Below are 57,671 nucleotides of genomic sequence, written 5' to 3'. Positions count from 1 at the left end.
CGCGCCTTTTTCCGCGGCGTTAATCACGTCGTCCGCGGCAATCGCGTCAACGCTGATGGCCACCGCCGCCAGATCGACCTTCACGTCATGGCTGATGGAGACCGGGTTACCCGCCGTGCTCTGGCCTGTGACGGTCACGGTGACCGTGCCCGCGCCAAGCGCGCTCACGTCCGAGGCCGGAATGGCCGCTGTCCAGGTGCCGTCGGCCAGCACCGTCGCCGCATAGTTTTTACCGTTTACGTTCACCGACAGCGCGGTGCCGCTTGCCAGCCCCTCGCTGGAGCCGGTGATAATCAGGTTTTGCGCATGTTCAATGCTGTTGATAACGTCGTCACCCGCTACGGTGTTTACGCGCAGGCCCGGCAGGCTGGCGTCGATGGTGATGTCGCGCGCGCCGGAGCCGGTGTTGCCCACGCCGTTGGTAACGCTGGCGGACACGGTCAAATCGCCGTTACCGAGCGCGGTAAGCACGTCGGACGGCACGTTGACCGACCAGCTTAAGTCGTCCTGAACCGTGGCGGTAAAGCGGTTGCCGCCCACAACAATCGTGACAGTGTCACCGCTCGCCGCCCCGCTGACCTTTCCGCTCAGGGTCTGCCCGGAGGCGACCTCCGCCGCGTTGATCGTATCGTCAATCGCCACCGCGTTGATGGTCACCGTCGGCAGCGCGCCGTCAACCCGCACGCTGTGGTCGGCGCTCGCGCTGTTGCCTGCGGCATCGGTCACGCTCGCCGAGACGGTATAGCCCGCTTCGCCCAGCGCCGAGACGTTGGCCGCCGGAACGGTAACGCTCCAGCTGCCGCTGGCGTCGGTAGTTGCGGCGTAGCTTATGCCGTTCAGGGTTACCGTAACGGCGGTATTGGCCGGCTGGTTGCTGGTGCCGGTGAGGAGCAGATCCTGGCCTTTCTCCGTCGCGTTAATCACGTCGTCGTTCGCGACGGTATCGATGGCGATAGTCGGCGCGGTCAGGGAGACGTCAACATTGTGCGCTGCGGTGGAGCTATTGCCCGCTTTATCCGTAATCGTGGCGGTAATGGTCTGGCCGCCGTCCGCCAGCGCGCCCACGTCCGCCGCCGGCACGCCCACGCTCCAGCTGCCGGACGCGTCCAGCATCGCGGTGTAGTCTTTGCCGTTCAGGGTAACGGTGATGACGTCGCCCGCCTGCGCGCCCGTTACCTTACCGGAAACGATCAGCGCCTGGCCGTGCTCGGCAATATTAACGATGTCGTCGCCCGCCACGATGTTGAACGTAATCTGCGGAACGGTGGTGTCGACCAGCACCGAGGAGCCCGCGCTAGCCGGGTTGCCCGCCTTATCGGCAACGGTGGCCGTAACCGCGGCGTTACCGTCGGCGATACCCGTCAGATCGGCCGCCGGAACGTCGAGCGTCCAGCGCCCGTCCGCCTGTACCTGCGCGGTGTACTGATTACCGTTGAAGGATACCGTTACCGTCTGGCCCGCTTCGGCGCTGCTGGTGCCGCTCAGGGTCAGATCCTGCGCCGCTTCCGCCGCGTTCAGTATGTTGTCGCCGCTGATGGGATCGACTGCGATCGCCGGCGCGGTGGTATCCACGCTGAATTGCCGTGCGGAAGACGCCGCGTTGCCGTTTACGTTGGTCACGCTCGCCTGCACGCTGGCGTCGCCGTCCTTCAGGCCGCTCAGATCCGCCGCCGGAACGGTGGTGGTCCAGCTGCCGTTCGCCTCAACGGTGGCGGTATAGGTTTTACCCGCAACGGTGATGGTCACGGTCTGGCCCGCCTCGACGCCGGCGGTGGTGCCGGAAAGCACGAGGTCGGCTCCCTTTTCCGCCGCGTTCAGCACGTTGTCAGCGGTGACGCTGTTGATGCTGATGGCGACGGGCGACAGATCGACGTCAACAAGCGCGCCGATGGTCACCGGGTTGCCGGAAGCGTCCTTCGCGCTGGCGCTGATGGCGAGCGAACCGTCCGCCCACCCGGAAACGTCCGCCGCCGGCACCGCGGCCTGCCAGGTGCCGTCCGCCAGCACCGTCGCAGAATAGTCCTTGCCGTTAATCGTGACGGTCACCGCGCTGCCCGCCGCCAGGTCGGTGCTGGTACCGGAGACGATCAGGTTCTGGCCGTGTTCGATGACGTTGATGACGTCATCGCCCGCCACGGTATCGATCCGCAGCCCCGGCAGCTGGGCGTCAATCGTAAACGCCAGCGACGACGTTCCGGTATTGCCGTGCCCGTTCGTGACGCTGGCAGATACGGTCAGATCGCCGTTGCCGAGCGCGTTCAGCTGGGCTGCGCTTAACGGCAGGCTCCAGCTCAGATCGTCCTGTACGGTAGCGGTATAGGCCTGTCCGCCCAGCACAATAGTGACAGTGTCACCTGACGCGGCGTTGGTAACATGGCCGGTCAGGGTTTGCCCCGCCGCCAGCTCCGCCGCGTTCACCACGTTATCGCCCGCCAGGACGTTAATGGTGACTCCCGGCAGCGAGCTGTCCACCTGCACGTCGTGAGCGGCAGACGCGCTGTTGCCCACGCCGTCGGTGATGCTGGCGGTCACGGTGTACTGCGCTTCGCCCAGCGCGCTGACGGCGGACGCGGGAACGGTGACGCTCCAGCTGCCGCTGGCGTCGGTGGTGGCCGCGTAGTGAATGCCGTTCAGGGTCACGGTGACGGTGGTCCCGGCTGGCTGGTTGCTGGTCCCGGTAATCTGCAACGCTTCGCCTTTTTCAGCGGCGTTGATCACGTCGTCTACGGCCAGCGTGTTGATGGCGACGTCAGGAATGCCGGTATTTACCACCACGTCCACCGCGCTGCTGCCCGTATTGCCGGACTGGTCAGTTACGGAGACGCTGATGGTCCAGGTGCCGTCGGCCAGCCCCTGCACCACGGATGCAGGCAGGCCGAGGCTCCAGCTGCCCGCGGCGTCAACCACGGTGGTGTATTCCACGCCGTTGAGGGTAATGGTCACCAGGTCGCCCGCCGCCGCGCCGGTCACGGAGCCGCTCAGGATCTGCGCCTGCGAATGCGCGTCGTGGTTGACGGTGTTGGTGGGGGTGACAAAGTCGTTAATCGTCACCTGCGGCACGGTGGCATCCACCAGGCCGACGCGGTCCGCGCTGCTGGTGTTGCCCGCCACGTCGCTCACGGTGGCCGTCACGGTGAGGTTACCGTCGTTCAGCGCGCCAGCGTCGGCGGTCGGAACGCTCAGCTGCCAGCTGCCGTCCGCCTGCACGGTGGTCTGGTACGATTTGCCGTTCAGCGTCACGGTGACCGTCTGGCCCGCCTGCGCGCTGCTGGTGCCGCTGACGATCAGGTCCTGCTGTGCTTCTGCCGCATTGATGATGTTATCGTCGGTCAGGTTGTTAATGGTTATGGTCGGCGGCTGCGTATCCACCGTCACCACGCGGGCCGCATCGGCGCTGTTGCCGCTGGCGTTCGTCACGCTGGCGCTAATCTGCGCGCGGCCGTCGATCAGGGTTTCCATGGCGCTGGCGGGCACGGTCAGGCTCCAGGTGCCGTCCTGCTGTACCTGCGCGGTAAAGGTCTGGTCAGCAAATTTGACCACCACGGTCTGGCCTGCTTCCACGCCCTGCGTCTGGCCGGACAGGGTCAGATCGCTGCCTTTTTCCGCCGCGTTGAGCAGGTCATCGCCTGAGACAACGTCAATAGTGACCGCCACGGCGTTCAGGTCCAGCTCGACGGGATGCTCGGCAGAGACGGTGTTGCCCCAGGCATCCTGCGCGCTGGCGTGTACGACGACGTTGCCCGCCGTCCAGGCCTGGAGATCGGCCGCCGGCACGCCGATCTGCCAGCCGCCGCTGGCGTTAACCACGGCAGGATAGTCGACGTTATTAATGGTGACGGTAATCTGCGCGCCGGCGGGCAGATGGGTGCTGGAGCCGGATACGGTCAGATCCTGCTGCTGCTCAATAGCGTTAATGACGTCATCACCGGAGATGGTGTTGACGCGCAGGCCCGGCAGTTCGGCGTTGATGCTGATATCGCGCTCGCCGGTGCCGGTGTTGCCGTGGGCGTTGGTGACGGAGGCGGTGAAGGTCAGTTCGCCATCGCCAAACGCCTTAAGATCCGCTGAAGGGATCGTCACGCTCCAGGTCAAATCGCTGCCGACCTCGGCGGTATAGCTCTTGCCGCCCACGGTAATGGAGACCGTATCGCCCGCCGCCGCGCCGGTTACGCGCCCGCTGAGGGTCTGATCGACAGCCGTTTCGGGATTGTTAACCAGGTTATTGCCCGCAAAGGTATTGACGATCACCTGCGGCAGCGCGGTGTCAACCAGCAGGTTCGCCTCGGCGGAGCCGCTGTTGCCCACGCTGTCGGTGCCGCTCACGCTGACGGTGTAAAGGGTGTTCGCCAGGTTCAGCACGTCGGAGACCGGCACCTGCACGGACCAGACGCCGCCCGCCACCGTGGCCGCATAGCTAACGCCGTTGAGGGTCACGGTGATGGCGCTGCCGTCCGGCAGGTTGCTGGTGCCGGTCAGGCTCAGCGGCTGCATGGCCTCCTGCGCATTCAGGACGTTATCCTGGCTGATGGCGTCGATCGTGAATTCCGGCGGGTTGCCGCTCAGGGTAATATCGCGCGTGGCGCTGCCGGTATTGCCCGCCGCGTCGGTCACGGAAACGGAAATGCCGTGCTTGCCTTCCCCCAGCGCGCCGACGGCGGAGGCAGGAATGCCGACGCTCCAGCTGCCGTCCGCCTGCACCGCACCGGTGAAGGTCTGTCCGCCAACGGTGACGGTCACGATATCGCCAGCGGCCGCACCGTTTGCCTTACCGGAGATAATCTGCGCCTGGCCCTGCTCGCTGGTGTTCAGAATATCGTCGCCCGCGACGGTGTTGATGGTCACTACCGGAGCCGTCGTATCAACGGTAACGTCCGCGGTGGTGGATGCGCCGTTCCCCGCCTTGTCGCTGACGTTAACCGTCAGGGTGTGCTGACCGTTCGCCAGCGACTGCACCTCGCTGGCGGGCAGCGTGACGGACCAGCCGCCATCGCTGCCCACGGTCGCGGTATGGTTTTTACCGTTCAGCGTCACCGTCACGATTTGTCCGGCTTCGGCGCTGGTTTTACCGGTCAGCGTCAGCGGCTGATTATGCTCCGCCGCGTTGATGACGTTGTCCTGCGCGAGAGTATCGACGGAAAGCGTCGGCGCAGCGGTATCCACGCCAATCGTCTGGCTGCCGGTCACGGTGTTGCCCGCCGCGTCTTTGCCGCTGACGTTCACCGTCCAGGTGCCGTCCCCCAGCGCCTGCGCGTCCGCGGCCGGCACGTTCACGCGCCAGCCGCCGTCGGCGCCCACTTCAGCGGTATAGGTTTTGCCGTTCAGCGTAACGGTCAGCGCCGTGCCCTGCGCCAGGTTTTTAGCGCTGCCGGAGAGCGTAAAGCCGGCGGCTTGTTCGCTGGCGTTAATCACGTTATCCCCTGCCGTCGTCGCCAGCGTCACGCTCGCGTCGGCAGTGGTGACGGTGACGGTAATGCTGCCGGCCGCCGTGGTTTTGCTGCCGTCGATCTGCACGACCGACCAGGTATGCTCCCCGTCCTTCTGGGCGGGTAAGGTTACCGACCAGGTGCCGTCTTTGGCGACCATGGCGCTGGCGATGGTGCTTCCGCTGCTGTCTTTGACCTGTATCGTCGCGCCCGGCTGGCCGGTGCCGCTAAAGGTTGGGGTGTTGTCATCCGTGATGGCGTTTGCGCTCAGCACGCCCTGCCTGTCACCCGCGTTGTCCGTAAGCAAGAACGTCGGCGTGGCGCTCTCAACCTCTTTCGTATTATCAATAACCTTAGTTTTGGTTTCACCGTCGCCCCCGCTGGCCAGCAGCGCGCCGATGGCCCCGCCGCCGAGCGCCGCGCCCGCAATCCATCCCCACGGCGCATCGCTCAGCGCGCTTCCCTGCTCCAGGAAAGGTTCAATGCTGCTAATCGGCGCGGCCTGGGCGGTTAATTCGGTCGCGACAGCGCCTGATGCTTCCCCGGCATCGGCAAATGAAATATGCGTCAGCTCCTGGCTATCGTTAAATACCAGTTCGGACTGATTATGGGTTTCCGGATCGTCGACAAAATAGTTATTGCAGCGAATGACGCTGCCGTCTTTCATATAAATAAGGAGGTCTTTTCCCTGGCGGACATAACGCACCACGTCCTGCGCAGAACCCTGAATTTCAATTACGCTCGGCGATGAAATGGAGACCGACAGATTTCCTTCGCCGGTTAATCTCGTTTTTTCTGCCGTCTTGCGAACGATGACATCAACAACTTTTGCGTTACTCATATTCTTCTCCTTGCAGGTGTGCGGATTCCTGTGGATATGTCCACCAGATGGATGTAGCTATCCCTGGGAAAAAACACCCATTTTTTATCAGACCTAATTTGCGCAGGAAGGCGCGTTTTTTATTAACTCAAATCGGGTAATTTTGCGGCTGCGTTCTTCTCTATTCCAATAAGCGGCATCAGGTTATCAACGGCTGCGGCGTAATTAATTGCCGCGCTCCAGCCGTCATATTCAGCAATTATTTTGGCGGAGGTGGCCTGCCACACGTCCTGCTCCACGCTGAGCAAATCGTTAATGCTGCGCTTGCTCAGGGTATATTCGTTTTTATAGACATCCCGGGCGCGCAGCGCATTTTCCAGCTGCCGTTTTCCGGCCTCCATTCGCCCCCGGGCGCCGGTCCAGTCGGCCTGCGCAACGGAGGCTTTTTGCAGCACATCGAAACGGGCCTGATCGACCTGCGACGATGCCATCGCCCGTGCCCCTTCAGCCTGGCGCACGCGTGCCGAGACCGCGCCGCCCTGATAAAGCGGTGCGTCAATGTTGAGCTGGATCTGGTCGTCCCAGTAGGCGCGATTATCGGACTCATACCGGGTTCGGCCCCCCTTCAGGCTCAGGGTTGGCCAGTGCTGCGACTTCGCGGTTTCAACGCCGTACTGGGCTGAACGCTCCATGTTCTGCGCGGCCATCACCGCCGGAATCAGTGAATAATCAATGCGATTGAGCGCGCCGGGCTCCACCGCCAGGCTTCCCGGCACCGGAGAATAGCGTTCAGCCTCAATGCCGGTTAACACCGCCAGCCTCGCGCGGGCGCTGTTCAGTGACGCGTTGTACTGCTCTACCGTCGCCTGCATCCCGGCAATGCGCGTGCGGGTCTGAAGCTCGTCAGAGGTGGAGCTTACGCCTGCGTCGGCGCGCAGCTTCGCCAGCTGTTCCACGTTTTTGAGCGCCTGCACGTTCTCTTTTGCCGCCTGCAGCAGATCGCTGTAGCGTTTGACCTCCACATAGCTGAGGGCCGTTTTTTCCGCCACCTCAGAGAGCGTGCCCATCAGCTGGTAGCGATAGCCGTCACGCTGCGCTGAAGACCGGCTGATGCTGTTGTTGGTCTTGCCAAAATCGTACACCAGCTGCGTCAGGCTCAGCCCCCAGGCGGCGGAGTTGCGCAGCGAGCCGCTTGAATCCGTAGTCTGGCTATGGCCCGTGCTTCCGTTAAGGGATATTTGTGGCATCCAGCCGCTGCGCGCTTCGTCTATTTGTGCCTGACCAATTCCCAGCTGCGCTGCCTGCTGGCTAACCGACGGATCGCGATCGAGCGCGAAAAGAATACTTTCCTTCAGCGTGGTTGCCGCAACGGGAGCAATACCTCCCTGCGCGCTATTTGCATTTGCCGCCGTCGCGGTCAGCGATATTACGACCAGGGAGAGGGATAATCTGAGTAACCTGTTATTGCGCATCATCGTCATAATATCTCCCCCGAATCCAGGTGGTGGCTAAATAATTACCCAAGAAGAGGTACAGATAATTCGACAAATATCTTCTCGCTCCTTCTCGAAAATTTTTAGGTAATAGAGGCCCGCACCCATTTCAAATTGAGATGAGAGCCGTTCTGCGTCTTATTACAATTAAGAATTTACTTAATTATTTATTGATTCGCAGCATAACAAAATGTGATATGAGCAACCACACCCGCAATGTTAACGCGGTGTTACAAGTAAGAAAAAAGATGGGGTTTCTGGACAAATGGCTATAAGACGCCTTTCAGACGAAACATATAAACATGCTGTAATTTAAGGAAAATTCCTAAAGTGTCGCCTGTACATTTTTGGGTTAATTTCATATCGGTTCAGACACAAAGATTTTCAAAGAAGTGTCAGTTTGGGTAATGGAGAGGATATATTTAGATTATTTAACCACAAAAATATAATTATATAGATAATAAACCTGCAAATGCTTTTACAATCAAATCAATACTCCATATTTACCGCCTACCCTGGTTACTTAAACCGAATTTTCAGATAAAACATGTCGATAACAACAAGCGTAAGGGTTAAAAACATGTTTTTTAAGGCTTATTAATGCATTATCAATAATAACGCCATTGAACGGCTTTGCTTAACATCTGTCTCTTACCCATTCCTTTTCCGCCGCGATGCTGTATTATGCGATTTATTGCGACATTTTGCAGGATTCACCGCGCTATGCATAAAACCGCCCGTCAAAAATACGTGCTTGATCTCCTTAGTGAACGAGGCCAGGCCAGCATTACCGAGCTTGCCGAAAAGTTGCAGGTTTCTGCTGATACCATCCGCCGCGACCTGACTGACCTGGAAAACCAGGGGCTGGCGCAGAAAAACCACGGCGGCGCCATCGCGCTGAATCTTTCAACGATGACCCGCCAGAGCAGAAATACCCTGCTGCCTGAAACCAAGCAGCGGCTCGGTAAACGCGTCGCGGAAAGCGTACCGGCGGGTTCAACGCTTTTTCTGGATGCGGGAAGCACGGTGCTGGCCGTTGCTTCTTTTCTTAAGGGACCGTTGACCGTCATTACTACCTCGCTGGATATCGCCCATCACGTCAGCGACCGGGAGGATATCGAACTGATCCTCCTCGGCGGCAGGTGGGACAGGAAGCAGCGCCTGTTCGCCGGTAGCGCCACACTCTCCCTGCTCTCGCGCTATCGGGCAGATATTGCCATTCTTGGCGCATGCGCCATTGATGCGGAGCTGGGCCTGAGCGCCAGCCAGGAAGCGGATGCGGAGGTGAAGCGCGCCATGCTGGCCGCAAGCCAGAGGCACTGGATCGTCGCGGACCATCTGAAGCTCAACCAGTGCGAACCGTATCTGGTGTCGGGGTTATCCAACATACATCAGCTGTTTTTAGATCGTCCCTGGGCCGAGCTTGGGGACCATAGCGCAGTGCAGGTCACCGTTTGCGCGCATTAACGTGGAGAAGGTCATGAGTAAAGTGAAGACAGTAAATATTGCGCTGATCGGCTATGGGTTTGTCGGTAAAACCTTTCACGCCCCGCTGATCCAGTCCGTCGACGGGCTTAAGCTGGCGGTGGTTTCTTCCCGCGATGAGGAGAAGGTAAAACGCGATCTTCCGGACGTGCAGGTGGTGGCTACGCCAGAAGAGGCGATTCAGCATCCTGATGTCGATCTGGTGGTGATTGCCTCCCCTAACGCCACCCACGCCCCGCTGGCGACGCTTGCCCTGAATGCCGGTAAACACGTGGTCGTGGATAAGCCTTTCACCCTCGACATGCAGGAAGCGCGGGACCTGATCGCGCTTGCGGACGAAAAAAGGCTGCTGCTCTCCGTTTTCCATAACCGCCGCTGGGACACCGACTTTCTCGGCATTAAGCAGGTTATTGAGCAAGGCAGCATCGGCAGGGTTAAACACTTTGAATCACACATTGACCGCTTCCGCCCGGAGGTTCGCGTCCGCTGGAGAGAGCAAAACGTTCCCGGCAGCGGCCTGTGGTTCGATTTAGGCCCGCACATGATTGACCAGGCGCTGCAGCTGTTTGGTCTGCCGCAGTCCGTACAGGGCAATATCGCCACTCTGCGCGACGGCGCGGAAATTAACGACTGGGCGCACGTGGTGCTCAATTATCCGGAACACAGGGTGGTGCTTCATTGCAGCATGCTGGTGGCCGGCGGCGTTTCGCGCTTTACCGTACACGGGGACAAAGCCAGCGTGGTGAAGGCGCGTATCGATCGGCAGGAAGCGCAGCTGCTGGCGGGCGTTATCCCGGGAAGCGAAAGCTGGGGCAAGGACAGCGACGATATGGTGCTGTTTAACGCTCAGGGTGAAGCCATTACCCTGCGCACGCCCGACGGCGATCAGCGTCAGTACTACATTAACGTGCGCGATGCGCTGAGCGGTGAAATCGAAAATCCGGTGCGCCCGGTAGAGGCGCTGGCGGTGATGGCGGTGCTGGAAGCGGCGGTTAAATCTTCTGAAACCGGCTCAACGCAGGCGCTGGAATTAACCGCGCAGGAGATTGCGCAGCTTCAGTAACTAGCAAAAAAATGCCCTGCGGTTGCAGGGCATTTCATTCACTGGCGCTTTTTCGGCATCATGCGCAGAAGCGTATTATCCTTCCAGAAATAGTGATGCAGCAGCGCGGCAAACGCGTGCAGGCCAATCACGAAATAGCCCAGATTCGCCAGCGTGACGTGCCACGTCTTGAGCGTATCTACCAGGTCAAAATTTGACTCCGCCGCATGCGGCATCACCATGCCGAAGGCAAACCAGTCATTCCCTCGGCTGTACATCATCACAAGGCCAATCAACGGCAGCGCAATAAACAGCAGATAAATCACCAGATGCCCCAGGTGAGACAGTCCCGTGACCATTGCTTTTGGCTTCGGTTGAATCGGTGGCGCGGGGAACCTGAGGCGAACCAGCAGACGCGCCACCATCAGCACCAGGATACTGATGCCGCAGGAGACATGGATCATATTGATCGTCGGACGCGCGGTGCGCGGGAAGAACCCCCTGAACTCCATGGCGCAGTAGGCGACGATGACCAGCAGAAACACCAGCCAGTGAATGCCGATTTGCAGGCTTGTATATTTTGTGCGCATGTACTTTCCCGATTAAACACAGTTACCGCGCCAACATAATCTCCTTTCCTTAAAAATTCATTAACTTTTCTGTATGTTTACCCGGCCGCTCCCCTCGCATGGCGCCTCTTCGGCTGCCAGTTACATATGCATAGAAGGGTCATTGCCGTAACTAAGTGCGATCCTGTCCGTCCAACGCGACACGCAGAAATGGCTTTTACGTTGTCATTAATTTTCTCGGGTAATATTATTCACTTAAATTTTGTATTCACCGTTAATTATCATTAGAACTTCTAAAATCAACTTTTAAATATAGTTGCTTTGATTTTATAAGCCACCCCAATAATATAATTGCAAGACATGCAATTACGCCTGTCACGTTAAACGCCCATCTTTATATTGTTAAGGAACAACAATGAAAAAAGTCATTTTAGCTTCATTAATCGCGCTGGCTAGCGCCTCAGCTTTCGCAGAACCAACCGCGGTATTAAAAGTACAGGGCACCCTGACGAATGCTGCCTGCTCGCCTTCCATTGGCAATGGGGGTGTTATCGATTACGGTTACATTCGTCTCGGCGAATTATCCGCAACGGAAAATAACAAAATTGGCATGAAGCAGGTTCCGGTAACCATTACCTGTACGGCGCCAACCAAAGTTGGCTTTACCATTCTTGATAACCGCGGCGACAGCAATGCGCAGCTTCCGCTGGATATTGGTGGTAACCTGAACCAGTCTACCAAGTACTATACCTACGGCGTGGGCACCACGACCGAAGGCGTTAAAATCGGTAACTACGGCATGTGGATGACGGATGTTACGGCGGATGGCAACACGGTAGATCCGGTGGCCAATAACCACGACTGGGAAGCGTCTAAGTGGCGTAAAACCGGGATCCCGCGCAGCGACGCGTTTAATACTATCTCCTTTGCGGCAACCGGAACCGAGGCGCCGATTGCTATTACCACGGCTAACTTTAACTTTGTTACTAACCTGACTATCCGCGATACCGCAGCGCTGGCCATTACCGACGACACCCCTCTCGACGGCCAGGCGACGATGACGCTGGTGTACCTTTAATTACACATTGAACTATACCGGTTCAGCGCGTGCCTGAACCGGTACTTTCAACGAAATTATATTCATACCACCAATTAAAAACATTTCATTCATTTTCAACGCATTCGCATTTTATTTTTGCTACAAAATGCATTCAGTTTTAATAAATATACCCAAAACCGAATAATAAATATTATTTCCGCCAGAATGGTAAGGACGCCATCGCTGCGTTCTCTTATCTGCCCCGCAAATATTACAATCACGCAAAGGAAATCAAGGATGAAAAAAGTCATTCTGGCTACAACCATCGCCCTTATTACTTCTTCAGCTTTCGCAGCAAACACTGCCGTTATTAAAGTTGCAGGCACTTTAACCAACGCGGCCTGCACGGCGGAACTCGGTAACGGCGGCGTTATTGATTACGGTTATATTCGCATGGGTGAGTTATCTGAAAGTGCGAATAACAAAATCGGTCAAAAACAGATCCCGGTGACCATTAGCTGCACCGCGCCGACTAAACTGGGCTTCACTATCACCGACAACCGCGGCGACAGCAATGCTCAGCTGCCGGTTGATATCGCCGGTAATTTGAACCAGACGACCAAATATTATACCTATGGCGTAGGCAAAACGGCTCAGGGCGTGAAAATCGGTAACTACGGTATGTGGATGACGGGCATAAGCGTAGACGGCAAGGCTGCAGACAGTATCGGGAATAACCACGACTGGGCTTCAACCAAATGGAAAAAAACGGGCATCCCTCGCAGCGATGCGTTCCAGACTATCGCGTTTGCCGAAACGGGCTCGACTACCCCAATGGCGATTACGAATGTGAACTTTAACTTCGTCACCAATCTGGTGATTTGGGATACCTCAACGCTGGCCATCACCGACGATACCGCGCTGGACGGTCAGAACACCATGACCCTGGTTTATCTGTAAACAAATACGCGTTATTCATGCCGGGTCAGCGGGTTGCGCTGGCCCGGCTTTTTTTACGCCTGCAGGTAGACGACCTGTGTTTGCAGGTATTCATTCAGACCGTGCTTGCCGTCCGCCCCACCGATGCCGGACTTGCGCCAGCCCGCGTGGAAGCCCTGCATCGCTTCAAAGTTCTCGCGGTTGATGTAGGTCTCGCCAAACTTCAGCCCCCTGATGGCCTTCATCGCCACGTTCAGATCCCGGGTATATATGGAAGACGTTAACCCGTAGTCGCTGTCATTAGCCATGTTCAGCGCCTCCTCCAGCGTTTCAAATACCGCCACGGGCAGCACCGGACCGAAGGTTTCCTCGTGCATAATTGTCATCTCCTGGCGCACGTCGAGCAACAGGGTTGGAGGATAAAAATATCCTTTTCCCTGCACAGCCTCACCGCCGAGAACGACTCTTGCCCCCTCCTGCACCGCGCGCGCCACCTTCTGCTCGACCCGCTCCAGCGCGGCGGCGTTAATCAGCGGCCCCATCGCAATATCGGCACGTTCAGCCGGATCGCCAAACTGCACGGCCTTCATCGCCTCCCCCAGGCGGTTGACAAAGCGGTCGTAAATTCCCTTCTGCACGTAAACGCGCTCTGCACAGTTACACACCTGCCCGGAGTTTATGACGCGCGAGTCTACGATGGCCTTAACGGCCAGCTCCAGGTCTGCATCATCCATCACGATGGCCGGCGCTTTACCGCCGAGCTCAAGCCCCACTTTGGTGATGTTTTTCGCAGCCGCCGCCATGATTTTCTCACCCGCACCGACGCTTCCGGTCATGCTGACCAACGCCACTTTAGGATTGCCCGCCAGCTCCTGGCCGACGGTTTCGCCGCGGCCCAGCACAAGGTTGAACACGCCTTTCGGCAGGCCGATCTCGTCGACGATTTTGGCGAACGCAATGGCGTTATTCGGGGTAAATTCGCTCGGCTTAATCACGATGGTGTTGCCGGTCAGCAGCGCGGGCGCAAGCTTGCGGGCAATCAGGAAGAACGGGAAGTTCCACGGCAGGATACCGGTGGTGACGCCCAGCGCGCGTTTAAAGACCAGAATGTTCTCGCCCGGGCGGTCGCTCTGGATGATTTCGCCTTCATAGCGACGCGCCCACTCGGCCATATAATCGATATAGTCAGCGGTAAAGTTAACTTCCACCGCCGCCAGCTGCTGGATTTTCCCGCCTTCTGCCACAATCAGCGCCGCGATTTCATCCGCCCGTTCGCGGATCCCGGCGGAGATTTTACGCAGCCAGCCTGCCCGCTCAATGGCCGGCAGCGCCTCCCAGCCGGCCTGTGCGCGCTCAGCCGCGTCAATCGCTTTACGGGCATCTTCCGCGCCGCCGTCGGGAATGCGGGATATGACCTCCTCGGTGGCGGGATTGATCACGTCAATCCAGGCGTCACCCTGCCAGGCAACAAACTGTCCATCGATATACATAGGATGTTGTACGGGTACTGTCATGACCTGCTCCTGTAATTACGCTGTTTTTAACAAGTAAATGCATTGTTAAAAACTATAATTACCGGCGCAGTTGCCTACCCTGGCTGGCTGTTTTTGTGAGATATCTCATAAAAGAATCGGGTCAGCCGGTTATTAAAAGTCACAAACCAGCAACATAAGATGCCCGTTTGCGTAAAAGATGGCGCAAACGGGCAGAACATTACAGCAGCGAGCGGCTGACCAGCGCGTCGGTGAGGATCGCGTCATTGCGCAAAATTTCCCACGCGTCCTCCACCTCTGCCGGGATGTCGACATGGTTGATAAAGTCGCGCCCCGCCGGGCCGTAGCCGTTAACGTCGTCCCGCAGGCGCGGAAGCTCTCCCAGCACCAGCGACAGATAGCGCTCGACCGGCCACAGCCCTTCGCCCGAGCCAACAAACGCCAGACCGTCGTCGCTGTTTTGCAGGACGGGCGTGAGGCCAGGGTGGCTTAACCACGCGGGCGAAACCGGTTCATCACGGAAAACGCGGGCAAAGGTGGCCATCGTGCGCCGCTGCATGGTCGGGTCCTGTACCACCAGTATCCGCGCGTCGTTAAGGCCTCGATGCCTGATAAGCTCCCGGCTAAAGCGGGCATTCTCGCCGCAGTTGGTAGACTGATCTTCAATAACAATGTTTTCAGCCGGAATGTTCCAGAACTCACGCGCGATATCGGCCAGGATGGCTGCTTCCGGGCGGCCGGTGGTGGGCAGCCGGTTATAGCGAGGATGTTTCGCAATCGCGGCGTACAGGAAAGTGGTTGAGTGCCCGATGCCGCCGCTGACGATCAGGGGAGCACGCTGTTCAGCCGCGATTTTACAGGCAGCATCAATCGCGGGTATCACCGCGTTACCCGCCAGAATCACCAGATCAGCGGGCTGGCTGGCCTGATAGTCATCCTGCGCCAGCCACTTCCCGACGGTATTGACGGCGTTGAGCGTCGAGCCGGGCAGACAGGGAAAAAGTGCCAGTGTCATCGTTACCTCCTTACAGCATGAATAACCAGAGTATCTTATGCATCCTGGCTGAAAAGGAGATCACTCTGAAAGCCGAAACGCCCTACAGCCTGCATTTTTGTCATTATTTTGAAATAACCAGAAACATCCAAAAACATTCAGGTTGCACCTATACTTTATGCTTTTAATTATCGACCACACCAACGATCGTGCCACGTTATTGCACTGCAGAAGCACCCACCGCTGCTTATTTCACCGTGATCTGACCAGTATCAACCCGCGCCCGCTTGCCAAAAGTAACATCCAACCCTAAGTTGCTTAACAATTTGACAACCTTTTACCCTTACAGGTTGCACCTGAAGCGCGCCGGGTGACACCTCCCTTATCATCTATGTGGCGGAGCGTTGAATGATGACACACCATGAGAGTACAGCTGCGGTTTTACGTAAAAATAAAAAGGTTTTAATCGCCAGTCTTACGGGAAGTTCTATTGAATGGTTTGACTATTTCCTCTACGGCACGGCTGCTGCGCTGGTATTTAACAAGATTTTCTTTCCGATGGTCGACCCGGTTATAGGACTGATCCTGTCGTATCTCTCATTCTCGTTGACCTTCTTTATCCGCCCTGTCGGGGGTGTCCTTTTCGCCCACATCGGGGATCGTATCGGGCGTAAAAAAACGCTGGTGCTCACCCTTTCACTGATGGGAGGTGCAACCGTTACGATCGGTCTGCTGCCTACCTACGACACGATCGGCATGTGGGCGCCCGCCCTGCTCATCCTGATGCGCATTATCCAGGGAATGGGTATTGGTGGTGAATGGGGCGGCGCGCTGCTGCTGGCGTACGAATATGCGCCGGAGAAACGCAAAGGCTTCTTCGGCAGTATTCCACAGGCGGGCGTAACCATTGGTATGCTGATGGCGACCTTTATCGTCTCGCTGATGACGCTGTTCAGCGAAGAAGATTTCCTCTCCTGGGGCTGGCGCATTCCCTTCCTGCTCAGCTCCGTGCTGGTATTGTTAGGGCTGTGGATCCGCAAAGATATCGACGAAACGCCAGATTTTCAGAAGGTGAAAAAATCCGGTCAGGTGGCAAAAACACCGCTGCGCGACACGGTAAAACACCACTGGCGGGAAGTGCTGATTGCCGCCGGTTTGAAGGTGGTGGAAACTGCCCCGTTTTATATTTTCTCCACCTTCGTCGTGAGCTATGCCACCACCACGCTCGCCTATCAGAAGTCGCAGGCACTGGAAGCCGTGACGCTCGGCGCGCTGGTAGCGACCATCATGATCCCCCTGATGGGCCTGCTCTCCGATAAAATCGGTCGCCAGCGCATGTACGCGGTCAGCGTTTTTGTGCTCGGCCTGTTTATCGTTCCATGGTTTATGCTGCTGAATACCGGCACCACCTGGGGCATCGTGCTCGCCACCGTTATCGCCTTCGGCGTGCTGTGGGCGCCGGTAACGGCAGTTCTCGGCACGCTCTGTTCGGAGATTTTCAGCGCTAACGTCCGCTACACCGGCATCACGCTGGGCTATCAGCTAGGTGCAGCCCTCGCGGGGGGAACCGCACCGCTGATTGCCACCGGCCTGCTTGCGAAATATGACGGCGACTGGGTGCCGGTGGCCTGGTATCTGGGCGTGACGGTCGCGATTTCGCTGATCGCCATTTTCTTTGCCAGCCGCCTGAAGAGCACCCCTTCCATTCAGGCGCAGCCTGAAAAGCAATAAAACGTTCGGCGGCTCCGTCTGCGGGCCGCTTTTTATTATCCCCGCCCGCAGAATTTGATAAATTCATCATAATCATATTCACTTGAATTATTATTTGCGTCAGCTTTAGAATCATTAGCCCGCTCACCATTCATTTTTTCAAAGGTAAACCCCGCTATGCGCCTGCCCGAACGCGACCCTTATGCTCCTCGCGAGTGGCAGCCACATGAGAAACCCGCCCTGCTGGGTTCGCCTTCCACGCCGGAACACAGCACGCCCAAACGGATTGCCTATGGCGTCGTAGGCCTGCTGGTATGCCTGACGGGAGCCCTGGGCAATGCGCTGGTCACCGCCAACCTGCAAAATTTGCAGGGTACGTTTGGCGCCTGGTCTACGGAGATAGCCTGGCTGCCGGCAGTCTACGTGATGACCAACATCTCTATTAACCTGCTGCTGGTGAAGTTCCGCCAGCAGTACGGTCTGCGCGCCTTTACGGAAGGTTTTCTGGTGCTGTACGTGCTGGTGACGTTCTTCCACCTGTTCGTGAACGACCTAAGCTCCGCGCTTATGGTCCGCGCCGCGCACGGGATGGTGGCCGCCGCGCTGAGCTCGCTCGGCATTTATTACCAAATCCAGGCCTGGCCCGCGAAGCACCGGCTCAAGGCGCTGACCATCGGCATCACCGGTTCTTCTCTCGCCATACCTCTGGCGCGCCTTTTTTCGACCGAGCTACTACAGCTCGACGAGTGGCGCGGGCTCTATTTCTTTGAACTGGGTCTGGCGCTGATCTCCCTGGCCTGCGTGATAGCCCTGAAGCTGCCTCCCGGCGACCGCCGTAAGGTATTTGAGAAAAAAGATTTTATTACCTTCTTCTTAATGGCCCCCGGAATGGCCCTGCTCTGCGCGGTGCTCTCTTTGGGACGTCTCGACTGGTGGTTTGAAGCGCCGTGGATCGGCTGGGCGCTGGCGCTCTCGCTGGTGCTGATCGTCTCCGCCATCACGTTTGAGCATAACCGCAGTAACCCGCTGCTGAACACCCGCTGGCTGTCCAGCGGCAGCATCGTGCGCCTGGGGCTGATTATGCTGCTGATCCGCATCGTGCTGGCGGAACAGAACACCGGCGTCATCGGCTGGCTGCAGTACGTGGGCCTGCAGAACGAGCAGATGACGCATCTGGCGTGGGCTATCTTCGCCGGGATCGTCTGCGGTATCGTCACCAGTTGCCTGACGATTAAGCCCACCAGGCTGGCCTGGCCGATTATAACGTCCCTGGCGCTGATGATTGTCGCCTCGCTGCTGGACAGCCAGTCCAACAACCTGACCCGCCCGGACCAGCTGATCCTCAGCCAGTTCCTGCTGGGCTTCGGCAGCGCCTTCTTCCTCGCCCCGGCCATGCTGGCCGCCATCGGCGGCGTGATTGCCGATCCGCGTAACCTGGTCAGCTTCTCGGTAATGTTCGGCATGAGCCAGAACCTCGGGGGCCTGTTGGGTTCCGCTATTCTCGGCACCTTCCAGACCTGGCGCGAAAAGTACCATTCCAGCCTGTTGGCCGACCAGCTCACCACCCTCAACCCGCTGGTGAACGAACGTATTCAGCTTTACACCCAGATGTACAAAAGCCTGATTGGTGACAGCGCTCTGCTGGGCACCCAGGCCATTACCCAGCTTCAGACGGTGACCGCCCTTGAGGCAAATATTCTGGCTTACAACGATACTTATCTACTGACGGCGAGCATTGCTACTGCCACGCTGGTCTGGATTTTATGGCGCTTGCTGCGCCTGCGCATCACCGCCCGTATGGCCCTTAAGCACGCCACTGGCAATAAGCAATGATTATTTTTCAGGAGAAGTTATGAGTCAGCAGGACGCCGCCAAAGAGCAGGCCAACACCCGCAAAAACGTGCGCGTGGTTTCCGTTTTCACCGCCGCCGCCATCGGTATAGTCGGGGTGCTGGCGATCCTGTACGCGTGGCAACTGCCGCCGTTCACCCGCCACGTGCAGTTTACCGATAACGCCTACGTGCGCGGCCAGACGACGTTTATCAGCCCGCAGGTGAATGGCTATATCACCGAGGTACGCGTGCAGGATTTCGCGCAGGTTAAAAAAGGCGAGCTGCTGCTGCAAATTGATGACCGCATCTATCGCCAGCGCGTGCATCAGGCCGAAGCGCAGCTGGCAATGAAGGTTGCGGCGCTGAATAATAACCTGCAACAGCGAAAAAGCGCGGAAGCAGCGATCGTCAGTAACGAGGCGGCGCTGAAAAACGCCCGCGCGCAGAGCCTGAAAAACCAGGCGGATTTAAAACGCGTTAAGGAACTGACCGCGGACGGCTCCCTCTCCATTCGCGAGCGCGATGCGGCACTGGCGAGTGCCGCGCAGGGCAGCGCCAACATCGACCAGGCGAAAGCAACGCTTGAGATGTCGCGTCAGGATTTGCAGACGGTAATCGTGAACCGCGCTGCGCTGGAAGCGGATGTTGAAAACGCCAAAGCCGCGCTGGAGCTGGCGCAGATTGACCTGCAAAATACCCGCATCGTCGCGCCGCGGGACGGCCAGCTTGGGCAGATTGCGGTGCGTCTGGGGGCGTACGTGACCGCCGGAACCCATCTCACCACCCTGGTTCCCCCGCAGCACTGGGTTATTGCCAATATTAAGGAGACGCAGCTTGCGGAGCTGCGCGTCGGACAGCCGGTTAAATTCACCGTCGATGCGTTAAACAACAGGGCGTATCAGGGCCGCGTGGAGAGCATTTCCCCGGCGACGGGCGTCGAGTTTAGCGCCATCACCCCGGATAACGCTACCGGGAATTTCGTCAAAATCGCCCAGCGTATTCCGGTGCGCATTGAGGTGCTCGGCGAACCGGAGGATTACCGGCTGCTGCGTCCGGGCATGTCGGTGCAGGTGACCATTGACACGCGGGAGGCGAAACCATGACGCTTCGCCCGATAGCTGGCCTGCTGATGATGGTGATGCTGGCGGGTTGCCAGTCGGTAGACGTTGAGCCAGCCACATCGTCACTGCACATTCCTGAGCAGTGGCGCGCCGCGTCGGGGCCGAGCAGCCCGGCGGAGCAGCTCTGGTGGCGGAATTTCCACGACAACAATCTGAACCGCTACGTGGAGCGGGCGCTCAGGAACAACAGCGACGTGCTCATTGCCCGCGAGCGGATTAACGAATACCAGGCGCGGGTGTACGCCGCCGACGGCAGCCTGTTTCCCTCCCTGGATGCGGGCCTCTCGGGCACGCGCGCCCGGTCGCAGTCCGCCGCGACGGGGCTTCCGGTATACGGCGCGTTGTACAAAGGCAGCCTGACCGCCAGCTACGACGTTGATATCTGGGGCGTAAACCGCAGCACCGCCAGCGCCGCCGAAGCGTCGCTGGAGGCGCAAAAGGCGGCCGCCGCGGCTGCGGATCTAACCGTTGCGTCATCGGTGGCCTCCGGGTATGTCACCCTGCTGTCGCTGGATGAACAGCTGCGCGTTACCCGCTCCACCCTGAAGTCCCGGGAGGAAGCCTTTAACCTTGCCAGGCGGCAGTTCGAAACGGGCTACAGCTCGCGCCTGGAGCTGATGCAGTCCGACTCCGAGCTGCGCGCCACCCGGGCGCAGGTTCCGCTTCTCCAGCACCAGATTGCGCAGCAGGAAAACGCGCTTAGCCTGCTGCTGGGCAGCAACCCGGGCGAGGTGGCGCGTAGCGAGAGCTTCAGTACGCTCACCCCGCTCAGGCTGCCTTCACAGCTGCCGTCGTCGCTGCTTAACCGACGTCCTGACATCGTTCAGGCCGAGCGCCAGCTGGTTGCGGCCGATGCGACGCTTGCCGCGTCACGCGCCAGCCTGCTGCCGTCGATCAACCTGACGGCAACCGGATCGGTTCAGGATCGCACCCTCTCAGGGCTGCTGGACAATCCGCTCCAGCTCTGGAGCGTGGGCGGCAGCGTTCTCGCCCCGCTGCTGAACCGCCAGGCGCTGAACGCGCAGGTGGATATTTCCCAGTCGCAGCGTAACCAGGCGCTGTACGGCTACGAGAAAATCGTTCGCAACGCCTTCGCGGAGGTGAACAACAGCCTTGACGCTATTACGCGCTATCAGGAACAGCTGGCCGAACTGCTGGCCCAGCAGGAGGTGGCGCAGGAGACGCTGCGGATTGCGCAAAACCGCTATCGCAACGGGTACTCGTCCTATCTGGACGTGCTGGACGCGCAGCGCACGCTGTTCTCGGTGCAAACAAACGTGGTGCAGGTGAAAAATAACCTGCTGCTGGCGCAGATTGATTTGTATAAAGCGCTGGGCGGCGGGTGGAAGAATGCATGAATGGGGTTTGCGCAACGCCGATCCCCTCACCCTAACCCTCTCCCCGGAGGGGCGAGGGGATTGTTCAGTGCTCGCATTAATTTGTGGTGCTCCCTCTCCCCTTAGGGGAGAGGGCTGGGGTGAGGGGGAACATATAGCTCCGGTGGTCATTCCGTTCACTTTATGTTCCTTGCTACTCTGTAACGACTCCACCGGTGAACGTGCCAGGGCGGCTTAGTCGCCACCGCCCTGGCCTGCATGAAACGCCTCAGCGATTTACAGCCGGACCAGGTCATCGCTGTAAGTCATTAATTACCCTGAAACAAAATTCATCGCTTAGGGTGAAAAAATGACCGGGGATTCCTCAACCCACAGGGAGAAGGTGAAACTCGGTTTTAAGCGGTGATCTGCTCCATTGCCTGCAAAATACGCTTATCCGAAATCGGATACGGCGTACCGAGCTGTTGAGCAAAGAAGCTCACGCGCAGCTCCTCGATCATCCAGCGGATCTCCTGCACGTCTTCGTCATCGCGGCGCGCCGGAGGCAGTTTGTTGAGCCACTGCTGCCACGCCTGCTGCACGCTTTCCACCTTCAGCATCTGCGCGCGGTCGCGGTGCGGATCCACCGCCATTTTCTCCAGACGTTTTTCAATCGCCTGTAAATAACGCAGCGTATCGCCCAGACGCTTAAAGCCGTTGCCGGTGACAAAGCCGCGATAGACCAGCCCCGCCATCTGCGCCTTCACGTCCGACAGCCCCAGCGCCATGGTCATATCCACGCGCCCCTTAAGGCGCTTGTTGATATTGAACACGGCGGTGAGGATCTGCTCAACCTGTTTGGCTATCTCCACCACGGTATCGTTCAGCTCCGCGCGCACCTTGTCATGCAGCCGAGCAAAACCCTCCTCCGTCCAGACCGGGCCGCCCGCCTCGTGGATAAGCTTATCCACGCCGCAGGAAATACAGTCGTCGATCAGATCCAGCACCTTGCCGTACGGGTTAAAGTACAGCCCCAGCTTGGCTTTGTTCGGCAGCTTCTCGTGCAGATACTTAATCGGTGACGGGATGTTGAGCAGCAGCAGGCGACGCAGTCCGCGCCACATCATCTGCTGCTGTTCCTGCGGATTGTCAAAAAGCTTAATCGCCACGCTGTCGCGCTCGTCCACCAGCGCAGGCCAGGCCTTCACCCTGTAGTTGCCGCGCTTCTGCTCATAGCTTTCCGGCAATTGGCCGAAGCTCCAGATATGCAGCCCGCTCTGCTCGATGCCGTCGTCCGCCACGGCGGATAGCGTTTCCTGAACCTTGCCTTTTAACGCCTCCTTCAGCTCCGTCAGAGAACGGCCTTCCAGCAGCTTTTTGTTTTTATCGTCCACCACGCGGAAACTGATTTTCAGGTGATCGGGCACCTGATCCCAGTTCCAGTCGTCGCGGTCAATGGTGGTGCCGGTCATGCGTCGAAACTCGCGCTCGAGCGCGTCCAGCAGCGGCAGCTCCAGCGGCGTGACGCGGCCTAAAAACGCTTCAGCGTAGTTCGGCGCGGGCACAAAGTTGCGCCGCACCGGCTTGGGCAGGGATTTAATCAGGGCAATCACCAGCTCGCGGCGCAGGCCGGGGATCTGCCACTCAAACCCGCTCTCTTCCACCTGGTTCAGCAGCGGCAGCGGAATATGCACCGTGACGCCGTCCGCGTCCGCGCCCGGCTCAAACTGATAGGTCAGGCGCAGCTTGAGGTTGCCCTGATGCCAGAAGTTCGGGTAGTCGAGCTTGCTGACCGACTCCGCGCCCTCTTTGATCAGCATGCTCTTTTCAAAGTTGAGCAGGTCCGGCGTCTCTTTGCTGGCCTTTTTCCACCAGCTGTCGAAATGGCGCGCGGAAACCACGTCGTGGCTGATGCGCTGGTCGTAAAACTCAAACAGCGTTTCGTCGTCCACCAGAATGTCGCGGCGGCGGGACTTGTGCTCCAGCTCTTCCACCTCGGCGCGCAGCTTCAGGTTTTCACGGAAGAACGCGTGACGCGTCTGCCAGTCCCCCTCCACCAGCGCGTGGCGGATAAACAGCTCGCGGCTCAGCGCCGGGTCAATCTGGCTGTAGTTCACCTTACGCGCGGCGACGACAGGCAGACCATAGACGGTCACTTTTTCCGTCGCCATGACCGCGCCCTGCCCGCGCTCCCAGTGCGGTTCACTGTACGAACGCTTCAGCAGGTGCTGCGCCACCGGCTCAACCCACTCCGGATCGATACGCGCGGCAATGCGTCCCCACAGGCGGCTGGTTTCCACCAGCTCCGCGACCATGGTCCATTTCGGCGGCTTCTTGAACAGGCCGGAACCGGGGAAGATGGAGAAGCGCGCGTTGCGTGCGCCGGTATATTCCTGCTTATCCGCGTCCTTCATCCCGATATGGGACAGCAGGCCGGTCAGCAGCGCGATATGAATTTCGCGGTATTCTGCCGGCTCACTGTTAACCGGAATCCCCAGCTCCTTCACCACCTGGCGCAGCTGGGTGTAGATATCCTGCCACTCGCGCACGCGCAGGTAGTTAAGGAAATCCACCCGGCACTGGCGGCGGAACTGGTTAGACGAGAGCGCCTTCTGCTGCTCGCCGATGTAGTTCCACAGGTTGACGAAGGCGAGGAAATCAGACTCTTTATCGTGGAAGCGCCGGTGCTTTTCATCTGACGCCTGCTGCTTGTCCATAGGACGCTCGCGCGGATCCTGAATGGAGAGCGCAGACGTAACGATCATCGCCTCGCGCACGCAGCCGTGCTTCTGCGCTTCCAGCACCATGCGCGCCAGGCGCGGATCCACCGGCAGCTGGCTGAGCTGGCGGCCAAGCGGCGTCAGCTTATACACGCTCGCCTGTTCATTGGTGGTAATTGCGCCCAGCTCTTCCAGCAGGCGCACCCCGTCCTGAATGTTGCGCTTGTCCGGCGCTTCCACAAACGGGAAGGCGGCGATGTCGCCGAGGCCCAGGGCGGTCATCTGCAGGATGACGGACGCCAGGTTGGTGCGCAGGATCTCAGGATCGGTAAATTTCGGGCGCGACAGGAAATCGTCTTCCGAGTAGAGACGAATGCAGATCCCCTCGGACACGCGGCCGCAGCGGCCCTTACGCTGGTTAGCCGACGCCTGGGAAACCGGCTCGATAGGCAGGCGCTGAACCTTGGTACGGTAACTGTAGCGGCTGATGCGCGCCGTGCCCGGATCGATAACATATTTTATGCCCGGTACGGTCAGCGAGGTTTCCGCCACGTTGGTCGCCAGCACGATGCGGCGTCCGCCGTGGGGCTGGAACACGCGGTTCTGCTCGCTGTTCGACAGGCGCGCGTAGAGCGGCAGGATCTCCGTGTGGCGCAGGTCGCGCTTGCTGAGCGCGTCGGCGGTATCGCGTATCTCGCGCTCGCCGCTCATGAAGATCAGAATATCGCCCGCGCTTTCGTTGCCCAGCTCGTCTACGGCGTCAAAAATAGCCTGCAGCTGGTCGCGTTCGGTATCGTCCGCCGCCTCCACAATCGGCCGATAGCGCACTTCCACCGGATAGGTACGGCCCGACACTTCAATAATCGGCGCATTGTTGAAGTGTTTTGAGAAACGCTCCGGGTCAATGGTCGCGGAGGTGATGATGATTTTCAGATCCGGACGACGCGGCAGCAGCTCCTTCAGGTAGCCGAGCAGGAAGTCAATGTTCAGGCTGCGCTCGTGCGCCTCATCGATGATGATGGTGTCATACTGCATCAGCAGGCGATCCTGCTGGATTTCCGCCAGCAGGATACCGTCGGTCATCAGCTTGACCATGGTGTTATCGCTCACGTGGTCGCTGAAGCGCACCTTATAACCGATGCAGCCGCCCGGCTCCGTTTGCAGCTCTTCAGCAATACGGTTGGCCACGGTACGCGCCGCCAGACGACGCGGCTGGGTGTGGCCAATCAGCCCCTTCACCCCGCGGCCCAGCTCCATGCAGATTTTCGGCAGCTGGGTCGTTTTCCCCGACCCGGTTTCGCCCGCGACGATCACCACCTGGTGGTCGCGCACGGCGTTGAGGATGTCCTGCTTTTTCTGGCTGACGGGCAGATTTTCCGGATAGGTAATCTCCGGGCGCGCGGCTTCACGCAGCACAACTTTCCCTGCCGCCTGTTCAATCTCTTTCGCCATCTCCTGGTAAATGGCCTGTTGTGCATCAGGATTTTTAACCTTCTTAACGCCGTGCAGGCGGCGCGCAAACCGCTGTTTATCGCGCAGCATCAGCGATTCAAGCTGCTGCATCAGCATCGGGAAGGTTAACTTTTGTTGTTCTGTCATAGCGTTAATGTGCAGTGCTCTGCCGGGTAAAATTTCTTTTTAATGATTGCTATAGCGTACCACATCAGCGCTTTTCGCGCCTTATTCAAAAAATTCGAACATAGGCTTCGATATATTGCGCTATCCCTGTGGCAGGATTGTGAATAAAGTGTCAACAAGCAACGGGGCAACCCCCTTCAGTCAAATACAAAACAGGAATCACCCATGAGCAAAGTATTAGTGTTGAAATCCAGTATTCTGGCAGGGTACTCACAGTCTGGTCAGCTGTCCGACTATTTCGTTGAACAATGGCGTGAACAGCATACCGGTGACGAAATCACCGTCCGCGACCTGGCGGCAAACCCGATTCCCGTGCTGGATGGCGAACTGGTTGGTGCGCTGCGTCCGAGCGATGCGCCGCTCTCCCCGCGTCAGCAGGAAGCCCTGGCCCTGTCTGACGAGCTGATTGCCGAGCTGAAGGCGCACGACGTTATCGTGTTCAACGCTCCAATGTACAACTTCAACATTCCTACCCAGCTGAAGAACTACTTCGACCTGGTGGCGCGCGCTGGCGTAACCTTCCGTTACACCGAGAACGGCCCGGAAGGCCTGGTGAAAGGTAAACGTGCCATCGTGCTGACCAGCCGCGGCGGTATTCATAAAGATACCCCAACTGACCTGGTCACGCCGTATATGACGCTTTTCCTGGGCTTCATCGGCATTACCGACGTGAACTTCGTGTTCGCGGAAGGTATCGCTTACGGCCCGGAAGTGGCAACCAAAGCGCAGACCGACGCGAAAGCCGCTATCGACAGCCTGGTCGCAGCGTAAGATCCTCCCCTCTCACCGCCCGGTGGGAGGGTTTTTCTTTCCCTGAAAGTTCGTTATCATCCGCTCCCCCTTTCCAGCCGGACAGCCTGATGTCTGTCATTATCGATACTTTTATTGCTCCGCCGTGTCACGACGAGGTTGAGATCCTCTGGCAGGACGACCATCTTTTGCTGATTAACAAACCTTCCGGGCTGCTTAGCCTGTCGGGTAAAAATCCGCAGAACCGCGACTCCGTGCACTATCGTCTGGTCCAGGACTTCCCCGGCTGCACGCTGGTGCACCGTCTCGATTTCGGCACGTCTGGCCTGATGGTGATTGCCCTGAATAAAGCCGTTAACGCCGCCCTGTGCCACCAGTTCAGCCAGCGCGCCGTCACCAAGGTTTACAGCGCCCTGCTTTGCGGGCACGTGGAGCAGGATGGCGGGATCGTCGATGCACCCATCGCCAAAGATCCGGCGCTGTTTCCGCTGATGTCGATCTGTGCCGTCAACGGCAAACCCGCCCGCTCGCGCTATCGGGTGATGGAACGTCTGTATCAGAATAGGGAGGTGCCGGTAACGCGGGTCGAACTGTCGCCTGAAACCGGGCGAACCCACCAGCTGCGCCTTCACTGCCAGCAGCTGGGCCATCCGATTTTAGGCTGCGATCTGTATGGGGGACTGACGCTGCCGGGCACCGGGGCGACGCCACGGCTGATGCTGCACGCCAGCGAGCTGAATTTTATTCATCCGGCGAGCGGCGAGACGATCCACGCCCGTCACGCCGCACCGTTCTGAGCGGGGTTTACCACATTAAATCGTCAGGGACTTTGAAATCCGCATACGGATCGTCTTCGTCCTGCTCTTCCTGACTCAGCGCGCTGTTTAACACGATGCTGTCGGCATCGCGCTGGGCAATTTTATCCGCCACCACGGCCGGAATAATCGCGTATTCGCAGTCGCCGTTGGCGTTAATCACCAGTCGGGCAATCGCCAGACGGCCGTTAATCAGCTGAGCCTGCGTCTGCTTATCAACGTCGATTTTTTTGATCAGGTTGCCGTCGGTAAAGTTAAAGGTGATGTTGCCTTTCGCCACGGTGATGCGGTTCATCTCAATCAGCTGCTTCACCTGCGCTTTAAACTCTTTCGCCAGCACGGCCTGCTTCTGCTGCTCGCTCAGCTGCCTGTCGCGCTCGAGCTGCGCTTTCTTGTTCTCTTCTACGGCCTCTCTCGCCTCGCGAGCCTGGACGCGGGATTTTTTCGCCGTGCGCTGAACCTTCGCCATCTTTTTGCTGCTGACTAAGCCCGCTTTCAGCATCTGCTCCTGCAGGGTGAGTTTTGTCATGATCGTTTAAACCGGTTGAAAATGTCGGAGGATTATACCTGAATTGAGCCGTTCATGAAGAACCCTCATGTTGCGGTGAAATTAAGTCACTTCCCCTGCGCCAGCGGCTCAGGCATAAATTATGCATTGATAACGTTCCGGCAACATGAACTTAGGATGCATAACCAAATGAGCCAGGCTTTCACATTTACCCTTAAGCGCAGTTGCTTCGATGAAAATTATAATCCGTCTGAAAATACGCGTACCACCACCAACTTTGCCAACCTGGCCCGCGGCGAGAAGCGTCAGGAAAACCTGCGCAATACGCTGGTGATGATTAACAATCGCTTCAACGCGCTGGCGCGCTGGGATAACCCAAAAGCCGACCGCTACGCCGTCGAGCTGGAGATTATTTCTGTCGATATGAATATCGGCGGCGATTTTACCTTCCCGGCCATCGAAATTCTGCAAACGACGATCGTGGATAAAAAAACCAGCGAGCGCATCGAAGGCATCGTGGGAAATAACTTCTCCTCCTACGTCCGCGACTATGACTTCAGCGTCCTGCTGCTGGAGCATAATAAAGATCGACCCCGTTTTAGCCTCCCCGACAATTTTGGCGAGCTGCACGGCAATATCTTTAAAAGCTTTATTCACTCTGCGGCGTATCGGACGAACTTTAAAAAAGCGCCGGTAATCTGCCTGAGCGTTTCCAGCAAAGACACCTACCGTCGTACCGGCAACCATCACCCGGTGCTGGGCTTTGAGTACCAGCCGGACGGCGAGTCGCTGACGGAACAATATTTCGCCAGAATGGGCCTCAGCGTTCGCTACTTCATGCCTGAAAACAGCGTCGCGCCCTTTGCCTTCTTCTTCATCGGCGATTTGCTGCGCGATTACACCAACCTCGAGCTGATCGGCACCATCAGCACCATGGAGACGTTCCAGAAGATCTATCGCCCGGAAATTTATAATGCCAATTCCGCCGCGGGACAGTGTTACCAGCCTGATTTGAACCAGCAGGATCACTCGTTAACGAAAATCGTTTATGACCGCGAAGAGCGCAGCCGGCTGGCCATTGAGCAGGGAAAATATACCGAAGAGCGGTTTATCAAACCCTATAAAACCCTTCTTGAGCAGTGGTCTCATAACTTCACGCTTTAATATTACGGATAAAAGGTTACTTATTATGAAAACATTGCTCCCGACTTCAACGGCTGGCAGCCTGCCGAAACCCACCTGGCTCGCGCAGCCGGAAACGCTCTGGTCGCCGTGGAAACTGCAGGACGAGGAATTGCTGGCAGGCAAACAGGACGCGCTGCGCCTGTCCCTGGATGAACAGCTTCGCGCGGGAATTGATATCGTCAGCGACGGCGAGCAAACCCGCCAGCACTTCGTTACCACCTTTATTGAGCACCTGAGCGGCGTGGATTTTGAAAATCGCCAGACGGTGCGGATCCGCAACCGTTACGATGCGAGCGTGCCGACGGTGGTCGATGCGGTCGCGCGGCAGAAGCCGGTGTTCGTTGACGACGCGAAATACCTGCGCCAGCTCACGGACAGGCCGATCAAATGGGCGCTGCCCGGCCCGATGACCATGATCGACACGCTATACGACGCCCACTACAAAAGCCGCGAAAAGCTGGCCTGGGAGTTCGCTAAAATTCTCAATCAGGAAGCCCGCGAGCTGGAAGCGGCCGGCGTCGACATTATTCAGTTCGATGAGCCTGCCTTTAACGTCTTTTTCGACGAGGTGAACGACTGGGGTATCGCCGCGCTGGAACGCGCCGTGGAAGGGCTGAAATGCGAAACCGCGGTGCATATCTGCTACGGGTACGGCATCAAGGCCAATACCGACTGGAAAAAGACGCTCGGCTCCGAGTGGCGCCAGTATGAAGAGGCGTTTCCTAAGTTGCAGACCTCGAAAATCGACATCATCTCGCTGGAGTGCCACAACTCCCGCGTGCCGATGGATCTGCTGGAGCTGATCCGCGGTAAAAAAGTGATGGTGGGGGCAATCGATGTGGCAACGACTACCGTCGAAACGCCGGAAGAGGTCGCCGATACGCTGCGCAAGGCGCTGCAGTTTGTCGATGCGGACAAGCTTTATCCGTCAACCAACTGCGGCATGGCTCCCCTTTCCCGCCTGGTCGCTAACGGTAAGCTCAACGCGCTGAGCGCCGGGGCAGAGATCGTCCGCCGCGAGCTTGCCCGCTAGGCCTGCCAGTAGAGCGGCGTGCCGAACCGTTCAATATAGTGATCGATAACCGCCCTGACGTTCAGGGGCGGATGCCGCGCGTTCGGGTAAATCGCCGCAATCGTCAGTGGCTCCGTATTAATGGAACACTCCATCTCCGGCAGCAGCGCCACCAGCTCGCCGCTTTTCAGCCTTTCGCTCACCATCCAGTCCGGAAAAAGCACAATCCCCATGCCGCCCAGTGCGGCAATAAGCAGCGTTTCCGCATTATTCGAGGCCATCAGCGGTGCGATGGGATAGTGAACCCACGCCTCGCCCGGCCTGCGGATCAGCCAGCGGTTTGGCCCGGACGAGCCGCGGTAGACCAGGCAGCGGTGGCGGCTGAGATCGTCCGGCCCTTCAGGCGCGCCGTGCTTTCGCAGGTAGTCCGGCGAGGCCGCGAGGTGATAGAACTGCTGCCCGAATATCCGCGCGTGAAACGAGGAGTCCGTGAGCGCGCCGATGCGGAAGATAACGTCCGCGGCGTCGCGGTGAGGATCGATAAAATCGTCGGTAAGGGTCAGCTCAACGGTAAGTCGGGGATAACGCGCTGAAAGCGCGGGCAGCCCCGGCGCAATGTGCCTTTGCCCGAAAAAGACCGGTCCATTGATGCGCAGCGTGCCCGACGGCTCGCGCGCGCGTTCATCCAGCTCGCGTCGCGCGTCCTCCAGATTCCCCGCCATTGCCCGCGCATAGCGAACAAAAAGATGCCCGCTCTCGGTGGGGATAATCGCCCGCGTGTTGCGGTAGAAAAGCTGCTGCCCGAGGGCATCCTCAAGCTGGTGGATCACGCGTGAAACCTGCGACGCGGAGATCCCCTCCCGCCTCGCGACCACGGAAAAATTCTGCGCTTCATACACGTCGATAAAAATCAGCAGCGCGCGAATGCTGATATTTCCGGCATCAATCATTAATGCATATCCTGCACAGGTGTTTCCTGCATTATGGCATTTTTCTCAATGATTATCAGACGTACTCTTCTCCGCCTGAAAAAAGGAGAAGAGGCGTTATGCACGTTATTTTGATTTTACTGGTGATTGCCGGCGGTATGGGGCTATCCGTGGAGGCCGGGCTGCTGGGGCCGCTGGGTGCTGAAGTTGGCGATCTGTGGGCTACATTCAGCATATTCAGCGTGGGGGCCGGGCTGACGTTTTTGCTGATGCTGTTTTTCAGCCCGCGAAACAGCCCCTCGTTCTTTGCGCAGCCGTCCTGGCATCTGCTCGGCGGGGTGCTCGGCCCGGTTTACGTCGTCATTCTGACCATTGCCACGCCGGCAATCGGCATTGCCATGACGATGATAGGCATTCTGGCCGGTCAGGTATTTAAGAGCCTGATAATCGACCACTTTGGCCTGCTGGGCACGCCGCACCGCAGGATCGATACGAAACGCATTATCGCGCTGGCGTTTATTATCGCCGCGCTTATTCTCGTGGCGCAGGGGTAAGGTTATGACGGTAATTATGATTATTCTGGCCGTTATCGGCGGCGCCACGCTGAGCGTTCAGGCCGCCATCAACGGGCAATTAGGCAGCAGCGTGGGGGTTTTCAAAAGCGCGTTTCTGACGTTTTCCGTCGGGGCACTGGTGACCGCCCTGCTCATCTTCTTCTTTGAGCCGAAACAGGCGGTCGGCCTGATGGATGTGCCCAAATGGCAGCTTCTGGGCGCGCTGTGCGGCGTGCCCTATATCGTGATTATGGTCCTCGCCGTGCAGCGTATCGGCACCGCCGTCGCGACGGTGGCGGTGATTCTGGGCCAGCTGACCATGAGTATGCTGATCGATAACTTCGGCTGGCTCAACAATGCGGCCATTCCGTTTTCCATGAGCCGCCTGGGGGCCGTCGTCTGCCTGGGTATTGCGCTGTGCTTTATTTACTCCAGCAGCAAGCCGCGGCCCGAAGGCGATTAACCTTACTCCTTGCGGGTAAAGAACAGCGTCACCGTGGCGACGGTGACGCCAAATTTCTTCATCTCGGTTTTATTAAACAGATGCGTGCTGTCCTGCAGGTACATCCAGTCGTCAAAGTGCAGCAGCCAGGTTTTGCCGTCCGCCTTCACGTTCATGCTGTAGCGCCAGTTCAGGGCGTTGCCCGCCGTCTGGCCGGTAGCGACGCCCTCAATATCCCCCGCCGAGCCCTCGTAACGATCGCTGCCGACCCGGCGGATGTGCCATACGCGCTGCTGCTTCTCGCCGTCGTCGTAGACAAAATGCTCGTTCAGCGTCAGCGTATCGCCGATAACATCCCCGGCGATCTCGACGTGAAAACGGCGGATCTGCTTCCCGCTGCGGTCCTGAACCATCCCCCACGCCTCGGTTTTCCCCTGGAAGTAGGTAAAAATATCCAGCGTCGGCTGCTGCTGACGATACTCTTTCACCTCCGTGCTGCACCCGGCCACCAGCATCATCAGGGCAAGCGCCATTAACAGAATACGTTTCATTTTGGACCTCCGATTAACCGCTGACGCAGTTCAGGATATTCGGTGCGGGGATCGAGCCAGATCGCCAGAAAACGCGAGCTGAACGCTGCCGACTGTCGCGGCCCCAGCGGCGTAAAACCCGTCTGCGACGTCGGGCTGCGATACCAGAACTGTCCCTGGCCGCCGCTCACCACAAACGCGAGCTGCGCGCCGGCAGTAACGTCCGGCCAGAACGTGGACAGCATGCGCAGCCAGGCTTCACCCTGCGGCTCCCGCTGCAGGATGCCCTGCGCCAGCCACTGGTCGCGGGTCGCGTCGACCAGTTCGTCGCGATCGATATCCCGGGCATAGGTGATAATCAGCGCGTTATCGCTGTCTATACCCGCGTAGCGCCCGTCGGGCGTCAGCAGCCGGGAGGTATACACGGTAAACGGCCCCCAGGTGAGCGTGGCGTCGCCCACCTTGCGCCAGCTCAGCCAGTCAGCTGCCTGCGCGTTACAGGCCATAACGGTTAGCGCGAGCGCGAGTAACAGATGTCTCATTGTTGCCTCCCCATCAGCAGGTGGAAAAACAGCATCAGCACCAGCCAGCCCGGGATCGTCCAGCTGACGACGATAAAGGTTGGCTCCAGGAACGTAATGGCCCCCAGCCGCTCGCCGATCAGGTAGGCCACCGGCCCGCCCACGGTCGCCAGCGCCGTCAGCAGCCAGCCCGGCAGCGTGGTCGTGCGGGTCAGCTGCGTCCAGACGCAGGCAAACATCAGCCACAGCGCCACCATCCATAGCGGCATTATCGACGCGCCGGTAAAGGCAATCAGCCCGGTCAGCGCCCAGACGGCGTCCAGCAGCGCCCCCGCCGCCGCCAGCCCGAGGGCATAAATCCGGTGCGAAGGGGGTAGCATCAGCCAGGCAATCGCCGCCAGCGCGATCCAGATAACCTGCCCCTGCTCGCGAAACAGCACCACCAGGGTCCAGTAGAGATCAAACCCGATGGCCAGCAGAAAGACCTGCCCGTAGCGTTTCATACGCGTTCCGCGGTCAGCTGTACCACGCTGATGGTGCGGGCATTAAACCCGGCCTCACAGTAGCCAAAGTAGTACAGCCACATCCGGCGGAAACGGTCATCAAATCCGAGCTTCTCTATCTCGTGCCAGGCGTGAACGAAGCGCTGACGCCAGTGGGCCAGCGTGCGGGCGTAGTCCGGCCCCATGTCGAAGAGATTACGCACCACAAAATCGGTATGGCGGGTCATCAGGTCATTCATGGCGGTAATGCTGGGCAAAAAGCCGCCGGGGAAGATGTAGCGCTGGATAAAATCGACGCTTTTGCTGTAGTCGCGATAGCGCTGATCCTGAATGGTGATGGCCTGAATCGCCATACGCCCGCCCGGACGCAGGCGCGCCTGGCAGGTGCGGAAAAACGTCGGCAGGTAGCGTTGCCCGACGGCTTCAATCATCTCAATCGACACCAGCTTGTCGTAGACGCCGGTCAGATCGCGGTAGTCGCAGAGCAGCACCTCAACGCGATCCTGCAGGCCGGCCCGGGCGATCCGCGCCGTGGCCCAGCGGTACTGCTCCTGAGACAGCGTGGTGGTGGTGACCCGGCAGCCGTAATGGCGGGCGGCGTATTCCGCCATCGCCCCCCAGCCGGTACCAATCTCCAGCAGACGATCGTTCGGGCCGAGCGCCAGCTGCTCGCACAGCCTCGCCATTTTCGCCTGCTGGGCCGCGGTCAGATCCTGATCCTCAGCGGTAAATAGCGCGCTGGAGTACAGGAGCTGTTCATCGAGGAAATGGGCGTAAAAGCTATTGCCGAGATCGTAATGGGCGGCAATATTGTCGCGCGCCTGAGCGCGGGAGTTGCGCCGCGTCCAGTGGCGCAGCCGCTCTACCGGCTTTCCGAACAGGCGGAACCCTTTTTCAAGCTGCCCGAGGATCTGGCCGTTGAGCGCAATCAGCTCCAGCAGGGGCGTGAGGTGAGCCGTCTCCCAGTCGCCGTCCATCCACGCTTCCGCCGCGGCGAGGCTGCCGCCCGTTAAGATGCGCCAGTACAGGCCCGGAGAGAGCACCTGAACATCAGCGTGGAGCGCGGCGGAGTTGTCGCCGAAGCGGAAGGTCTGCTCGCCTTCACGGAGCGTCAGCGAGCCCCCGCGCAGGCCGCTCAGCAGGCGAAAAAGCAACCAGCGCGCGACGCGAGCGTTGCGCGGGATATCGGGTTCAAGCGCAAAGACGGGATCGGTCATGATCGTTCACTCCTGCTGAGGGGATGGTTATGCAGCGGCACGCGCTTAAGCCACAGCCTTAGCGCCTGCCAGTAAATAGCGAAAACGGTTTTGAGGGTCATCAGCGGGATGCGTACCAGCATCGCGCGCAGCGCCGGGCGCGTGAGCGGCTCGCGGCGAAGCGTCAGCGTGGCGTCAAACACCTTTGCCTCCTGATGATTTTCAATATGCATGCGCAGCGCGTGGTCCGGGCTGTTAAAGCGCCAGTGGTAGACCATCTCCATTGGGTTAAAGGGCGAGACGTGAAACGCTTTCGCCGTCGGCCGGGCGTCCTGCCCCTCCACCGCGTAGTAATGCCGTTCATTCCACGGCGTGTTACGCACTTCGGCGAGCACCCAGCGCAGGGTGCCTTCGCCGTCATAGCAGTAGTAGAAATTGACCGGGTTAAAATGCAGGCCGAAATAGCGCAGCTGCGTCAGGAGCATGACCCGCCCCGCCGGGCGCTCGCCGGTCAGGTTTTCCAGACGCTCGAGGACGCGCTCTTTCAGCGGCGTGCCCAGCGGGTAATCCGCATCACAGAACGCCGCCGGGGCAAAGCGGTTTCGCCGCACCCCGACTGAGGGCAGCAACTCCAGCTCATCGAGATCGAGCAAGGCCATAAACACGCTGTAGGTAAAATGGTGCGCTTTCGGCGTAAGGCGGCGGTGGCGCAGGGCGCCGTGGTAAAGGCAGCTGTTCATCTCACCCGCCCTCCCCGGCCGCGATGGCGTTCACCACGTCCAGCGCGCTGCGCACGCCGTCTTCGTGGAAGCCGTTGTACCAGTAGGCGCCGCAGAACCAGCTCCGCTGGCGGCCGTTTATCTCGCCGCGCCGGGCCTGGGCATGCCAGCTTTTCGGGTTAAACAGCGGATGTTCGTAGACGAAGCGGCGCAGCACAAAGCGCTCTTCCACCGGCGTTTCCGGGTTAAGGGTGACGCAAAACAGCGGGCTACCGGCGGGCAGCCCCTGCAAAATATTCATGTTGTAGGTGACGCAGGCGCTGGCCCGATCCTGTTCGCTCAGGCGATAGTTCCAGCTGGCCCACGCGCGCTCGCGCACCGGCAGCCAGCGCGGATCGCTGTGAAGCACCACCTCGTTGCGCTGCCAGCCGATATCCCCCAGCACCTCGCGTTCAGCCTGGGTTGGGCTGGCAAGCATCGCCAGCGCCTGGGCGGAGTGGCAGGCAAAAATCACCTGGTCAAAGGCGCATGTTTCCCCCTCCAGCTCAACCTCGACGCCCCGATCGTGGCGAATAACCCGCTGGACCGGCGCGTTGAGGCGCAGCGTCAGGCGGTTGCCGAGCCTGTCCATCATCGCGCGGATATACTCTCTGGAGCCGCCCGGCACCACGTACCACTGCGGACGATGGGTGATGTCCAGCAGACCGTGGTTTTCGAAAAAGCGTAAAAAGAGCGGCAGCGGGAAGCGCTTCATCTCCTGTAATGACGAGGACCAGATAGCCGCCCCCATCGGCAGAATGTAGTGGCGCGCGAAAAACGGCGTAAAGCGGTGCTGGCTCAGAAACGTTTCCAGGGTGGCGGACGCATCCACGTCGGCCTGGAGCGCCCGTTTCGCCAGCCGGTTGAAGCGCACAATCTCCCTCAGCAGCATCCAGAAGCCGGGGTTCACCAGGTTACGGCGCTGGGCGAACAGCGACGTCAGGGCGTGGCCGTTATACTCCAGCCCGCTCTGCGGATTGTGCACCGAAAAGCTCATCTGCGTTTTTTGCCCGCTGATGCCCAGCTCGCTGAGCAGCCCCATAAAGCGCGGATAGGTGCGGTCGTTGTAGACAATAAATCCGGTGTCGATGGCGTACCTGCCCTGCGGGGTGTCGACGTCCACCGTCGCGGTATGGCCGCCCGGGGTGGCCTGCGCTTCAAACAGCGTGACCTGATGATGCCCGGCGAGGCGCCAGGCGCAGGTGAGGCCGGCGATGCCGCTGCCGATAATCGCAATCTTCATGATCTCACCATCCTGCGCAGCAGCGCGCGCTGAACAACGTCAGGCAGCCCGGCGAGCAGCCGCAGCGCCAGGCTAAACCCGGCGGGAAACGCGATACTCTCTTTTCCCTTCGCCAGCCCGCGGCGGATGGCGGCGACGGCCTCCTCCACGCTTACCCGACCCGGCATCGGAAAATCGTTTTTACGGGTCAGCGGCGTGTCAACGAAACCGGGTGAAACGACCGTGACGGCAATCCCTTTTGGCTCCCAGTCGAGACGCAGCGTGTCGGCAAACCAGGTTAGCGCCGCCTTGGAAGCGCCATAGGCTTCGGCTCGCGGGAAGTGCAGCCAGTGCGCCATCGAACTGACCAGCACCACGCGGTTTCCGGCCACCAGCTGCGGCTGCAGCGCCGCGAGGCAGTTCACCGGCCCCATGAAATTGGTGGTCATCACCCGCTCCACCAGCTCCGCGTCCACCACGCCACGATCGAGATATTCGCAGGTGCCGGCGCACAGAATCACCACGTCGGCGGCACAGTCCGCCAGCGCCTGGCGACAGGCGTCCCTGTCCGTCATATCGAACTGGCGCACCGTGACGTTGGGGCTGTGCTGATGCAGGGAGGCCAGACGTTGGGCATCGCGCCCGCAGGCAATCACCCGGTAGCCGTCGCTGGCGAAGGAGGCGGCCAGCCCCGCGCCAATGCCCGAGCTTGCGCCGGTAATCAGCACCGTTTTCACGATCTCACCCTCCGCTTAACGCCGCGCACGGCCCAGCCAAGCACCGGAAGATGCTCATAGATCATCTCTCCGGCATCGTAATAATCACGCTGGCGAATAATGCGTTCGTCCAGCATGTCCACCACGGAGCATCCCGGCAGCTGCAGCACGGCTCCCCGGGCGATACGCGGATGCGACCAGTGCATAACCCAGGTCACAACAAAGCGATCCCCCTGCTGCAGCGGCGCATCGACGGTGAAGCGGCACTGCTGGACGTTAGCCAGCAGATGAGTGAAGTAACGCTCAAGCGCGAACAGCCCGCTGTGTTCGCCAAAGGGATCGATAAGGGTGGCATCGGAACGATAAATTTCCGCCAGCGCGGAAGGTGGCTGGGTGTCCAGCGCGGCGTAGTAATCAACAAACCGACTGATGACGGACGGTAACGTGCTCATGGGTCACATCCTGGCTGTAAACAACGTAGCGATATCGCATAAATTAAACTTACACAATTAACGTTATTTGTCCAAGTTTGTGCAGATATATTTTTTATATCTGTTTTATTTCAGAAACTTAAAGAGACACTCCGCATTGCACTTTTGACTCAAAAGTGGACTGGCGCCGCCGCGCCGTTATTTTTTTAGGGATAACCTTAAGGCAAATGTTGCTTTTATCTTCCAGACTTATCCTTTTAATTCATAAGGATGTCACGCGATGAAAAATTTACTGATGGCGCTCTTTTCCAGCCCGGAATCTTTATTGCAGGTCATGAGTCACCAGGAAATTATCGAAGCCGTCGAGGATGGCGACCGCATCATTATCGATCAGGATGGAAACGCCTCGGTTAACTACAAGAGCAACGAGGTACGGCAGGACTTTCTGCGCCATGTCAACGCGCTAAAGAGGGCCTGAAATGGGAACGGCAATATTTATGGTTCTGATGGTGTGCGGCTATTGGTACACCAGCCGCGATCTCTCTACACGGTTCAAAATTAAGCGTTCATTCGGCTGGGATGTCTATTTTCTGGTTGCGCTGTATGGCTGCATTTTCGTCCTGCAGGGGGTGATCGCCACCGGCCTTCTCTGGCTGCTGCTGTTCGCCCTCTCCGCCGCCGACAACACGTTCCATTTTACGTCCGCTAAATACGCCGACTGGCAAATTGACTTCATGAACTGGAGCTTTTTAGGTATACAGGCGCCGGTGGTGGTGATGCTTACCTTTGCGATCCTGTTTTGCCTCTACCGCTCGAACTGGGCAGGCAGCGCGCGGCTGGACGGCGAAGGCCGGAAAAAGCTCTACAAGCGGCTCGCGCAGTCGAGCGGGATCGAACAGTTGCTCTACCAGTGCATGGAAGAAGGTGAACTGGCGCACGTCACGCTGAAATCGCGGCGGATTTATATTGGCATGATCCACACCGCAACCCTGGAATATGAAAAAACGGCCAACATCGTGCTTATTCCCATGCTGAGCGGCTATCGTGACGGGAAAAATATGCAGCTGTGCATTGAGCACAACTACAGCAGGTGGTACGCCGAGCATGACGTTACGCTGGATTCAGACCCAAAAAGCGCAATGGATTTTCGGAAGGTGATCATGCTGGACCAGATTGAGAGTATTTCGTTATTCGATCCGGCGAGCGCCAGCGCGCTGGCGATGCGTGAGTAAAAAAATGGCGCCTTATTGCAGATAAGGCGCCATCGTCAGGACGGGAGAAATGCCGGGTTACGGCGTTACAATATTGAACCAGAAGTCAAACTTGTCCATGTAGCTCAGCATCTCTTCTAGCTTCGCGCCGTTCCCGCTCACCTTCACCTCACCGCTGTCCATCGCCTGCTTCAGCGACGCTTCTTTCAGGATGATCTTGTTCAGCGTGGCGCGATCGAGCGTGATGGTGGCATCGGCATCCTTCGCCTGGGCATTGGCGGTATGGTTCAGCACGCCGTTTTCCAGCTCCAGCTTGTATTTGCCGCCATCTTTGCCGAGATCGACATTAAAGACCGCTTTCGCGTTACCGGCCCGCACGCCGTTGATGTGCACGCCCAGATAGTCGAAGAACATCTCCGGCGTCATCGCGCGCACCGTATCCGGGCTGGCGGTGTTTGGCGTTGGCAGCTTTTTAACGCCGTTACGCAGCTCCTGCGCGCCGGTCAGATAGAAGTTACGCCAGGTGCCCGCTTCGGCCTGGTAGCCCAGCTGCTCCAGCGCGTCGGCTTCGAGGTTGCGCGCGGCCTGGTTGTTTGGGTCGGCAAATACCACTTTGCTGACCACCTGCGCCACCCAGCGGTAATTGCCCTGCTGATAATCAGCTTTGGCCTTCTGCATGATGGCATCAGCGCCGCCCATGTACTGCACGAACTTCTTCGCAGCCTGTTCAGGCGGCAGCTCGTCGAGGGTAGCCGGGTTGCCGTCGAACCAGCCGAGATAAAACACGTAGGTGGCCTTAACGTCGTGGCTGACGGAGCCGTAATAGCCCCGGCTGGCCCACTGTTTCTCCAGCGATTCCGGCAGCTTAAATTCGGCGGCAATCTCATCGCGGGTCAGGCCCTTATTGGCCATACGCAGGGTCTGGTCGTTGATGTAGCGGTACATATCGCGCTGGCCTTTCATCAGCCTGACGATATTCTCGTTGCCCCAGGTCGGCCAGTGGTGCTGGGCTATAATCACTTCCGCGTCCGCGCCCCAGCGCTCAATGGCGGCGTTAATGTACTTAGACCAGGCCAGCGGATCGCGGATTTTCGCCCCGCGCAGGGAGTAGGTATTGTGCAGGGTGTGGGTCACATCCTCTGCCGCTTCGATCATTTTCTTCTCTTTGACGTACCACAGCATCTCCGACGGCGCCTCAGAGCCCGGGGCCATCATAAAGTCATAGGTCAGGCCGTCGATCGTTTCCTGCTGCCCTGTATGGGTAATGTAGTTGGTTGGTGGGATCAGGGTTACCGTACCTGCTGAGGTGGTCGTCCCAAGCCCCGCCCCAACCTGACCCTTCGCGTCCGGCTTAAGCAGGTTGCCGTACATGTAGCTCGCGCGGCGGCTCATCGCGTTCCCGGCCATGATGTTCTCGGAAACGGCTTCTTTCATAAAGCCATCCGGCGCGTAAATCTTCACCTTACCGGACTTCACGTCAGCTTCGTCAACCACGCCGCGCAGGCCGCCATAATGGTCAACGTGGCTGTGGGTGATCACCACCGCCACCACCGGCTTTTTGCCACGGTTAGCGTAGTAGAGATCGAGCGCTTCCTTCGCCGGCTCGGCGCTTAGCAGCGGGTCGATAACGGTGATCCCCTTCTCGCCTTCGATGATGGTCATGTTGGAGAGATCGAGGTTGCGGATCTGATACACGCCGTCGGTCACCTTAAACAGGCCGCCGATGTTAATCAGCTGCGACTGGCGCCACAGGCTCGGGTTTACCGTGTCCGGAGCTTTGTCACCCTCCTTCACGAAATCATATTTCGCGGGATCCCAGATAACGTTTCCTTTCTCCCCTTTGATCATGTTCTGCGGTAACGGGGCGATAAATCCTTTATGCGCGTTTTCAAAATCAGTCTTATCGGCAAACGGCAGCGTGTTATACAGGGCGTTATTCGCCTCGCGGGTAACGGGCGTGGCATTCTGCGGCTGCGCTTCAGCCCAGGCAGAAAGCGAAAGCGATGTGAATACACCGGCCAGCGCCAGCTGCTTCGCGATTATCGTTAATTTCATTAAATGGCCTCATAGATTATTAGCACCGCCTGCGATATTTACTGCTGGCGGATAATTTTAATGCGAACTCATTGCAGACCATTCTAATCAGAATACTTTCCCATGATAGTCCCATATGGGACTGGTATAAGGTTATCTCGTCATCCGGACGCTACTGCTGCTATACTCGCTACGAAGACAGACGTTGCGAAACGAGGCCTGGCGTGAATTTTCAGGATATACATACCTATTATCAGCAGCTCAATATTGGGGGCTTTTTTCCCCAAATCCTTTCCACGGGAGAAGCGTTAACCGTTGGCGCAAATAAAAAGCTAACCGTCGAACCTGGCTATATTTATTTCTGTACCGAAGGTTCACTGACGATATTAATGCCGGAAGATGGTTTGAATATTGGCAATACTATTGAATATATGCCGATAGGGCTTATGGAACGGTATTGCCCGTTAGCGAAGTTTGAATATCGCAGCAGCGCGAAGGTTAAGCTGGTAAAAATTCCCTGTGCCGATTTCGATCGGCTATTTTTGCACGGCGGGCCAGAGCGCGTTCAGGAGCTGGCCACCATTCTGACCTTCATGTCGATTTTTACTATCGATCTGCATAACGAACGCAGGCAGGTCACCAGCTACCAGACCATCAAGCCGATGCTGTATCGCTATCTCTACCGGCAGAATACCCACACGGGCGAGAATGAGGGCCTGGCGCTGTTTATCATCAAGCGCACTAACCTGTCGAGAACCCACGTGTTTCGCGTGCTGGCGGATCTTAAAGCCGGGGGCTATATCACCATGAAGCGCGGAAAGCTGGTGTCGATCGACAGGCCGCTGCCGGAAGACTATTAGCGTACCCTGAAGCAAATGCCTCAGGGCATGCTCATGCTGGCCGATTAACGCACCAGGTGCAGGAAGTGCAGATGTTTTTCGTACTGGTCCAGAATATCGTTAATTAACTGCTCCTGGTTCCAGCCCATGACATCGTAATTTTGCCCGCCTTCCTTGAGGTAGATTTCTGCCCGGTAGTACCGGTGTTGCTCCGCCTGGTTTTCATCGTTGTCCATCGCCGCCAGCGCGAAGGTTGGGGAGTTATAGCCGCGCAGCCTGACTTCATAAATAAAGTTCAGCTCGTTGCCTAAATCCACCTCAAGACGAATACGCTCGTCAGACGCGTCGCTGATGTGGCTTTGCGTTCCCTGCTTATTCAGCTCCTCCTGAACCAGCACCATGGCCGGCCTGATCACCTCTTCCATAAAGCGCTTCACCAGAGAGCGCTTAGGCAGGTAGGCGATGTTGCGCAGACGTCGCTGCCACGGAATGGGGTTGCGGGCCGCCGTCGGCGCGATAGTGGCCATGCTCAGGCTCTCGCGCTTGGTCAAATCGCGTCGGAGCGCCTTCAGCAGGCCATAGATCGACACCAGCAGGATCATCGAGAACGGTAGCGCGCTGGCGATGGTCACGGTTTGCAGCGCGCTCAGTCCACCCGCGAGCAGCAGCGCGATTGCCACAACGCCCATCAGCGCGGCCCAGAAGATGCGCTGCCAGACGGGGGTATTGGCCTCGCCGCCGGACGCGAGGGTATCCACCACCATCGCCCCGGAGTCAGCGGAGGTCACAAAGAAGACGATGACCATCGCCATGGCGATAAATGACAGCACCGACGAGAACGGGAAATGCTCAAGGAAATTAAACAGCGCCAGCGCCACGTCCTGCTGGACGGTATTTGCCAGATCGGACGCCCCCTTATTCATGATGAGGTAAATGGCGCTGTTGCCGAAAACCGTCATCCACATCAGGGTAAAGCCTGCCGGGACGAACAGCACGCCGGTGACAAACTCGCGGATGGTTCTGCCGCGGGACACGCGGGCGATGAACATCCCGACAAACGGCGACCACGACAGCCACCAGCCCCAGTACAGCAGCGTCCAGCCCCCCAGCCAGTTGCTGGACTTCGGTTCATAGGCGTACAGGTTAAACGTTTTGCTCACCAGCTCGGACAGGTAGCCGCCGGTATTTTCCACAAACGATTTCAGCAGCAGCACGGTTGGCCCGAGGCACAGCACCAGCACCAGCAGCAGCACCGCCAGCCCCAGGTTTAGCTCAGATAAAATACGAATGCCTTTATCCAGGCCGGATACCACGGAAACGGTCGCCAGCCCGGTAATCAGGACGATCAGGATCACCTGCACGGTATCGTTGATGGGCACGCCAAACAGGTGGTTCAGCCCGGCATTGACCTGCAATACGCCATAGCCTAACGAGGTCGCCACGCCGAATACGGTGCCGATCACCGCGAAGATATCCACCGCATGGCCTATCGGGCCGTAAATACGGTCGCCGATAATCGGATACAGCGCCGAACGAAGCGTCAAGGGCAGGCCGTGGCGGTAGCTGAAGAACGCCAGAATCAACGCAACGATGGCGTAGATAGCCCAGGCGTGCAGCCCCCAGTGGAAGAATGTCAGCCGCATGGCCTCTTTGGCCGCAGCAACCGTTTCAGGCGTCCCCACCGGCGGAGAAAGATAGTGCATCACCGGTTCCGCCACGCCGAAGAACATGAGGCCGATCCCCATCCCCGCCGAGAACAGCATCGCGAACCAGGAGTGGTAGCTGAAGTCAGGCTGGGAGTGGTCGGGCCCGAGTTTAATATCGCCGTAGCGGGAAAGGCCGAGGAACGTCACGCTCATCAAAATCAGCGCGACGGCAAGAATGTAAAACCAGCTGGCGTTGGTGAATATTTGCTGTTGCAGTAACTTAAAGTTTTTATCGGCAACGTCGGGGAAAATCGCGGCAAAGGCGACAAGAAGGAAAATTAACAAAGCAGATGTGTAAAATACCGCTTTGTTAATCTGGCTTTTGGACTGCTTTTGGATAGTGTCGTTTTCACTCATATAGTGTCTTCCATAAACGCATTGACCGCTCTGAATGAGAGGCATGATCTGCGTCAGGGTAACAAAATACCTGTGTGAATGCAGGTCAGATTCGTTCAAATATACACTATCCCGCTGCGGGATTATTTATCGCGCGTTAGCTCTTCCTCATGCCGGTGTATTATCACGTACGCGAGAAAGGGTTAATTATCCCGGCCTGACGACTTTGGCCGTAAATTCTCATCGAAAACCAGCCGCCGGCGTCCGGGCTCCTCTTCGCGCAGCGGCTCAACCTGATGCAGGGTTCGCTTGCAGCGTTCCACCAGCACCTGATACTCCCGCGTGCCCTGCTTTTTCCACTCCATCTCCTGGGCGCTCAGCTCACGGATGGCCTTTGCCGGGCTGCCGATAATCAGATGATTAGCGGGCATCTCCGCTTTAGCCTTCACAAACGCCGCTGCGCCGACGATGCTGTTTTCCCCAATTGTCGCCCCGTCCATGACCACCGCATTCATCCCCACCAGCGCGTTGCGGCGGATGATACAGCCGTGAAGAATGGCGCTATGGCCGATATGCCCGTCCTCTTCCACCACGGTGTCCTGCTCCGGGAACCCGTGCATCACGCAGTTATCCTGAATGTTGGCGCCATCCTTCACCACGATACGGCCAAAATCACCGCGCAGGCTGGCGTTGGGGCCAACGTAAACGCCTTTACCGAGGATCACGTCGCCGATCAGCACCGCCGTCGGATGAACGTAGCTCTCTTCAGGCACCACCGGCGTCAGGCCATCAATTTGATAAACGGGCATAGCATCTCCTTACTTGATATTCAGACCACCAAAGCGCTGGTGATAAAGCGTGCCGGGTGCGGGCAGTTGGCCCACCGAGGTTTCCCCCTTCTCGCTGACGAACGCCAGAGCGCCCGCCGCCACGCGCTGGTAAATATTGATGCACAGCTGCCGCGCGCTTTGCCCCGCCCAGTGCGCGGGCAGTAGCTCCTCGGGCAACAGCGGATCCTTTAGCACCACGCGACGATAAAAATGAATCAGCAGCAGCTGGATCTGGAAGCAGCGCTCCGGGGTCAGATCCTCCGGCGATGCTTCCTTCAGCAGCGGCAGCAGCGGACGAAACGAGTCGATAAACGTCTCGTACATCGCGTTTTGTTCGGTAAGCTGCCAGCACTCCTCCACGCGCGATCGCAATGCCGCGCGCGACAGGGCCAGCGGCGAATGGGCCTCAAAGAAGATGACGTTTTCCGCCACGCCCGCGTCGTGCAGCAGGGACTGCACGTCCGCCAGGTTCTGCGACGGCGAGGCCATCAGGCTCGGCGCCAGCGTGCCGAATCCCTGCCAGATAAGCTGTTTTTTCACGTCCGCGAGGGTGGTTTTATCCAGCCCCTCAGAGAGCAGCAGCAGCCATTTACCGTCCCACGCCGGCAGCTCCGCGCGATAAATTTTGTTCTCCGCGCGCCGCGTCAGGCGTAACCCCTTGTCGCTGAGGCGGTAAAAGCTGCGTCGTCCAATGCGCGACACGTCCAGCCAGCCCTCTTTATTGAGGCGGAACAGCGCGGTGCGCACAAAGCGTTCGCCGAATCCCATCCCCTCCAGCAGGGCCGCCAGGCTGCCGAGCCAGATCTCGCCCCCGCGATGGGAAAGCGCATCACCGTAGAGGGAAGCGATAAGCGAGGTCCCGCTGATGGGAACGGAGCTGACCGCGTGCTGGATAAAGGCGTCAAGTTTATTCATATGATTCATTCTGTTGTGATTTTTTTCCTGGATGAATCATAGCATAGGAATCTGGGATCGACCCTCACCCTAACCCACTCCCACAGGGAGAGGGAACGTAGTACACCCTCTCCCTGTGGGAGAGGGCTGGGGTGAGGGAAATTCAACCGTTGGCGGCCACTTTACGCAAATCAAACACCCTGCAGGCTTTACCCTCCGAGCGGGGAATGCTGCCGCAGTTCACAATCATCACATCGGTTGAGATCCCCACCATAGACTTAATACGGTGGCGCAGCTGGTGGCAGACCTGACAGCGCTGCTCGTGCGTTAACGTTAAGCTGCTCTGCTTTAGCTCAACCTTCACCGAAAGTGAATCAAGATGCCCGCGACGGTTCACCTCCAGCTGATAGTGCGGCGAAAGGTGTTCAAACTTGACGATCTCTTCTTCCAGCTGTGACGGGAAGACGTTAACGCCGCGAATGATGAGCATGTCGTCGCTACGCCCGCTGATGCGGTCCATCCTGCGCATGGTGCGCGCGGTGCCCGGCAGCAGGCGCGTCAGATCGCGGGTGCGGTAGCGGATCACCGGCAGCGCCTCTTTGGTGAGCGTAGTGAACAGCAGTTCGCCCTGTTCGCCGTCGGCCAGCGGCGCGCCGTCATTCGGGTTGACGATCTCCGGGTAGAAGTGATCTTCCCAGATGGTCGGGCCGTCAGCGGTTTCGAGGCACTCCATCGCTACCCCCGGGCCCATCACTTCGGAGAGACCATAGATGTCCAGCGCGGTAATGCCCAGCCGTTTTTCAATTTCACGGCGCATCGCCTGCGTCCACGGCTCGGCGCCAAACACGCCGACGCGCAGGGAGCAGGCGCTGGCGTCACCGCCCATCTGGCGCTCCAGCTCTTCGATCAGATTCAGGCAGTAGGACGGCGTAACCATGATCATGTCCGGCTGGAAATCGCGGATCAGCTGCGCCTGCTTCTCCGTCTGGCCGCCGGACATCGGGATCACCGTCGCCCCCAGACGCTCGGCACCGTAGTGCGCGCCCAGCCCGCCGGTAAACAGCCCGTAACCGTAGGCCACGTGAATTTTATCCTTCGCGCTGCCCCCGGCGGCGCGCAGGGAGCGGGCGACGATATTGGCCCAGTTGTCGATGTCATTTTGGGTATAGCCCACCACGGTCGGCTTCCCGGTGGTGCCGGACGAGGCGTGGATGCGCACCACCTGCTCCATCGGCACCGCAAAGGTATCGAACGGGTAGTTGTCGCGCAGATCCTGCTTGGTGGTGCACGGGAATTTTTGCAGGTCCGCCAGCTCGTTAAAATCGTCAGGGTGAACGCCCGCCGCGTCAAACTTGCGTTTGTACATCGGAACGTTGCTGTAGGCGTGGTTCAGCGTCCACTTCAGGCGCGCGGTCTGCAGGGCCTGTAATTCATCAACGGACGCGGTTTCGATCGGGTCAAGCTTTGTTGTATTTATCATCGCAGGGTACTCACATTATTGTTCGCTCAAACACGCTCAAGGATCATGGCAATGCCCTGACCCACACCGATGCACATCGTACACAGCGCGTAGCGCCCGCCGCGTCGGTGCAATTCATTGCCTGCGGCCAGCGCCAGTCTGGCACCGCTCATGCCCAGCGGGTGGCCCAGCGCGATCGCCCCGCCGTTCGGGTTGACGTGCTCAGCGTCATCCGGCAGGCCCAGCTGGCGCAGCACGCCCAGCGCCTGTGCGGCAAAGGCTTCGTTAAGCTCAATGACGTCCATATCGGCGATACTGAGCCCGGCGCGCTCCAGCACCCTGCGGGTGGCGGGAACCGGGCCCAGCCCCATCAGACGCGGCTCTACCCCCGCGGTTGCCATTGCCACAACGCGGGTGCGCGGGGTTAATCCCTGGGCCAGCGCCATCTGCTCGCTGGCGACAATCAGCGCCGCCGCGCCGTCGTTCACGCCGGACGCGTTCCCCGCCGTAATCACGCCGTTCTTACGAAACGGGGTTTTCAGCGCGGCCAGCTGTTCAAGCGTGGTCTCCGCGCGCGGATGCTCATCCTCCGCCACCTCCGTCACCGCCCCTTTTTTTCCCGGCACCTGAACCGGCACAATCTCCTGCGCCAGAACGCCGTTCTGCTGAGCCCGCGCGGTGCGCTGCTGGCTGCGCAGGGCAAACGCGTCCTGATCGGCACGGCTGATATTTAACAATTCAGCTACATTCTCTGCCGTTTCCGGCATGCTGTCAGTTCCGTATTGCTGATGCATGAGCGGATTCACAAATCGCCAGCCGATGGTGGTGTCGAAGATTTCCGCCTGACGCTGGAACGCCGCCGTGGCCTTGCCCATCACGAAAGGCGCGCGGGACATGGACTCCACGCCGCCGGCGATCAGCAAATCGCCCTCTCCGGCCTTGACGGCGCGCGCCGCAAAGCCAAGCGCGTCCAGGCCTGAACCGCACAGACGGTTAATGGTGGTGGCGGAAACCGCGTGCGGGAGCCCGGCGAGCAGCGCCGACATGCGCGCCACGTTGCGGTTATCTTCCCCGGCCTGATTCGCGCAGCCGAAGATCAGGTCATCTATCCGCTCGAGGTCAAGCTGCGGGTAGCGCGCCAGCAGCGCGCGCAGCGGCACGGCGCCTAAATCATCAGCGCGCACGCCCGACAGGCTGCCGCCGTATCGACCGATCGGGGTACGAACACCATCACAAATAAATGCGTCACGCATCAGGCTTCTCCTGTCACACTGCCGCCGGTGCGGTGGGATTTTCCGCGAAAGAGAGCGACGGTTTTCTGTTGTTGGTTTTGAATTTCAATGTCGTAAACGCCGGTCAGCCTGCCCTGATGCTTTACCCGCGCGGTGGCGGTGAGCTTATCCCCGGCGAAGCCCGGACGCAGAAAGTCGATGGAGCAGCCAGAGGCCACCGCCGCCAGCCCCTGGCTGTTGCAGGCGTAGGCAAAGGCGGTATCGGCCAGCGAGAACAGCTGGCCGCCGTGGCAGGTCTGATGGCCGTTGAGCATCTGCGGCGTGATGGTCATCGTGACCACCGCATAGCCTTCGTCCATTTCGATAATGTCGATGCCAAGCGCCCGGGCGCAGGCGTCCCGTTCATACATGGCACGGGCGTTGTGCCAGGCGTTATGACTCATGGCTACTCTCCAGAAGCGCGCGCTGGCGCAGCAGTGAACAGGGGCGATAGCGTTCTTCGCCGTAGTGACGTTGCAGGTTCTCCAGCAGCGCTAACAGACGCTGCCAGCCAAGACGCTCGCCCCAGGCAATCGGGCCGCAGGGGTAGTTCACCCCTAAGCGCATGGCGGTATCGATGTCTTTTTCGCTGGCAACCCCTTTTTGCAGCGCGTCCAGCGCTTCGTTGGCAATCATCGCCACCGTGCGCCAGACCAGCAGGCCGGGGTAATCGGCAATCTGCACCACCCGCTTCCCCTGGTGCTGCAACCAGTGAATCGCCTTCTGCGTGGCGGAGTGCGGGTTGCCAGACGCTGCGGCAATCACGGCAACGTCGCGCTCGATGCGGTCCACCACCACGACCGGCCGACCGTGGCGCAGCGCCAGGGACTGGGCGGTTTCACCCTGCGTTTCAATCAGCAGCAGCTCGTCGATTTCCGTGACACCGTCACTTCTTCGCTGGGCGCGCATCGGGCTGAAGCTGTCGCTAACCGGCGCGAGCCAGCTGACGGCAGGCTTTTCTTCCTGCCAGCGGTAGACACCCTGCCCGCTTTTTTTGCCCAGACGCCCGGCAAGCACCAGCTCCTGCTGCACCAGCGACGGCAGAAACCGGCGCTCCTGCCAGAAGGCGTTAAACACGGAGCAGGTCACCGCAAAGTTGACGTCCTGGCCAATCATGTCCGTCAGCTCGAGCGGCCCCATCGGGAAGCCACCGCCCTCCCGCAGGGCGGCGTCAATCACCTCCGGCGCCGCCACCTGCTCTTCCAGCGCGCGCCACGCTTCGGAATAGAAAGGACGCGCCACGCGGTTGACGATAAAACCCGGCGTGGACTGGCAGCGTACCGGCTGTTTTCCCCAGTTCAGCGCCAGCTCGCAGAGGGTATCTGCCACTTCCGCCGAGGTTGCCAGCCCGCTGACCACCTCCACCAGCTTCATTACCGGCGCGGGGTTAAAGAAGTGCAGCCCGGCGACGCGCTCGGGATGGCTAACCTCCGCCGCAATGGCGGTAACGGATATGGATGAGGTGTTGCTGGCGAGCAGCGCCTGCGGCGGACAGACCTCTGCCAGCTGGCTAAACAGCGCTTTTTTCACCTCCAGACGCTCAGAGGCCGCCTCGATCACCAGATCGGCCTGCGCCAGGGCATTGATGTTCGTCACCGGGGTCAGGCGGGCCAGGATTTGCTCCCCGGCTTCGGCAGAGAGTTTTCCGCGCGAAACGCGAGAGGACAGGCGCTGGCGAATGCCGTCAATGGCGCGGGAGATGGCCGAAGCGTCAATGTCGTACACCAGCACCGGATGACCGTGGCTGGCCGCCACCTCGGCAATCCCGGCACCCATGGTGCCGCTGCCGATCACGGCGACCGTGTGAATGTTCGTCGCCATCTTATTTCCCCGTAAAGCGCGGAGCGCGTTTCGCCAGGAAAGCGCTGACGCCCTCCCGGTAGTCGTCGCTGCGTCCGGCAAGCCGTTGGTAATCCCGCTCAAGATCGAGCTGAGCGTCCAGCGTGTTGGTTTCCGCGGCGTTAATCGCCTGCTTGATCAGCCCCAGCCCGAACGTGGGCTGCGAGGCGAAATGCAGCGCCATCTGCTGCGCGGTAGCGGAGAGCTGCTCGTCGTCCACCACCTGCCAGATCATTCCCCAGTCCTGCGCCTGCTCGGCGCTGAGCTTATCCCCCAGCAGAGCCAGCCCCATGGCGCGGGCGCGTCCGGCAACGCGCGGCAGGAACCAGGTGCCGCCGCAGTCCGGCACCAGCCCGAGCCTGCTGAAGGCCATCACGAAGGTGGCCGAGCGGGCGGCGATCGCCATGTCGCAGCCGAGCGCCAGCGTCGCACCGGCCCCTGCCGCCACGCCGTTCACCGCACATATCACCGGCTTCGGCAGCTTTGCCAGGCGGCGCACCAGCGGGTTGTAAAAGGTTTCAACGGACATGCCCAGATCGGGCGCGGGGCCGTTCGGATCAACGTTACGGTCGTTAAGATCCTGCCCGGCGCAAAAGCCGCGCCCGGCGCCGGTAATCAGCAGGCAGCGGATGGCGTCATCGCGCTCAGCCTGCTTCAGGCACTCGGATAGCTGCTGGTGCATTGCGTCGTTAAAGCTGTTCAGGCGCTCGGGGCGGTTCAGCGTAATGGTCATTACGCCCTGCTCTACATGGCTCAGAATAAATTCCACAGTTAGCGTCCTTTAAAGTCTGGGGTGCGTTTTTGTAAGAAGGCAGCGATACCTTCACGGCGATCGTCGGTGGCCGCGAGCAGCGTGAACAGCTGACGCTCCTGCGCGAGCCCGGCCTGGAGCGGCACCTCCTGCGACTGGCGCAGCGCCTGCTTCGCCGCCTGCAGCGCCAGCGGCGAGTGTCGCGCCATCAGCGCCGCCTGCTTCAGGGCGTACTCCAGCGTCAGCGAGGCCGGGAAGACGTCGCTGACCAGCCCGGCACTATGCGCCTGAACCGCTGTGATGCTTTCGCCCGTCAGCACCATTTTGCTGGCCAGCGATTTACCCACGCAGCGGATCAGCCGCTGGGTGCCGCCCGCGCCCGGCATGATGCCCAGGGAAATCTCCGGCAGGCCAAAGCGGGCGTTATCGCCGGCAATCACCACGTCGCACAGCAGCGCCAGCTCGCAGCCGGCGCCCAGCGCGAAGCCGTTGACGGCGGCGATCAGCGGCTTGTTGAAGGCGTTAATCCGCGCCCACAGCTGGGGACGGATATCGTTCAGGGTGGCGGGCAGGTCTTTTTCAGCCATTTCGTTGAGGTCTGCCCCGGCCGCAAAGCAGCGTTCGCTGCCGTAAATCACGCAGGCAGAAATTTCCGCGTCCGCGGCGGCGGCCTCGAGCTGCCCGGCTAGCAGCGTCAGCAGCGCATTGTTGAGCGCGTTGCGCGCCGCCGGACGGTTGAGCGTTAGCTGCATCACGCGGCCATGGCGGGTGACAATCAGTTCGTTCATGCCATCCCCTTCGCGTCAAAATCGACAATAACGTCGGCGGTCAGCGGCAGCGCCTGACAGCTCAGGACGTAGCCTGCCGCCAGCTCGTCCGGCTCCAGGCTGTAGTTGGTAGCCATATCGACTTTCCCGCGCAGCACTTTGCATTTGCAGGTGGCGCACACGCCGCCCTTGCAGGCGTACGGCAGATCCGCCCCCTGACGCAGGGCCGCGTCCAGGATGCTCTCGTCGTCCGCCGTCAGGGTGATTTCCCGGTCGCGCCCGTCCTGGCGGACGGTCACCTTCTGCCCCTCGGCCTGCACGCCGTGCGTTCGCTTCGCGACGGTGCCCGGCGTGTTAAAGCGCTCCAGGTGAATCGCTTTTTCCGGCATGCCCAGCGCTTTCAGCGCCGCCTCGGCGTCGTCCATCATCGCCGACGGGCCGCAGATGAAGGCTTCGTCGTACTGGCGGAAGTTAATCAGGGTTTTTGCCAGCGCCTGGAGCTTTTCGCCGTCAATGCGACCATGCAGCAGATCGCTGTCGAGGGTCTCTTGGCTGAAGATGGACACCAGCTGCAAACGCTGCGGGTACTTATCCTTCAGGTCCGCCAGCGCCCGGCGGAACATCATGCTCTGGCTGCTGCGGTTGCCGTAAATCAGGGTGAAATGGCTGTGTGGTTCCGTAGCAAGGGTCGCGGAGAGAATGGCCAGCATCGGGGTGATCCCGGATCCGGCGGCAATCGCCAGATAGTGGCCTTCCCGTTCGGCCTGCGGCTGGTAGCCGAAATGCCCCTGGGGAACCATCACCTCCAGCGCCATGCCCTGTTTGATCGCATCCCGGGCATAGCGGGAAAAGCGCCCGCCCTCGATGGCCTTCACCGCCACGCTAATTTCTCCCGGCGCGGTGCTGCGGCAGATGGAGTAGCAGCGGCGCAGTTCTTCATCCCCGAGCCGGGCTTTCAGGGTCAGATGCTGGCCGGGGCGGAAGCGGTACGCCTCCTGCAGCGCCTGCGGCACCGCGAAGGTAATGGTTACCGCGTCGCGGGTTTCGGGTTCTACTTTTGCCACTGTTAATGAATGAAACGTTGTCATGGCGGCCTCAAATACATTTGAAATAGTCGAACGGCTCACGGCAGGTATTGCAGCGGTAGAGCGCCTTGCAGGCCGTGGATCCAAATTCACTGATAAGCGAGGTATCGGTGCTCGCGCAGCGCGGGCAGCTCACCTCAGCCGGCGCGTGTGCGTGACAGCTGTGGCCCACGGGCGGGCTGATGCCGTATGCCCGCAGGCGCTCGCGCGCGTCGGCGGTCATCCAGTCGGTGGTCCAGGCCGGTTCAAGCTGGAGCACGATATGCACCGGGGTAAAGCCGCTTGCGGTCATTGCCTCGCGGATCGCCCCCAGCAGGTGCTCCGTTGCCGGGCAGCCCGAATAGGTTGGCGTAAAGCCGATGACCCAGCCCTCACCCTGCGCCTTGACGCTGCGCACCATGCCTAAATCGGTGATGGTAAGAACCGGCACTTCCGGGTCGGGGATCTGGCTTAACAGCGCCCAGATCTGCGGGATTTGCGCCGGGGTGACGTCCACGAGGCGTTGCATAGCGTGCTCCTTTACCACTGCTGCCCGGGGTAGGCGCGCTGGAGATACTGCATCTCTGCCAGCATCGGCCCCAGATGTTCGGTATGAAGGCCCTTCTTGCCTCCCGTGCGATACGCCACTTCCTCTGGCACGCTGAGCTGAGCTTCCGCCAGACCGGCAAACACCTCGCTCTCCCACGGTTCACGCAGGGTGCGAGGGTCAACCGCCACGCCGGAATCAATCAGCGCCAGCTCGACGTCGTCGGCGTCGAACAGCTCGGCCGTAAAGCGCCACAGGCCGTTCACCGCCTGCTGCATTTTTTGCGCGGAGGTTTCCGTGCCGTCGCCCAGGCGCACCAGCCAGCCGCGGCTGAAGCGCAGGTGATAGCGCGCCTCCTTAATGGCTTTAGCCGCGATGGCGGCAAGCTGGCCGTCGCTGCTGCGGATCAGCCGCTCGTACAGCGCCACGTTCCAGGCGTCCATCAGGTACTGGCGGGCGATGGTGTCGGCAAAGCTGCCGTTTGGCTGTTCCACCAGCAGCACGTTGCGGAACTGACGCTCATCGCGCCCAAACGCCAGCGCGTCTTCATCGCCCTGGCCTTCCAGCCCGGCGGCGTACGTCAGGAAGTTGCGCGCCTGGCCGAGCAGATCGAGGCCAATGTTGGCGAGCGCCAGGTCAATTTCCAGCTCCGGCGCGTGGCCGCACCAGGCGCCCAGACGCTGAGAAAGCACCAGACCATTGTCGCCCAGGCGCAGGGCATATGCGGATACGTTGTTCATCCCTAACCTCACATGTGCTCAATGCCATCGGGGATCGTGTAAAACGTCGGATGGCGGTAGACCTTGCTTTCCGCCGGGTCGAAGAACTCGCCGCTCTCTTCCGGCTGGGAGGCGACAATTTCACTCGCCTTCACCACCCAGATGGAGCAGCCTTCGCTGCGGCGGGTATAGGCGTCGCGCGCGTTTTCCAGCGCCATGCGGTCGTCGGCAGCGTGGAGGCTGCCTACATGACGGTGCGACAGCCCCTGCTTAGAACGGACGAAAACTTCGTATAACGGCCAGTAAACATTGCTCATGTTGGTTTCCTCTTATGCGGCCCGGCGAGCGCGCTGTTTTTCGGCGTGCGCCAGCGCGGCTTCGCGCACCCACGCGCCGTCGTCCCAGGCTTTACGTTTTGCGGCCAGACGTTCGTGGTTACAGATCCCGCGCCCGCTAATGACCTCGTCAAATTCCTGCCAGTCGATCTCGCCGAAGCGGTAGTGGCCGCTCTCCTCATCGAAGCGCAGGTCGGGATCCGGCACGGTCATCCCCAGCATCTCCACCTGAGGCACGGTGTTATCCACGAAACGCTGACGCAGCTCGTCGTTGCCAAAGCGCTTGATCTTCCAGGCCAGGCTGCGGGCGCTGTTGGGAGAGTTGTCGTCGTTTGGCCCAAACATCATCAGCGCCGGCCACCAGAAGCGGTTGATGGCGTCCTGCAGCATCTGACGCTGTTCTTCACTGCCCTGCGCCAGCGCCATGCAGGCTTCAAAGCCCTGACGCTGGTGAAAGCTCTCTTCTTTACAGATTTTCACCATCGCCCTGGCGTACGGGCCGTAGGACGTGCGGCACAGCGCCACCTGATTGACGATGGCAGCCCCGTCCACCAGCCAGCCGATGACGCCGATATCCGCCCAGCTCAGGGTCGGATAGTTGAAGATGGAGGAGTACTTCATCCTGCCGTCGAGCATCTTCTGGTAGATGTCTTCCCGGGCGCAGCCCAGCGTTTCCGCCGCGCTGTAGAGGTACAGGCCGTGTCCGGCTTCGTCCTGCACCTTCGCCAGCAGAATGGCTTTACGGCGCAGCGTCGGCGCGCGGGCAATCCAGTTGCCTTCCGGCAGCATGCCGACAATTTCGGAGTGGGCGTGCTGACCAATCTGGCGGATTAGCGTCTTGCGGTAGGCTTCCGGCATCCAGTCCTGCGGCTCGATGGCCGTCTCCTGCGCGATGCGTTGCTCAAAGCGTTGTTCTTGCGTCACATAACCACCTTTATGATTCGTTAGATCACCAAATGTAGCAAAATGGTGAATCATTTGGTTTCTTAAAAGTTACACAAAGGTTAAATACAACCCCAAGAAGCGTTTGCCTGTTTTGTGACGACGCTCGCAAGGCTTTTCGCTTAAGGCTTGCTACGCGGGGGTTTAGCATCAGGATCCCGGGTTACGCAGATCACATCGTTAACAATTCATTAAAACTCAGCTTGATTTTTATGATTCACGATCAAACTATTTATAGGTAAATCACGAAACACCTGGAGAGAAGAAATGCAGCAGTTAGCCAGCTTCTTGTCCGGCACCTGGCAGTCAGGCCGGGGCCGCGCGCGCACCATTACCCACGCCATCAGCGGCGAGACGCTATACGAAGTGACCAGCGAAGGGCTGGACATGGCGGCCGCCCGCCGTTACGCCATTGAACGCGGGGGTGAAGCGCTTCGCGCAATGAGCTTTATCGAGCGTGCCGCCATGCTGAAGGCGGTGGCTAAACACCTGCTGGGCCAGAAGGATCGGTTTTATGCGCTGTCAGCCCAGACCGGCGCGACGAAGGCCGACAGCTGGGTGGATATTGAGGGCGGCATCGGCACCCTCTTCACCTACGCGAGCCTCGGCAGCCGTGAGCTGCCGGACGATACCCTGTGGCCGGAAGATGAGCTCATCCCGCTGTCGAAGGAAGGCGGTTTTGCGGCCCGCCACGTCTTAACCTCAAAATCCGGCGTGGCGGTGCATATCAACGCCTTTAACTTCCCGTGCTGGGGGATGCTGGAAAAGCTCGCGCCTACCTGGCTTGCCGGGATGCCCGCCATCATCAAGCCGGCCACCGCCACCGCGCAGGTTACTCAGGCGATGGTGAAATCGATTGTCGAAAGCGGGCTGGTGCCGGACGGCGCCATCAGCCTGATCTGCGGCGGCGCGGGGGATCTGCTGAGCCAGCTCGACAGCCAGGACGTGGTGACGTTTACCGGCTCGGCCAGCACCGGCCAGAGCCTTCGCGTGCACCCGAATATCGTCGCGAACGCCATTCCGTTCACCATGGAAGCCGATTCCCTGAACTGCTGCGTGCTCGGTGAGGACGTGACCCCGGAGCAGCCGGAGTTTGCGCTGTTCATTCGTGAGGTAGTGCGCGAGATGACCGCCAAGGCCGGGCAAAAATGCACCGCCATCCGCCGCATCATCGTGCCGGAAGCGCAGGTTGAGGCCGTCTGCCAGGCGCTGATTGCGCGGCTGGAGAAGGTGGTTGTCGGCGATCCGTCGCAGGAAGGGGTGAAGATGGGCGCGCTGGTAAACGGCGAGCAGCGCGCCGACGTGCAGGAAAAAGTCGATAGCCTGATTGCCGCAGGCTGTCAGGTCCGCCTGGGCGGCAAAGCCGATTTGCAGGCGGCTGGCGCCTTCTTCCCACCCACCCTGCTGTTCTGCCCGCAGCCTGACGAAACCCCGGCCGTGCATTCCACCGAAGCCTTTGGCCCGGTCGCAACCCTGATGCCGTACCGCGATACCGAACACGCCATGCGGCTGGCGCGGGCGGGCGGCGGCAGCCTGGCGGGAACGCTGGTCACGGCAGATTCAAACGTGGCGCGGCAGTTTATTGCCGGAGCAGCACGCGCCCACGGGCGTATTCAGATCCTTAACGAGGAATCATCCAAAGAGTCAACCGGACACGGTTCCCCGCTGCCGCAGCTGGTGCACGGCGGTCCGGGACGTGCGGGCGGCGGCGAGGAGCTGGGCGGCCTGCGCGCGGTGAAGCACTACCTCCAGCGCACGGCCATTCAGGGCAGTCCGTCCATGCTGGCCGCCATTGGCAAGCAGTGGGTGCGTGGCGCAGAGGTACAGGAAGATCGGATCCATCCCTTCCGTAAATACTTCGAGGAGCTGCAGCCGGGTGACAGCCTGCTTACGCCGCGCCGTACCCTGACGGAAGCCGATATCGTCAATTTTGCCTGCCTGAGCGGCGACCACTTCTACGCCCATATGGACAAAATTGGCGCGGCGGAGTCGATTTTTGGCGAGCGCGTGGTGCACGGTTATTTCCTGATTTCTGCCGCAGCGGGGCTGTTTGTTGACGCCGGCGTCGGCCCGGTTATTGCCAACTACGGGATGGAAAACCTGCGCTTTATCGAGCCGGTCAAGCCGGGTGACACCATTCAGGTACGCCTGACCTGCAAACGTAAAACGCTGAAGAAGCAGCGCGCTGCCGATGAAAAGCCCACCGGCGTGGTGGAATGGGCGGTTGAGATTTTCAACCAGCATCAGCAGGCCGTGGCGCTCTACTCCATCCTGACGCTGGTGGCGCGCCAGCAGGGTGATTTCAACGGCTGATTTCCCATCACCCTAACCCTCTCACCACGGGCTGAGGGTTCCCCACAAAATAATGCCTGCACGGAGGACCCCCTCTCCCTTGAGGGAGAGGGCTGGGGTGAGGGGGAA

Annotated in this window: 49 protein-coding genes (1 of these 49 running past the window's edge); 18 read left to right on the top strand and 31 right to left on the bottom strand. The window is 59.4% G+C overall.

Features of this window, described 5'->3' with window-relative positions:
* Together IM304_RS11260 and IM304_RS11255 are read right to left on the bottom strand one after the other, a co-directional pair.
* On the bottom strand, positions 1-6,264 hold the start of the coding sequence (locus tag IM304_RS11260; protein WP_193361503.1) for an Ig-like domain-containing protein. The gene continues 11,742 nt to the left of window position 1, outside the view; the window shows 6,264 of its 18,006 coding nt (coding positions 1-6,264); its start codon is at positions 6,262-6,264; the stop codon falls past the left edge of the window.
* Between the two features lie 122 nt (positions 6,265-6,386).
* Positions 6,387-7,724, bottom strand: a complete 1,338-nt coding sequence (locus tag IM304_RS11255) for a TolC family outer membrane protein (protein WP_193356473.1) — start codon at positions 7,722-7,724, stop codon at positions 6,387-6,389.
* A gap of 735 nt (positions 7,725-8,459) precedes the next feature.
* On the opposite strand from IM304_RS11255, the gene IM304_RS11250 reads away from it, so the two are divergent.
* Positions 8,460-9,203, top strand: a complete 744-nt coding sequence (locus IM304_RS11250) for a DeoR/GlpR family DNA-binding transcription regulator (protein WP_176610377.1) — start codon at positions 8,460-8,462, stop codon at positions 9,201-9,203.
* 13 nt (positions 9,204-9,216) lie between these two features.
* Positions 9,217-10,284 carry an oxidoreductase gene (locus IM304_RS11245; RefSeq protein ID WP_193356474.1) on the top strand — a complete coding sequence of 356 codons (1,068 nt, stop codon included), beginning with the start codon at positions 9,217-9,219 and terminating at the stop codon, positions 10,282-10,284.
* Positions 10,285-10,322: 38 nt separating this feature from the next.
* Here the strand turns inward: IM304_RS11245 and cybB are convergent, their stop codons facing one another.
* A complete protein-coding gene (cybB, locus tag IM304_RS11240) occupies positions 10,323-10,853 on the bottom strand; it encodes a cytochrome b561 (protein ID WP_193356475.1) in 531 nt (176 codons plus the stop codon).
* A 394-nt stretch (positions 10,854-11,247) separates the two neighbouring features.
* On the opposite strand from cybB, the gene IM304_RS11235 reads away from it, so the two are divergent.
* Both IM304_RS11235 and IM304_RS11230 read left to right on the top strand, forming a co-directional pair.
* A complete protein-coding gene (locus tag IM304_RS11235) occupies positions 11,248-11,910 on the top strand; it encodes a DUF1120 domain-containing protein (protein ID WP_193356476.1) in 663 nt (220 codons plus the stop codon).
* A gap of 258 nt (positions 11,911-12,168) precedes the next feature.
* Complete coding sequence (locus IM304_RS11230; protein WP_193356477.1) at positions 12,169-12,831, top strand: DUF1120 domain-containing protein; 663 nt, start codon at positions 12,169-12,171, stop codon at positions 12,829-12,831.
* Between the two features lie 53 nt (positions 12,832-12,884).
* Here the strand turns inward: IM304_RS11230 and aldA are convergent, their stop codons facing one another.
* Complete coding sequence (gene aldA, locus IM304_RS11225; protein WP_193356478.1) at positions 12,885-14,324, bottom strand: aldehyde dehydrogenase; 1,440 nt, start codon at positions 14,322-14,324, stop codon at positions 12,885-12,887.
* Positions 14,325-14,523: 199 nt separating this feature from the next.
* Complete coding sequence (locus IM304_RS11220) at positions 14,524-15,318, bottom strand: YdcF family protein (protein WP_193356479.1); 795 nt, start codon at positions 15,316-15,318, stop codon at positions 14,524-14,526.
* A gap of 387 nt (positions 15,319-15,705) precedes the next feature.
* Between IM304_RS11220 and IM304_RS11215 the strand changes: the two genes are divergently transcribed.
* The 4 genes from IM304_RS11215 to IM304_RS11200 all read left to right on the top strand — a co-directional run bounded on the left by IM304_RS11215 (position 15,706) and on the right by IM304_RS11200 (position 21,318).
* Positions 15,706-17,028 carry an MFS transporter gene (locus IM304_RS11215; protein ID WP_370627208.1) on the top strand — a complete coding sequence of 441 codons (1,323 nt, stop codon included), beginning with the start codon at positions 15,706-15,708 and terminating at the stop codon, positions 17,026-17,028.
* A gap of 156 nt (positions 17,029-17,184) precedes the next feature.
* Positions 17,185-18,840 (top strand): MFS transporter, encoded by a 1,656-nt coding sequence (locus IM304_RS11210; RefSeq protein WP_193356480.1) that lies wholly within the window; start codon positions 17,185-17,187, stop codon positions 18,838-18,840.
* Positions 18,841-18,859: 19 nt separating this feature from the next.
* Positions 18,860-19,942 carry an HlyD family secretion protein gene (locus IM304_RS11205; RefSeq protein WP_148419469.1) on the top strand — a complete coding sequence of 361 codons (1,083 nt, stop codon included), beginning with the start codon at positions 18,860-18,862 and terminating at the stop codon, positions 19,940-19,942.
* Positions 19,939-21,318: an efflux transporter outer membrane subunit gene (locus IM304_RS11200; RefSeq protein WP_193356481.1), complete on the top strand. Its 1,380-nt coding sequence runs from the start codon at positions 19,939-19,941 to the stop codon at positions 21,316-21,318. The genes IM304_RS11205 and IM304_RS11200 overlap by 4 nt, the downstream gene beginning before the upstream one ends.
* 374 nt (positions 21,319-21,692) lie before the next feature.
* Here the strand turns inward: IM304_RS11200 and hrpA are convergent, their stop codons facing one another.
* Positions 21,693-25,595, bottom strand: a complete 3,903-nt coding sequence (gene hrpA, locus IM304_RS11195) for an ATP-dependent RNA helicase HrpA (RefSeq protein WP_193356482.1) — start codon at positions 25,593-25,595, stop codon at positions 21,693-21,695.
* Positions 25,596-25,799: 204 nt separating this feature from the next.
* On the opposite strand from hrpA, the gene azoR reads away from it, so the two are divergent.
* Together azoR and IM304_RS11185 are read left to right on the top strand one after the other, a co-directional pair.
* Positions 25,800-26,405 (top strand): FMN-dependent NADH-azoreductase, encoded by a 606-nt coding sequence (azoR, locus tag IM304_RS11190; protein ID WP_148419465.1) that lies wholly within the window; start codon positions 25,800-25,802, stop codon positions 26,403-26,405.
* 89 nt (positions 26,406-26,494) lie between these two features.
* The gene (locus tag IM304_RS11185) at positions 26,495-27,181 is read left to right on the top strand and encodes an RluA family pseudouridine synthase (protein ID WP_193356483.1); all 687 of its coding nucleotides are present in this window, start codon (positions 26,495-26,497) and stop codon (positions 27,179-27,181) included.
* Positions 27,182-27,188: 7 nt separating this feature from the next.
* Here IM304_RS11185 and IM304_RS11180 read toward each other — a convergent pair whose 3' ends face one another.
* Complete coding sequence (locus tag IM304_RS11180) at positions 27,189-27,728, bottom strand: DUF2058 domain-containing protein (RefSeq protein ID WP_148419463.1); 540 nt, start codon at positions 27,726-27,728, stop codon at positions 27,189-27,191.
* A 168-nt stretch (positions 27,729-27,896) separates the two neighbouring features.
* On the opposite strand from IM304_RS11180, the gene IM304_RS11175 reads away from it, so the two are divergent.
* Both IM304_RS11175 and IM304_RS11170 read left to right on the top strand, forming a co-directional pair.
* Complete coding sequence (locus tag IM304_RS11175; RefSeq protein WP_193356504.1) at positions 27,897-28,871, top strand: DUF1852 domain-containing protein; 975 nt, start codon at positions 27,897-27,899, stop codon at positions 28,869-28,871.
* A 25-nt stretch (positions 28,872-28,896) separates the two neighbouring features.
* Complete coding sequence (locus tag IM304_RS11170; protein ID WP_193356484.1) at positions 28,897-29,925, top strand: methionine synthase; 1,029 nt, start codon at positions 28,897-28,899, stop codon at positions 29,923-29,925.
* Here the strand turns inward: IM304_RS11170 and IM304_RS11165 are convergent.
* Positions 29,922-30,854 (bottom strand): LysR family transcriptional regulator, encoded by a 933-nt coding sequence (locus IM304_RS11165; RefSeq protein ID WP_193356485.1) that lies wholly within the window; start codon positions 30,852-30,854, stop codon positions 29,922-29,924. The genes IM304_RS11170 and IM304_RS11165 overlap by 4 nt on opposite strands.
* 98 nt (positions 30,855-30,952) lie before the next feature.
* Here IM304_RS11165 and IM304_RS11160 point away from each other — a divergent pair, with 98 nt between their 5' ends.
* Positions 30,953-31,387 (top strand): DMT family transporter, encoded by a 435-nt coding sequence (locus IM304_RS11160; protein ID WP_148419459.1) that lies wholly within the window; start codon positions 30,953-30,955, stop codon positions 31,385-31,387.
* 4 nt (positions 31,388-31,391) lie between these two features.
* Positions 31,392-31,850, top strand: a complete 459-nt coding sequence (locus IM304_RS11155; RefSeq protein ID WP_148419458.1) for a DMT family transporter — start codon at positions 31,392-31,394, stop codon at positions 31,848-31,850.
* Between the two features lie 2 nt (positions 31,851-31,852).
* On the opposite strand, the gene IM304_RS11150 is transcribed toward IM304_RS11155, so the two are convergent.
* From IM304_RS11150 to IM304_RS11115, 8 genes are read right to left on the bottom strand one after another with little or no spacing between them, the layout of a single operon-like run.
* Positions 31,853-32,380: a DUF3833 domain-containing protein gene (locus IM304_RS11150; protein ID WP_193356486.1), complete on the bottom strand. Its 528-nt coding sequence runs from the start codon at positions 32,378-32,380 to the stop codon at positions 31,853-31,855.
* Complete coding sequence (locus tag IM304_RS11145; RefSeq protein WP_193356487.1) at positions 32,377-32,901, bottom strand: hypothetical protein; 525 nt, start codon at positions 32,899-32,901, stop codon at positions 32,377-32,379. Before IM304_RS11145 ends, IM304_RS11150 begins: the two co-directional genes overlap by 4 nt.
* On the bottom strand, positions 32,898-33,383 hold the full coding sequence (locus IM304_RS11140; RefSeq protein WP_148419455.1) for a DUF2878 domain-containing protein: 486 nt from the start codon (positions 33,381-33,383) through the stop codon (positions 32,898-32,900). The genes IM304_RS11145 and IM304_RS11140 overlap by 4 nt, the downstream gene beginning before the upstream one ends.
* Complete coding sequence (locus IM304_RS11135; protein WP_193356488.1) at positions 33,380-34,600, bottom strand: cyclopropane-fatty-acyl-phospholipid synthase family protein; 1,221 nt, start codon at positions 34,598-34,600, stop codon at positions 33,380-33,382. Before IM304_RS11135 ends, IM304_RS11140 begins: the two co-directional genes overlap by 4 nt.
* Complete coding sequence (locus tag IM304_RS11130; RefSeq protein WP_193356489.1) at positions 34,597-35,319, bottom strand: DUF1365 domain-containing protein; 723 nt, start codon at positions 35,317-35,319, stop codon at positions 34,597-34,599. Before IM304_RS11130 ends, IM304_RS11135 begins: the two co-directional genes overlap by 4 nt.
* Before the next feature lies 1 nt (position 35,320).
* A complete protein-coding gene (locus IM304_RS11125) occupies positions 35,321-36,580 on the bottom strand; it encodes an NAD(P)/FAD-dependent oxidoreductase (RefSeq protein WP_193356490.1) in 1,260 nt (419 codons plus the stop codon).
* Positions 36,577-37,296: an SDR family NAD(P)-dependent oxidoreductase gene (locus IM304_RS11120; RefSeq protein ID WP_176610399.1), complete on the bottom strand. Its 720-nt coding sequence runs from the start codon at positions 37,294-37,296 to the stop codon at positions 36,577-36,579. The genes IM304_RS11125 and IM304_RS11120 overlap by 4 nt, the downstream gene beginning before the upstream one ends.
* Positions 37,293-37,727 (bottom strand): nuclear transport factor 2 family protein, encoded by a 435-nt coding sequence (locus IM304_RS11115; RefSeq protein WP_193356491.1) that lies wholly within the window; start codon positions 37,725-37,727, stop codon positions 37,293-37,295. Before IM304_RS11115 ends, IM304_RS11120 begins: the two co-directional genes overlap by 4 nt.
* Positions 37,728-37,986: 259 nt before the next feature.
* Between IM304_RS11115 and IM304_RS11110 the strand changes: the two genes are divergently transcribed.
* Positions 37,987-38,184 (top strand): hypothetical protein, encoded by a 198-nt coding sequence (locus IM304_RS11110; RefSeq protein ID WP_022648035.1) that lies wholly within the window; start codon positions 37,987-37,989, stop codon positions 38,182-38,184.
* 1 nt (position 38,185) lies between these two features.
* Positions 38,186-38,938, top strand: coding sequence for a hypothetical protein (locus IM304_RS11105; protein ID WP_148419449.1), 753 nt, complete (start codon positions 38,186-38,188; stop codon positions 38,936-38,938).
* A 57-nt stretch (positions 38,939-38,995) separates the two neighbouring features.
* On the opposite strand, the gene IM304_RS11100 is transcribed toward IM304_RS11105, so the two are convergent.
* On the bottom strand, positions 38,996-40,972 hold the full coding sequence (locus IM304_RS11100) for an alkyl/aryl-sulfatase (RefSeq protein WP_193356492.1): 1,977 nt from the start codon (positions 40,970-40,972) through the stop codon (positions 38,996-38,998).
* A gap of 203 nt (positions 40,973-41,175) precedes the next feature.
* Between IM304_RS11100 and IM304_RS11095 the strand changes: the two genes are divergently transcribed.
* Positions 41,176-41,811, top strand: coding sequence for a helix-turn-helix domain-containing protein (locus tag IM304_RS11095; protein ID WP_148419447.1), 636 nt, complete (start codon positions 41,176-41,178; stop codon positions 41,809-41,811).
* A 44-nt stretch (positions 41,812-41,855) separates the two neighbouring features.
* Here the strand turns inward: IM304_RS11095 and IM304_RS11090 are convergent, their stop codons facing one another.
* The 14 genes from IM304_RS11090 to paaA form a co-directional block, all read right to left on the bottom strand.
* A complete protein-coding gene (locus tag IM304_RS11090; RefSeq protein WP_193356493.1) occupies positions 41,856-43,853 on the bottom strand; it encodes a choline BCCT transporter BetT in 1,998 nt (665 codons plus the stop codon).
* Positions 43,854-44,035: 182 nt separating this feature from the next.
* The gene (paaY, locus tag IM304_RS11085) at positions 44,036-44,641 is read right to left on the bottom strand and encodes a phenylacetic acid degradation protein PaaY (protein ID WP_193356494.1); all 606 of its coding nucleotides are present in this window, start codon (positions 44,639-44,641) and stop codon (positions 44,036-44,038) included.
* Between the two features lie 9 nt (positions 44,642-44,650).
* Positions 44,651-45,586: a phenylacetic acid degradation operon negative regulatory protein PaaX gene (gene paaX, locus IM304_RS11080; protein ID WP_193356495.1), complete on the bottom strand. Its 936-nt coding sequence runs from the start codon at positions 45,584-45,586 to the stop codon at positions 44,651-44,653.
* 133 nt (positions 45,587-45,719) lie between these two features.
* Positions 45,720-47,036 carry a phenylacetate--CoA ligase PaaK gene (gene paaK, locus IM304_RS11075; RefSeq protein ID WP_148419443.1) on the bottom strand — a complete coding sequence of 439 codons (1,317 nt, stop codon included), beginning with the start codon at positions 47,034-47,036 and terminating at the stop codon, positions 45,720-45,722.
* Between the two features lie 26 nt (positions 47,037-47,062).
* Positions 47,063-48,268 (bottom strand): 3-oxoadipyl-CoA thiolase, encoded by a 1,206-nt coding sequence (gene pcaF / locus IM304_RS11070; protein WP_193356496.1) that lies wholly within the window; start codon positions 48,266-48,268, stop codon positions 47,063-47,065.
* Entirely contained in the window at positions 48,268-48,690 is a 423-nt protein-coding gene (gene paaI, locus IM304_RS11065) for a hydroxyphenylacetyl-CoA thioesterase PaaI (protein WP_148419441.1), read from the bottom strand. Before paaI ends, pcaF begins: the two co-directional genes overlap by 1 nt.
* Positions 48,680-50,107, bottom strand: a complete 1,428-nt coding sequence (gene paaH, locus IM304_RS11060) for a 3-hydroxyacyl-CoA dehydrogenase PaaH (protein ID WP_193356497.1) — start codon at positions 50,105-50,107, stop codon at positions 48,680-48,682. Before paaH ends, paaI begins: the two co-directional genes overlap by 11 nt.
* Before the next feature lies 1 nt (position 50,108).
* Positions 50,109-50,894: a 2-(1,2-epoxy-1,2-dihydrophenyl)acetyl-CoA isomerase PaaG gene (paaG, locus tag IM304_RS11055; protein ID WP_193356498.1), complete on the bottom strand. Its 786-nt coding sequence runs from the start codon at positions 50,892-50,894 to the stop codon at positions 50,109-50,111.
* A 2-nt stretch (positions 50,895-50,896) separates the two neighbouring features.
* Positions 50,897-51,664 carry a 2,3-dehydroadipyl-CoA hydratase PaaF gene (gene paaF, locus IM304_RS11050; RefSeq protein ID WP_176610411.1) on the bottom strand — a complete coding sequence of 256 codons (768 nt, stop codon included), beginning with the start codon at positions 51,662-51,664 and terminating at the stop codon, positions 50,897-50,899.
* Positions 51,661-52,731: a 1,2-phenylacetyl-CoA epoxidase subunit PaaE gene (gene paaE, locus IM304_RS11045; RefSeq protein WP_193356499.1), complete on the bottom strand. Its 1,071-nt coding sequence runs from the start codon at positions 52,729-52,731 to the stop codon at positions 51,661-51,663. The genes paaF and paaE overlap by 4 nt, the downstream gene beginning before the upstream one ends.
* 7 nt (positions 52,732-52,738) lie before the next feature.
* On the bottom strand, positions 52,739-53,236 hold the full coding sequence (gene paaD / locus IM304_RS11040) for a 1,2-phenylacetyl-CoA epoxidase subunit PaaD (RefSeq protein WP_193356500.1): 498 nt from the start codon (positions 53,234-53,236) through the stop codon (positions 52,739-52,741).
* An 11-nt stretch (positions 53,237-53,247) separates the two neighbouring features.
* Complete coding sequence (gene paaC, locus IM304_RS11035) at positions 53,248-53,994, bottom strand: 1,2-phenylacetyl-CoA epoxidase subunit PaaC (RefSeq protein WP_193356501.1); 747 nt, start codon at positions 53,992-53,994, stop codon at positions 53,248-53,250.
* Between the two features lie 8 nt (positions 53,995-54,002).
* Positions 54,003-54,290, bottom strand: a complete 288-nt coding sequence (gene paaB / locus IM304_RS11030) for a 1,2-phenylacetyl-CoA epoxidase subunit PaaB (protein ID WP_003857353.1) — start codon at positions 54,288-54,290, stop codon at positions 54,003-54,005.
* Between the two features lie 12 nt (positions 54,291-54,302).
* Positions 54,303-55,232, bottom strand: a complete 930-nt coding sequence (gene paaA / locus IM304_RS11025) for a 1,2-phenylacetyl-CoA epoxidase subunit PaaA (protein WP_176610415.1) — start codon at positions 55,230-55,232, stop codon at positions 54,303-54,305.
* A gap of 285 nt (positions 55,233-55,517) precedes the next feature.
* Between paaA and paaZ the strand changes: the two genes are divergently transcribed.
* On the top strand, positions 55,518-57,563 hold the full coding sequence (paaZ, locus tag IM304_RS11020) for a phenylacetic acid degradation bifunctional protein PaaZ (protein ID WP_193356502.1): 2,046 nt from the start codon (positions 55,518-55,520) through the stop codon (positions 57,561-57,563).
* Positions 57,564-57,671 lie beyond the last annotated feature (108 nt).

This window comes from Enterobacter cloacae complex sp. P40C2 (assembly GCF_014930695.1).
GTDB lineage: Bacteria > Pseudomonadota > Gammaproteobacteria > Enterobacterales > Enterobacteriaceae > Enterobacter > Enterobacter pasteurii.
This window is presented reverse-complemented; position numbering and strand designations above follow the sequence as displayed.

Bases quoted from the DNA above. Each gene is read 5' to 3' on its own strand.
- IM304_RS11170 (WP_193356484.1), top strand. From the start codon at position 28,897: ATGAAAACATTGCTCCCGACTTCAACGGCTGGCAGCCTGCCGAAACCC.
- IM304_RS11140 (WP_148419455.1), bottom strand. From the start codon at position 33,383: ATGAAACGCTACGGGCAGGTCTTTCTGCTGGCCATCGGGTTTGATCTC.
- IM304_RS11125 (WP_193356490.1), bottom strand. From the start codon at position 36,580: ATGAAGATTGCGATTATCGGCAGCGGCATCGCCGGCCTCACCTGCGCC.
- IM304_RS11110 (WP_022648035.1), top strand. From the start codon at position 37,987: ATGAAAAATTTACTGATGGCGCTCTTTTCCAGCCCGGAATCTTTATTG.
- IM304_RS11130 (WP_193356489.1), bottom strand. From the start codon at position 35,319: ATGAACAGCTGCCTTTACCACGGCGCCCTGCGCCACCGCCGCCTTACG.
- paaI (WP_148419441.1), bottom strand. From the start codon at position 48,690: ATGAGTCATAACGCCTGGCACAACGCCCGTGCCATGTATGAACGGGAC.
- paaD (WP_193356500.1), bottom strand. From the start codon at position 53,236: ATGCAACGCCTCGTGGACGTCACCCCGGCGCAAATCCCGCAGATCTGG.
- IM304_RS11105 (WP_148419449.1), top strand. From the start codon at position 38,186: ATGGGAACGGCAATATTTATGGTTCTGATGGTGTGCGGCTATTGGTAC.
- IM304_RS11090 (WP_193356493.1), bottom strand. From the start codon at position 43,853: ATGAGTGAAAACGACACTATCCAAAAGCAGTCCAAAAGCCAGATTAAC.
- IM304_RS11175 (WP_193356504.1), top strand. From the start codon at position 27,897: ATGAGCCAGGCTTTCACATTTACCCTTAAGCGCAGTTGCTTCGATGAA.
- IM304_RS11205 (WP_148419469.1), top strand. From the start codon at position 18,860: ATGAGTCAGCAGGACGCCGCCAAAGAGCAGGCCAACACCCGCAAAAAC.
- IM304_RS11215 (WP_370627208.1), top strand. From the start codon at position 15,706: ATGATGACACACCATGAGAGTACAGCTGCGGTTTTACGTAAAAATAAA.
- paaX (WP_193356495.1), bottom strand. From the start codon at position 45,586: ATGAATCATATGAATAAACTTGACGCCTTTATCCAGCACGCGGTCAGC.
- IM304_RS11160 (WP_148419459.1), top strand. From the start codon at position 30,953: ATGCACGTTATTTTGATTTTACTGGTGATTGCCGGCGGTATGGGGCTA.
- IM304_RS11235 (WP_193356476.1), top strand. From the start codon at position 11,248: ATGAAAAAAGTCATTTTAGCTTCATTAATCGCGCTGGCTAGCGCCTCA.
- paaE (WP_193356499.1), bottom strand. From the start codon at position 52,731: ATGACAACGTTTCATTCATTAACAGTGGCAAAAGTAGAACCCGAAACC.
- hrpA (WP_193356482.1), bottom strand. From the start codon at position 25,595: ATGACAGAACAACAAAAGTTAACCTTCCCGATGCTGATGCAGCAGCTT.
- paaZ (WP_193356502.1), top strand. From the start codon at position 55,518: ATGCAGCAGTTAGCCAGCTTCTTGTCCGGCACCTGGCAGTCAGGCCGG.
- IM304_RS11135 (WP_193356488.1), bottom strand. From the start codon at position 34,600: ATGACCGATCCCGTCTTTGCGCTTGAACCCGATATCCCGCGCAACGCT.
- IM304_RS11115 (WP_193356491.1), bottom strand. From the start codon at position 37,727: ATGAGCACGTTACCGTCCGTCATCAGTCGGTTTGTTGATTACTACGCC.
- IM304_RS11210 (WP_193356480.1), top strand. From the start codon at position 17,185: ATGCGCCTGCCCGAACGCGACCCTTATGCTCCTCGCGAGTGGCAGCCA.
- azoR (WP_148419465.1), top strand. From the start codon at position 25,800: ATGAGCAAAGTATTAGTGTTGAAATCCAGTATTCTGGCAGGGTACTCA.
- IM304_RS11145 (WP_193356487.1), bottom strand. From the start codon at position 32,901: ATGAGACATCTGTTACTCGCGCTCGCGCTAACCGTTATGGCCTGTAAC.
- IM304_RS11255 (WP_193356473.1), bottom strand. From the start codon at position 7,724: ATGACGATGATGCGCAATAACAGGTTACTCAGATTATCCCTCTCCCTG.
- IM304_RS11180 (WP_148419463.1), bottom strand. From the start codon at position 27,728: ATGACAAAACTCACCCTGCAGGAGCAGATGCTGAAAGCGGGCTTAGTC.
- IM304_RS11245 (WP_193356474.1), top strand. From the start codon at position 9,217: ATGAGTAAAGTGAAGACAGTAAATATTGCGCTGATCGGCTATGGGTTT.
- IM304_RS11230 (WP_193356477.1), top strand. From the start codon at position 12,169: ATGAAAAAAGTCATTCTGGCTACAACCATCGCCCTTATTACTTCTTCA.
- IM304_RS11165 (WP_193356485.1), bottom strand. From the start codon at position 30,854: ATGATTGATGCCGGAAATATCAGCATTCGCGCGCTGCTGATTTTTATC.
- paaH (WP_193356497.1), bottom strand. From the start codon at position 50,107: ATGGCGACGAACATTCACACGGTCGCCGTGATCGGCAGCGGCACCATG.
- cybB (WP_193356475.1), bottom strand. From the start codon at position 10,853: ATGCGCACAAAATATACAAGCCTGCAAATCGGCATTCACTGGCTGGTG.
- IM304_RS11220 (WP_193356479.1), bottom strand. From the start codon at position 15,318: ATGACACTGGCACTTTTTCCCTGTCTGCCCGGCTCGACGCTCAACGCC.
- paaB (WP_003857353.1), bottom strand. From the start codon at position 54,290: ATGAGCAATGTTTACTGGCCGTTATACGAAGTTTTCGTCCGTTCTAAG.
- IM304_RS11200 (WP_193356481.1), top strand. From the start codon at position 19,939: ATGACGCTTCGCCCGATAGCTGGCCTGCTGATGATGGTGATGCTGGCG.
- aldA (WP_193356478.1), bottom strand. From the start codon at position 14,324: ATGACAGTACCCGTACAACATCCTATGTATATCGATGGACAGTTTGTT.
- IM304_RS11150 (WP_193356486.1), bottom strand. From the start codon at position 32,380: ATGAAACGTATTCTGTTAATGGCGCTTGCCCTGATGATGCTGGTGGCC.
- IM304_RS11250 (WP_176610377.1), top strand. From the start codon at position 8,460: ATGCATAAAACCGCCCGTCAAAAATACGTGCTTGATCTCCTTAGTGAA.
- IM304_RS11100 (WP_193356492.1), bottom strand. From the start codon at position 40,972: ATGAAATTAACGATAATCGCGAAGCAGCTGGCGCTGGCCGGTGTATTC.
- pcaF (WP_193356496.1), bottom strand. From the start codon at position 48,268: ATGCGTGACGCATTTATTTGTGATGGTGTTCGTACCCCGATCGGTCGA.
- IM304_RS11185 (WP_193356483.1), top strand. From the start codon at position 26,495: ATGTCTGTCATTATCGATACTTTTATTGCTCCGCCGTGTCACGACGAG.
- paaK (WP_148419443.1), bottom strand. From the start codon at position 47,036: ATGATAAATACAACAAAGCTTGACCCGATCGAAACCGCGTCCGTTGAT.
- paaY (WP_193356494.1), bottom strand. From the start codon at position 44,641: ATGCCCGTTTATCAAATTGATGGCCTGACGCCGGTGGTGCCTGAAGAG.
- paaF (WP_176610411.1), bottom strand. From the start codon at position 51,664: ATGAACGAACTGATTGTCACCCGCCATGGCCGCGTGATGCAGCTAACG.
- paaC (WP_193356501.1), bottom strand. From the start codon at position 53,994: ATGAACAACGTATCCGCATATGCCCTGCGCCTGGGCGACAATGGTCTG.
- IM304_RS11155 (WP_148419458.1), top strand. From the start codon at position 31,392: ATGACGGTAATTATGATTATTCTGGCCGTTATCGGCGGCGCCACGCTG.